This is a genomic window from Mesorhizobium sp. LNHC221B00 (genome assembly GCF_000502935.1).
In the GTDB taxonomy this organism is placed as follows: Bacteria; Pseudomonadota; Alphaproteobacteria; order Rhizobiales; family Rhizobiaceae; genus Mesorhizobium; species Mesorhizobium opportunistum.
Window position 1 is genome coordinate 1 of the sequence record NZ_AYWR01000013.1, and the last position, 56,493, is coordinate 56,493.

The 56,493-nt window shown below is 63.5% G+C and carries 54 protein-coding genes and 1 pseudogene (1 of these 55 only partly in view); 23 read left to right on the plus strand and 32 right to left on the minus strand.

All coding sequences use genetic code 11. The features are described from left to right. Positions 1-167 precede the first annotated feature (167 nt). Positions 168-887, minus strand: a complete 720-nt coding sequence (locus X741_RS149420; RefSeq protein ID WP_023764592.1) for an XRE family transcriptional regulator — start codon at positions 885-887, stop codon at positions 168-170. On the opposite strand from X741_RS149420, the gene X741_RS1000000169880 reads away from it, so the two are divergent. Both X741_RS1000000169880 and X741_RS149415 read left to right on the plus strand, forming a co-directional pair. Continuing rightward, complete coding sequence (locus X741_RS1000000169880; RefSeq protein ID WP_156937911.1) at positions 875-1,150, plus strand: hypothetical protein; 276 nt, start codon at positions 875-877, stop codon at positions 1,148-1,150. The two genes, X741_RS149420 and X741_RS1000000169880, sit on opposite strands and share 13 nt — an antisense overlap. Further along, a complete protein-coding gene (locus tag X741_RS149415; RefSeq protein ID WP_023778600.1) occupies positions 1,147-2,505 on the plus strand; it encodes an NAD(P)/FAD-dependent oxidoreductase in 1,359 nt (452 codons plus the stop codon). Before X741_RS1000000169880 ends, X741_RS149415 begins: the two co-directional genes overlap by 4 nt. Before the next feature lie 25 nt (positions 2,506-2,530). Here the strand turns inward: X741_RS149415 and X741_RS149410 are convergent, their stop codons facing one another. The 8 genes from X741_RS149410 to X741_RS149380 all read right to left on the minus strand — a co-directional run bounded on the left by X741_RS149410 (position 2,531) and on the right by X741_RS149380 (position 10,898). Next, positions 2,531-2,908: a GFA family protein gene (locus tag X741_RS149410; RefSeq protein ID WP_023778601.1), complete on the minus strand. Its 378-nt coding sequence runs from the start codon at positions 2,906-2,908 to the stop codon at positions 2,531-2,533. Positions 2,909-2,945: 37 nt separating this feature from the next. Continuing rightward, positions 2,946-4,925 carry an ABC transporter permease subunit gene (locus X741_RS149405; protein ID WP_023778602.1) on the minus strand — a complete coding sequence of 660 codons (1,980 nt, stop codon included), beginning with the start codon at positions 4,923-4,925 and terminating at the stop codon, positions 2,946-2,948. Beyond that, positions 4,922-6,001, minus strand: coding sequence for a glycine betaine/L-proline ABC transporter ATP-binding protein (locus X741_RS149400; protein ID WP_023778603.1), 1,080 nt, complete (start codon positions 5,999-6,001; stop codon positions 4,922-4,924). The genes X741_RS149405 and X741_RS149400 overlap by 4 nt, the downstream gene beginning before the upstream one ends. Positions 6,002-6,076: 75 nt before the next feature. Continuing rightward, positions 6,077-7,051, minus strand: coding sequence for an ABC transporter substrate-binding protein (locus X741_RS149395; RefSeq protein ID WP_023778604.1), 975 nt, complete (start codon positions 7,049-7,051; stop codon positions 6,077-6,079). Continuing rightward, positions 7,035-7,250, minus strand: coding sequence for a hypothetical protein (locus tag X741_RS1000000169885; RefSeq protein WP_156937912.1), 216 nt, complete (start codon positions 7,248-7,250; stop codon positions 7,035-7,037). The genes X741_RS149395 and X741_RS1000000169885 overlap by 17 nt, the downstream gene beginning before the upstream one ends. Before the next feature lie 247 nt (positions 7,251-7,497). Continuing rightward, a complete protein-coding gene (locus X741_RS149390) occupies positions 7,498-8,262 on the minus strand; it encodes an SDR family oxidoreductase (RefSeq protein ID WP_023764587.1) in 765 nt (254 codons plus the stop codon). Positions 8,263-8,352: 90 nt separating this feature from the next. Then, entirely contained in the window at positions 8,353-9,150 is a 798-nt protein-coding gene (locus tag X741_RS149385) for a DUF427 domain-containing protein (protein ID WP_245272740.1), read from the minus strand. A 92-nt stretch (positions 9,151-9,242) separates the two neighbouring features. Further along, a complete protein-coding gene (locus X741_RS149380) occupies positions 9,243-10,898 on the minus strand; it encodes an ABC transporter substrate-binding protein (RefSeq protein ID WP_023778606.1) in 1,656 nt (551 codons plus the stop codon). Positions 10,899-11,014: 116 nt separating this feature from the next. Between X741_RS149380 and X741_RS149375 the strand changes: the two genes are divergently transcribed. Then, the gene (locus tag X741_RS149375; protein ID WP_023778607.1) at positions 11,015-11,917 is read left to right on the plus strand and encodes a LysR family transcriptional regulator; all 903 of its coding nucleotides are present in this window, start codon (positions 11,015-11,017) and stop codon (positions 11,915-11,917) included. A 37-nt stretch (positions 11,918-11,954) separates the two neighbouring features. Here X741_RS149375 and X741_RS01000000166870 read toward each other — a convergent pair. The 10 genes and pseudogenes from X741_RS01000000166870 to X741_RS149330 all read right to left on the minus strand — a co-directional run bounded on the left by X741_RS01000000166870 (position 11,955) and on the right by X741_RS149330 (position 25,823). Next, positions 11,955-14,088 (minus strand): annotated as a pseudogene (locus tag X741_RS01000000166870) (ABC transporter ATP-binding protein). After that, positions 14,081-14,959, minus strand: coding sequence for an ABC transporter permease (locus X741_RS149370; RefSeq protein ID WP_023778610.1), 879 nt, complete (start codon positions 14,957-14,959; stop codon positions 14,081-14,083). The pseudogene X741_RS01000000166870 and the gene X741_RS149370 overlap by 8 nt, the downstream one beginning before the upstream one ends. Beyond that, positions 14,956-15,909, minus strand: coding sequence for an ABC transporter permease (locus tag X741_RS149365; protein ID WP_023778611.1), 954 nt, complete (start codon positions 15,907-15,909; stop codon positions 14,956-14,958). The genes X741_RS149370 and X741_RS149365 overlap by 4 nt, the downstream gene beginning before the upstream one ends. A gap of 71 nt (positions 15,910-15,980) precedes the next feature. Beyond that, positions 15,981-17,645 (minus strand): ABC transporter substrate-binding protein, encoded by a 1,665-nt coding sequence (locus X741_RS149360; RefSeq protein WP_023778612.1) that lies wholly within the window; start codon positions 17,643-17,645, stop codon positions 15,981-15,983. 264 nt (positions 17,646-17,909) lie between these two features. Then, positions 17,910-19,094 carry a mandelate racemase/muconate lactonizing enzyme family protein gene (locus X741_RS149355; protein ID WP_023778613.1) on the minus strand — a complete coding sequence of 395 codons (1,185 nt, stop codon included), beginning with the start codon at positions 19,092-19,094 and terminating at the stop codon, positions 17,910-17,912. A 1-nt stretch (position 19,095) separates the two neighbouring features. Next, positions 19,096-20,202, minus strand: a complete 1,107-nt coding sequence (locus tag X741_RS149350) for a mandelate racemase/muconate lactonizing enzyme family protein (protein WP_023778614.1) — start codon at positions 20,200-20,202, stop codon at positions 19,096-19,098. A gap of 29 nt (positions 20,203-20,231) precedes the next feature. Continuing rightward, positions 20,232-20,918, minus strand: coding sequence for a GntR family transcriptional regulator (locus tag X741_RS149345; RefSeq protein ID WP_023764577.1), 687 nt, complete (start codon positions 20,916-20,918; stop codon positions 20,232-20,234). 313 nt (positions 20,919-21,231) lie between these two features. Then, positions 21,232-22,383, minus strand: coding sequence for an efflux RND transporter periplasmic adaptor subunit (locus X741_RS149340; RefSeq protein ID WP_023778615.1), 1,152 nt, complete (start codon positions 22,381-22,383; stop codon positions 21,232-21,234). A 15-nt stretch (positions 22,384-22,398) separates the two neighbouring features. Continuing rightward, complete coding sequence (locus X741_RS149335) at positions 22,399-25,584, minus strand: multidrug efflux RND transporter permease subunit (RefSeq protein ID WP_031250196.1); 3,186 nt, start codon at positions 25,582-25,584, stop codon at positions 22,399-22,401. Continuing rightward, the gene (locus X741_RS149330) at positions 25,569-25,823 is read right to left on the minus strand and encodes a hypothetical protein (RefSeq protein ID WP_023778617.1); all 255 of its coding nucleotides are present in this window, start codon (positions 25,821-25,823) and stop codon (positions 25,569-25,571) included. Before X741_RS149330 ends, X741_RS149335 begins: the two co-directional genes overlap by 16 nt. Before the next feature lie 245 nt (positions 25,824-26,068). Here X741_RS149330 and X741_RS149325 point away from each other — a divergent pair, with 245 nt between their 5' ends. Continuing rightward, positions 26,069-26,659 carry a TetR/AcrR family transcriptional regulator gene (locus X741_RS149325; RefSeq protein ID WP_023778618.1) on the plus strand — a complete coding sequence of 197 codons (591 nt, stop codon included), beginning with the start codon at positions 26,069-26,071 and terminating at the stop codon, positions 26,657-26,659. Between the two features lie 350 nt (positions 26,660-27,009). On the opposite strand, the gene X741_RS149320 is transcribed toward X741_RS149325, so the two are convergent. The 5 genes from X741_RS149320 to X741_RS149300 form a co-directional block, all read right to left on the minus strand. Next, positions 27,010-28,032 (minus strand): LacI family DNA-binding transcriptional regulator, encoded by a 1,023-nt coding sequence (locus X741_RS149320; protein WP_023778619.1) that lies wholly within the window; start codon positions 28,030-28,032, stop codon positions 27,010-27,012. Positions 28,033-28,169: 137 nt separating this feature from the next. After that, positions 28,170-28,961 carry an ATP-binding cassette domain-containing protein gene (locus X741_RS149315; protein ID WP_023778620.1) on the minus strand — a complete coding sequence of 264 codons (792 nt, stop codon included), beginning with the start codon at positions 28,959-28,961 and terminating at the stop codon, positions 28,170-28,172. Between the two features lie 3 nt (positions 28,962-28,964). Next, positions 28,965-29,951, minus strand: a complete 987-nt coding sequence (locus X741_RS149310; protein WP_023778621.1) for an ABC transporter permease — start codon at positions 29,949-29,951, stop codon at positions 28,965-28,967. Between the two features lie 117 nt (positions 29,952-30,068). Next, positions 30,069-31,004 carry a substrate-binding domain-containing protein gene (locus tag X741_RS149305; protein ID WP_013896746.1) on the minus strand — a complete coding sequence of 312 codons (936 nt, stop codon included), beginning with the start codon at positions 31,002-31,004 and terminating at the stop codon, positions 30,069-30,071. A gap of 286 nt (positions 31,005-31,290) precedes the next feature. Further along, positions 31,291-32,448, minus strand: a complete 1,158-nt coding sequence (locus X741_RS149300) for a fumarylacetoacetate hydrolase family protein (RefSeq protein WP_023778622.1) — start codon at positions 32,446-32,448, stop codon at positions 31,291-31,293. Positions 32,449-32,750: 302 nt separating this feature from the next. Here X741_RS149300 and X741_RS149295 point away from each other — a divergent pair, with 302 nt between their 5' ends. From X741_RS149295 to X741_RS149275, 5 genes are all read left to right on the plus strand, one after another. Further along, positions 32,751-33,635, plus strand: a complete 885-nt coding sequence (locus X741_RS149295; protein WP_023778623.1) for an ABC transporter permease — start codon at positions 32,751-32,753, stop codon at positions 33,633-33,635. Further along, positions 33,632-34,498 carry an ABC transporter permease gene (locus tag X741_RS149290; protein WP_023778624.1) on the plus strand — a complete coding sequence of 289 codons (867 nt, stop codon included), beginning with the start codon at positions 33,632-33,634 and terminating at the stop codon, positions 34,496-34,498. Before X741_RS149295 ends, X741_RS149290 begins: the two co-directional genes overlap by 4 nt. Then, on the plus strand, positions 34,483-35,562 hold the full coding sequence (locus X741_RS149285) for an ABC transporter substrate-binding protein (RefSeq protein WP_023778625.1): 1,080 nt from the start codon (positions 34,483-34,485) through the stop codon (positions 35,560-35,562). The genes X741_RS149290 and X741_RS149285 overlap by 16 nt, the downstream gene beginning before the upstream one ends. Before the next feature lie 209 nt (positions 35,563-35,771). Then, positions 35,772-36,380, plus strand: a complete 609-nt coding sequence (locus tag X741_RS149280) for a cupin domain-containing protein (protein WP_023778626.1) — start codon at positions 35,772-35,774, stop codon at positions 36,378-36,380. Beyond that, positions 36,370-37,455: an ABC transporter ATP-binding protein gene (locus X741_RS149275; protein ID WP_023778627.1), complete on the plus strand. Its 1,086-nt coding sequence runs from the start codon at positions 36,370-36,372 to the stop codon at positions 37,453-37,455. The genes X741_RS149280 and X741_RS149275 overlap by 11 nt, the downstream gene beginning before the upstream one ends. A 236-nt stretch (positions 37,456-37,691) precedes the next feature. On the opposite strand, the gene X741_RS1000000170430 is transcribed toward X741_RS149275, so the two are convergent. Together X741_RS1000000170430 and X741_RS149265 are read right to left on the minus strand one after the other, a co-directional pair. Further along, positions 37,692-37,907, minus strand: coding sequence for a hypothetical protein (locus X741_RS1000000170430; protein WP_023778628.1), 216 nt, complete (start codon positions 37,905-37,907; stop codon positions 37,692-37,694). A gap of 15 nt (positions 37,908-37,922) precedes the next feature. Continuing rightward, complete coding sequence (locus tag X741_RS149265; protein WP_023764561.1) at positions 37,923-38,627, minus strand: SOS response-associated peptidase; 705 nt, start codon at positions 38,625-38,627, stop codon at positions 37,923-37,925. A gap of 159 nt (positions 38,628-38,786) precedes the next feature. On the opposite strand from X741_RS149265, the gene X741_RS149260 reads away from it, so the two are divergent. Together X741_RS149260 and X741_RS149255 are read left to right on the plus strand one after the other, a co-directional pair. Beyond that, positions 38,787-39,140, plus strand: a complete 354-nt coding sequence (locus tag X741_RS149260; protein WP_023764560.1) for a SnoaL-like domain-containing protein — start codon at positions 38,787-38,789, stop codon at positions 39,138-39,140. 208 nt (positions 39,141-39,348) lie between these two features. Continuing rightward, positions 39,349-39,696 (plus strand): ArsC family reductase, encoded by a 348-nt coding sequence (locus tag X741_RS149255; protein ID WP_023778629.1) that lies wholly within the window; start codon positions 39,349-39,351, stop codon positions 39,694-39,696. Between the two features lie 249 nt (positions 39,697-39,945). Here X741_RS149255 and X741_RS149250 read toward each other — a convergent pair whose 3' ends face one another. The 3 genes from X741_RS149250 to X741_RS0135230 are packed head-to-tail and all read right to left on the minus strand — an operon-like array spanning position 39,946 to position 42,564. After that, positions 39,946-40,299, minus strand: coding sequence for a DUF488 domain-containing protein (locus X741_RS149250; protein WP_023778630.1), 354 nt, complete (start codon positions 40,297-40,299; stop codon positions 39,946-39,948). Positions 40,300-40,315: 16 nt separating this feature from the next. Continuing rightward, positions 40,316-41,572 carry an aminopeptidase gene (locus tag X741_RS149245; protein WP_023778631.1) on the minus strand — a complete coding sequence of 419 codons (1,257 nt, stop codon included), beginning with the start codon at positions 41,570-41,572 and terminating at the stop codon, positions 40,316-40,318. Between the two features lie 29 nt (positions 41,573-41,601). Further along, entirely contained in the window at positions 41,602-42,564 is a 963-nt protein-coding gene (locus X741_RS0135230) for a LysR substrate-binding domain-containing protein (RefSeq protein ID WP_031250197.1), read from the minus strand. Between the two features lie 97 nt (positions 42,565-42,661). On the opposite strand from X741_RS0135230, the gene X741_RS149240 reads away from it, so the two are divergent. The 3 genes from X741_RS149240 to sbmA all read left to right on the plus strand — a co-directional run bounded on the left by X741_RS149240 (position 42,662) and on the right by sbmA (position 45,539). Next, positions 42,662-42,886, plus strand: a complete 225-nt coding sequence (locus X741_RS149240; RefSeq protein ID WP_023778632.1) for a hypothetical protein — start codon at positions 42,662-42,664, stop codon at positions 42,884-42,886. Positions 42,887-43,004: 118 nt separating this feature from the next. After that, positions 43,005-44,165, plus strand: coding sequence for a YbfB/YjiJ family MFS transporter (locus tag X741_RS149235; protein ID WP_023778633.1), 1,161 nt, complete (start codon positions 43,005-43,007; stop codon positions 44,163-44,165). A 114-nt stretch (positions 44,166-44,279) separates the two neighbouring features. Next, positions 44,280-45,539 carry a peptide antibiotic transporter SbmA gene (gene sbmA, locus X741_RS149230; RefSeq protein ID WP_023778634.1) on the plus strand — a complete coding sequence of 420 codons (1,260 nt, stop codon included), beginning with the start codon at positions 44,280-44,282 and terminating at the stop codon, positions 45,537-45,539. Positions 45,540-45,574: 35 nt separating this feature from the next. On the opposite strand, the gene X741_RS149225 is transcribed toward sbmA, so the two are convergent. Continuing rightward, positions 45,575-46,582: a polysaccharide deacetylase gene (locus tag X741_RS149225; protein ID WP_023778635.1), complete on the minus strand. Its 1,008-nt coding sequence runs from the start codon at positions 46,580-46,582 to the stop codon at positions 45,575-45,577. Positions 46,583-46,799: 217 nt separating this feature from the next. On the opposite strand from X741_RS149225, the gene X741_RS149220 reads away from it, so the two are divergent. After that, positions 46,800-47,465, plus strand: a complete 666-nt coding sequence (locus X741_RS149220; protein WP_013896729.1) for a tetratricopeptide repeat protein — start codon at positions 46,800-46,802, stop codon at positions 47,463-47,465. Positions 47,466-47,528: 63 nt separating this feature from the next. Beyond that, positions 47,529-48,959, plus strand: a complete 1,431-nt coding sequence (der, locus tag X741_RS149215; protein WP_023764553.1) for a ribosome biogenesis GTPase Der — start codon at positions 47,529-47,531, stop codon at positions 48,957-48,959. Positions 48,960-48,975: 16 nt separating this feature from the next. On the opposite strand, the gene X741_RS149210 is transcribed toward der, so the two are convergent. Further along, positions 48,976-49,899, minus strand: a complete 924-nt coding sequence (locus tag X741_RS149210) for a LysR substrate-binding domain-containing protein (RefSeq protein WP_023778636.1) — start codon at positions 49,897-49,899, stop codon at positions 48,976-48,978. 118 nt (positions 49,900-50,017) lie between these two features. Between X741_RS149210 and X741_RS149205 the strand changes: the two genes are divergently transcribed. The 7 genes from X741_RS149205 to X741_RS149175 all read left to right on the plus strand — a co-directional run bounded on the left by X741_RS149205 (position 50,018) and on the right by X741_RS149175 (position 55,602). After that, positions 50,018-51,316 (plus strand): MFS transporter, encoded by a 1,299-nt coding sequence (locus tag X741_RS149205; protein ID WP_023778637.1) that lies wholly within the window; start codon positions 50,018-50,020, stop codon positions 51,314-51,316. Positions 51,317-51,462: 146 nt separating this feature from the next. Further along, positions 51,463-52,647 carry a cell wall hydrolase gene (locus tag X741_RS149200; RefSeq protein ID WP_023778638.1) on the plus strand — a complete coding sequence of 395 codons (1,185 nt, stop codon included), beginning with the start codon at positions 51,463-51,465 and terminating at the stop codon, positions 52,645-52,647. 256 nt (positions 52,648-52,903) lie between these two features. Beyond that, entirely contained in the window at positions 52,904-53,311 is a 408-nt protein-coding gene (locus X741_RS149195; RefSeq protein WP_023764549.1) for an AtpZ/AtpI family protein, read from the plus strand. Positions 53,312-53,367: 56 nt separating this feature from the next. Next, positions 53,368-54,126, plus strand: coding sequence for a F0F1 ATP synthase subunit A (locus X741_RS149190; RefSeq protein ID WP_013896723.1), 759 nt, complete (start codon positions 53,368-53,370; stop codon positions 54,124-54,126). An 87-nt stretch (positions 54,127-54,213) separates the two neighbouring features. Then, positions 54,214-54,438: a F0F1 ATP synthase subunit C gene (locus tag X741_RS149185; protein ID WP_013896722.1), complete on the plus strand. Its 225-nt coding sequence runs from the start codon at positions 54,214-54,216 to the stop codon at positions 54,436-54,438. Between the two features lie 62 nt (positions 54,439-54,500). Beyond that, a complete protein-coding gene (locus tag X741_RS149180) occupies positions 54,501-55,100 on the plus strand; it encodes a F0F1 ATP synthase subunit B (protein ID WP_023778639.1) in 600 nt (199 codons plus the stop codon). Between the two features lie 10 nt (positions 55,101-55,110). Next, positions 55,111-55,602, plus strand: a complete 492-nt coding sequence (locus X741_RS149175; protein ID WP_023778640.1) for a F0F1 ATP synthase subunit B — start codon at positions 55,111-55,113, stop codon at positions 55,600-55,602. Positions 55,603-55,866: 264 nt separating this feature from the next. On the opposite strand, the gene X741_RS149170 is transcribed toward X741_RS149175, so the two are convergent. Further along, on the minus strand, positions 55,867-56,493 hold the 3' portion of the coding sequence (locus X741_RS149170) for a ribonuclease HII (RefSeq protein ID WP_023778641.1). 69 nt of this gene lie beyond the right edge of the window; 627 of the gene's 696 nt are visible here — the last part of the coding sequence; its start codon lies beyond the right edge, outside the window; the stop codon is at positions 55,867-55,869.

Sequence of the window (56,493 nt, forward strand, 5' to 3'; positions counted from 1 at the left end):
TAAGTGACAAAACTGTTCGCGATGTCCTCGCACACCTGTTCGCGATGTCCCCGGTCCAAACAGGGGGGAGATCGAATGCCACTTCGGCCTTCGCCAACCGCAATGCTGCAAAAGAGACCGTCGCGAGCCGCCGATCCTCCCGGGACCATGGGAAGATCGAGCTCCGCTCAACCCGCACTATTCTGCGGATAGCAGATAATCGACAAATACCGCATCGGCAGTTTCGTCAGCTGCTCCGGCCCATGCGGCGCGTCGGCATCGAAGAACAGGCTGTCGCCGGGCTTCATCGGGTAGAGGTTGCTGCCATGGCGGTAAACGACCTCGCCCTCCAGCATGTAGAGGAACTCCATGCCCTCGTGCTGGAAGGTCGGGAACACATCGGAATCCTCGGTCAGCGTGATCAGATAGGGCTCGACGACGACGCCGCTGGTGTTCGAGCCGATATGGCCGAGCAGATTGTACTGATGGCCGGCGCGGGTGCCGCGGCGCTCGACGTCCAACCCCTGGCCGGCCTTGACGAAGACCGCACTGCGCTCTTCCTCGAAGCGGCGGAAGAAGGCAGTCACCGGAACGCCGAGCGCGCGTGACAGCGCCTGCAAGGTGGTCAATGACGGCGAGGTGATGCCGTTCTCGATCTTCGACAGCATGCCAAGCGAAATGTCGGTGGCGACCGCCAGATCGGCAACCGTGATGCCGAGCTTCTTGCGGAACGCCCGCACCTCACGGCCGATCGCCACCTCCAGCACTTTCTCGCGGGTGTCGCGAATGGCATGCGGGTTTTGCGTCAGCGGCGCCCGGATGGCCTTGCCGTCCGCCGAAACCTTGGGCGACGGCTTTGCTTTTGCGGGTCCTGGACCGGCCTTGGAATCGGAAATTGTCTTCGCCATCTCGCCCCCCGAACCAGAAGATTTATTTCACTCAAGGTGAACATGTCCAGGTGCCGATACAGGAGCGCAACCGCGACGGCAAGCCATCTTATGTCGCACGCGCCAGTCCGGCGATCGCGGCCGCCGCAGGTTTTTCGCCAAGAATCCATTGTGCGCAAATGCAGTTCCCGCAGATGTCTGTTGACAGCACCGAAGGGCCAATTACTGTCCTGTCAGTGAAATTTGTTTCGCTGGGGAAATCAAGAAGAGGAGGCCCGGAATGAACACTCGCGTTGCCGTCATCGGAGCCGGCCCGTCCGGTCTGGCCCAGCTCAGGGCCTTCAAATCGGCTGAAGACAAAGGCGCCGATATTCCCGAAATCGTCTGCTTCGAAAAGCAGTCCGACTGGGGCGGCCTGTGGAACTACACCTGGCGCACCGGCCTCGACGAGCATGGCGACCCGGTACACGGCTCGATGTACCGCTACCTCTGGTCGAACGGACCGAAGGAGTGCCTGGAGTTCGCCGACTACACTTTCGAGGAACATTTCGGCCGGCCGATCGGCTCCTACCCGCCGCGTGCAGTGCTGTGGGACTACATCAAAGGCCGCGTCGAGAAGTCGGGCCTGCGCAAATGGGTGCGCTTCAACAGCCCGGTGCGCATGGTGACTTTTTCGGAAGAGACGAAGAAATTCACCGTCACCGCGCATGACCGCACCAACGACGTCACCTATTCGGAAGAGTTCGACAATGTCGTCGTCGCCTCCGGGCATTTCTCGGTGCCCAACGTGCCGTATTTCGAGGGCTTCTCGACCTTCAACGGCCGCATCCTGCACAGCCATGATTTCCGCGACGCGATGGAGTTCAAGGGCAAGGACATCCTGATCATCGGCCGCTCCTATTCGGCCGAGGACATCGGTTCGCAATGCTACAAATATGGCGCCAAATCGATCACCTCCAGCTACCGCTCCAAGCCGATGGGCTTCAAATGGCCGGAGAACTGGAAGGAGGTGCCGCTCTTACAGAAGGTCGTCGGCAAGACCGCACATTTCAAGGACGGCTCGACCAAGGATGTCGACGCCATCATTCTTTGCACCGGCTACCTGCATTCCTTCCCGTTCCTGACCGACGATCTGAAGCTCAAGACCGCCAACCGCATGTGGCCGCTCGACCTCTATGAAGGCGTCGTCTGGGAGAAGAACCCGCGACTCTCCTACATCGGCATGCAGGACCAGTTCTACACCTTCAACATGTTCGACGCGCAGGCCTGGTTCGCCCGCGACGTCATCATGGGCCGCATCAAGCTGCCGTCGGCCGAGGCGATGGCCGAACACGGCGCCAAATGGCGGGCGCGAGAGGAGACGCTCGAAGACGCCGAGCAGATGATCTGGTTCCAGGGCGACTACACCAAGGAGCTGATGGACCAAACCGATTATCCGGGCTTCGACGTCGAGGCGGTCAACCAGACCTTCATGGAATGGGAGCACCACAAGGCGGAGAACATCATGGGCTTCCGCGACCACGCCTACCGCTCGCTGATGACCGGCACCATGGCACCGTTGCACCATACGCCTTGGCTGCAGGCGCTGGACGATTCGATGGAGAGCTATCTCGAGGTGAAAGGCGTCGCGGCCGAGTAGTGGCCCCAGGAGGCGGGCTTTGGTGTCAGCCTGGCACCACGACCCAGCCGTGGCGGCGCTTGTCGTAGACTGACTTTGTCGGCGCCGGGAAGGACGGATCGGCGAAGCAGCCGACGGCCACGGCGACCGCCTCCGGTTTTCGTGACGGATACCAGAACACGGTAGACCCGCACGTTCCGCAGAAATGAAAGCTGATCGGGAAGCCGCTGTCGGAATCGCGTTTGAATGTCTTCGACGGGCCCCGGATCTCGGTCGCGGCGGCGTCGAAGAAGGCCGCGATGCCAAACGGACTGCCGGTCCGCCGCTGACAGTCGAGGCAATGGCAAAGCGACACCATGGTCGGCTCTTGCGGGCAATGTATCTGCAATTGTCCGCAGGTGCAGCTGGCTACCCTGCTGGTCATTCCCTTCTCTCCTTTTGGTGCTATTGGCGGTTGAGTATTACCCCAGTCTCGCCCGTGCCTTCGCCGTCCACGCATTGAACAGCCGGTCGGCGACGATGCCGATGAAGGCGATGGCGAGGCCGGCGACGATGCCGCGGCCGGAATCGGCCTTCGACAGCGCGATGAACACCTCCTGGCCGAGGTCGCGGGTGCCGACCATGGCGCAGATGATGATCATCGCCAGCGCCATCAGGATCGTCTGGTTGACGCCGAGCATGATTTCGGGAAGCGCCAGCGGCAATTGCACACGGAAAAAAGTCTGGCGCGGCGTGCAGCCCGAAACCTTGGCCGCCTCGATCAGCGCCGGCGGCACCTGCCTGATGCCGTGATTGGTGTAGCGGATGGCCGGCACCACGGCGAAGGCGATCGTGGCGATCATCGCCGTGACGTCGCCGACGCGGAACAGCATCACCACCGGAATGATGAAGCAGAAGGACGGCAGCACCTGCAGCGTGTCGATGACGGGCGTGACGATCTTCTCGAAGCGGTCGCTGCGCGCGGCCATCAGACCGATGGGGATGCCGATCAGGCAGGCGATGAAGGCCGAGATGCCGCAAAGATAGACCGTTGCCATGGTCTTCTCCCACAGGCCGGTGACGGCGCAGAAAGCGGTCAGCCCGGCGACCAGGGCAGCCAGGCGCAGGCCTGAGAGCTGATAGCCGGCAAGGCCGAGCAGCAACACCGCGCCCAACCATGGAAAGCCTTCGCAGAAGGCGCGCACCGGGTTCAGCACATTGAGGATCAGCGCCACGCGAAACGCTTCGATCGTGTCGAAGAAGTTGATCGTCACCCAGTTCACCGCCGCTTTCCACAAAGGTGCGGTGGTGAAGGTGATCGCCTTCGGCACCGTCGCGAAGGCCGGCACGAACAGGCCGATCAGCGTGGTGACGGCAAGGATGGCGATCGCCAGCGTCAGATTGGGGTAGCGCCGCCAGAAGCTCGGGCTCGCCTCCTGGTGGACATTGCCCTTCGCCTGCTTGTGGGCGATGGCCTGGCTCAGCCGGTCGAGCGCGATGGCCAGTGCGACGATGGCCAGACCGGCTTCCATCGCCTCTCCGACCTTCAGCGCGCGCAACGCCAGGAGCACATCGTAGCCAAGGCCGCCGGCGCCGATCATCGAGGCGATGATCACCATGTTGAGGGCCAGCATGATCACTTGGTTGACGCCGACCATCAGCGTCGGCCGCGCCGAGGGCAACAGCACGCGCCACAGTTTCTGCCGCGCCGTGCAGCCGGCCATCTCGCTGAAATCGTCGATCTCGGACGGCACCCGCGACAGGCCCAGCATCGTCGCCCGCACCATCGGCGGCGTGGCGAAGATAGCGGTGGCGATCATCGCCGACACCGGGCTATTGCCGAACAAAAGCAGCATCGGGATGAGATAGGCGAAGGTCGGGATCGTCTGCATCAGGTCGAGGGCAGGGGAGACGATGAGCCTCTCGGCCCACGGCTTGCGCCACGCCCAGATGCCTGCGAACAGCCCGGTGACGATGCAGAACGGCACGGCGATGGAGATCAGCGCCAGCGTCAGCATGGCGCTGGTCCATTGGCCGAACAGCGCGATGTAGAGAAAGCAGCCGCCGACCAGCAAGCCGAGTTTTCTGCCGCCGGCGGCATGCCCGGCGATGAAGGCGGCAGCGCACACGCCAACCCAGGACAGCCGCGGCAGGACATAGGCGTCCGCGCCGTGGCCGATCTTGAAACTCTTGGCGAGCAGATTGAGCGCGAAGTCGAGCGGTACGCCGAGCACGGCGGTGATCGAGCGGGTCAGCCACGACAGGTTCGACTTGATCCAGCGCATCAGAGCGCTGACCCAGTCGGCGACCGGAACGATGGCGCTGGCCGGGTAATTCACCGCCCAGGGCAGGCTGTCCTGCAGCAGGAACAGCACCAGCACGGCGGCCAGTGCGAGCGCCCAGATCGCCAGCCACAGCTGAACCGGCGGTCTTGCCTCGCTGGCGCTGGCCGTGACGGTCATACGCCGACCCCGGAACGCTCGATTCCGGCCAGCAGCTCGATCACCGCTTGCGGCGTCACTTCGCCGATCGGTTTGCCGGTGCCGTTGACCACCGCGAACGGCTTGCCGGAGGACACGATGTCGGCCGAGAAGCTGGCGATCTTGGCTTCCGGCGCAACCGTGCCGCCGTGCTCCGATCCATCGCAGGCGCGCATCAGGCCGCGGGCCGAAATCACCTTGGCACGGTCGACGTCGCGCGTGAACTCGGCGACATAGTCGGTGGCCGGATTGACCACCAACTCCTCCGGCGTGCCGATCTGGATGATCTCGCCGTCCTTCATGATGGCAATGCGGTCGGCCAGCCTGATCGCTTCGTCGAAATCATGGGTGATGAAGACGATGGTCTTGTGCAGCATGGTCTGCAGCCGCATCAGCTCATCCTGCATCTCGCGGCGGATCAGCGGATCGAGTGCGGAAAACGGCTCGTCGAGGAACCAGATTTCCGGTTTTGTCGCGAGACTCCGGGCGATGCCCACACGCTGCTGCTGGCCGCCGGAAAGCTCGCGCGGATAGAAATGCTCGCGGCCGCGCAGGCCGACGAGCTCGATCACCTCGCGCGCCCGCACCTCGCGCGTTGCCCGGTCCTGCCCCTGGATGCTCAAGGGAAAGGCGATGTTGTCGAGCACGTTGAGATGCGGCAGCAGCGCGAAATTCTGGAACACCATGCCCATGCGATGGCGCCTGAGCTCGATGAGGGCCGCGTCGGAAATCTTGAGCAGGTCCTTGCCCTCGAATTCGACCTTGCCATGGGTCGGCTCGACCAGCCTCGACATGCAGCGCACCAGCGTCGATTTGCCGGAGCCCGACAAGCCCATGATGATGAAGATCTCGCCCTGGCGGATTTCGAGATCGACGGCGCGCACGGCGCCGACCAATCCGGCGGCAGTGACGTCGGCCATGCTGGCTTTGCCGTCGCGCTCGCGGATGAAATTGGCCGCGTTCGCCCCGAACAGTTTCCAGACATTGCGGCAGGCAAGTTTGACCGGGCGGCCATCCGTACCCGGTTGAACCGCCTGCTGTTCAGTCCCGTCCGTCATCCAATCGTCCTTCTGGAACATCGACCATGAAGACCCGGCCGATCGGACGGCCGGGTCTTCTTCCAGTCGGAACGGTCACTGCGCCCAGGCTTTCCAATCTGCCTCATGGGCCGCGATCCAGGCGGCGGCGACATCTTCGGGCGTCTTGCCGCCGAGGTCGATCTCGCCGCTCATCTTGTTGAGCTCGTCGGTGTCGACCGTGTAGGCCTTGGCCACCTTGTAGGCGACCGGCCATTTGTCCTTCATGCCGGACCAGGAGTATTTCCAGATTTCGCCATGCGGCTTGCCGCAATCATATTTGGCGTCCGGGTTCACGCCCCATTTCGGGTCGTTGTAGCATTCGGGCGTGTATTCGGGGAATTGCACCCACTCGCCCTTGTACTTGGCCGGTGCCCAATGTGGCGAATAGATCCACAGCATGATCGGCGCCTTGCGCTGATAGGCTGAATCCAGTTCCGCGAACATCGCCGCATCGGTGCCGGCATGGATGACGGTGAAGGGCAGCTTCAACGCCTCGACGCGTTCGTCGTCAAAGCCTTCCCAGGTCACCGGGCCGCCGACATAACGGCCCTTCGGCGCGGTCTCTGCCGTCGAGAAGGCTTCGGCGCATTTCGGGTCCTTCAGCGCTTCCCAGTTGGGCAGGCCGGGGCATTTCTCCTTCATGTATTCGGGGAACCACCACTCTTCCTTGGCCTTCGGACCGAGCTTGCCGAGCCGTTCGGTCTGGCCGGTCGCATCGGAGGCCTTCATGGCTTCGCCGGCGGTCGTGTCCCAGAACTCCAGGCCGACATCGAGGTCGCCATTGGTGAGGCCGGTGGTGAGGCTGGAGAGGTAGTCGGCGGTCGGATATTCGACGGTGTAGCCGAGCTTTTCGAGAATGCCGCCAAGGATCTTGGCGTTGAGGTTGACGCTGGTCCAGTCGAACAGCGCGATCTTGATCGGGTCGTTGGATTCCGGTGCCGCGGCTTTGGCGGAAGGCGTCAGCAGGCTCAGTGTCGCCAGCGCCACGGCGCCCAGCGATAGTTTCGAAATTCTACTGTGAGATGACATGCTTGTTCTCCTTCAAGCTGTGACGGTTATCGTTCGTTCCCTTCTTGCGTCTTTTTCTGCCGTTCTGGGTCTTTCCCTGATTGTGTTGGAAAGACCTGTCGTTGCGCAAGGCCGTTGCCGCTCTGACGCGGCCAAAGCCGGCGCAGGCGAGATTGTGCTGAATTGGGGTGATGAAATATGCCGGGAGGGTCAGCGTCATGGCTGCCGACGGATTGCTGCGGGAGCGATCACCCGCGGATCAATTGCCAGTCTTGCGGCGCCCTGCACGGTGCAAGCCATCAAGGTCCCATGATCTCGGCTGTCGGCGCGGCAAGCCCCTTCTCGCCACGGCCGTTTCATAGGATGAAATTATATATACCAACGTTCATCGCGCGCAACGACTAAGGCTTAGCGAGATGCATAAATTCAGACTGCAGGCGAAGACCGACCTGACCGCCGGGCATTTCCTACCAGCAGACGTAGCCGCCATCGACGATCAGGTCGAGGCCGGTGACGAAGCTCGACGCGCGACTGGCCAGGAACACTGTCGGCCCGACCATTTCCTCTGGTGTCGCCATTCGACCCATGGGCGTGTCCCGCTTGAAGATCTTGATCTCTTCAGCGACCTCCGGCCGTTTGTTCATGGGCGTCAGCGTGTAGCCCGGGCTGACGGCATTGACGCGCAGGCCGCGATCAGCCCACTCCATGGCGAGGCTCTTCGACATGTGGATGACGGCGGCTTTCGAGGAATTGTAGTGTGCCTGCGTCAGCCCGCGATTGATGATGGTGCCCGACATCGAGGCGATGTTGATGATCGACCCCTTGCGCCGCGTCAGCATCTTGCGCGCCTCGGCCTGGCAGGACAGGAACACGCCGGCGACATTGACCTCGTGCACCTTCCGCCACGTCTCCAGCGACAATGTTTCGGCAGGTTCAGAACCGGCAATGCCGGCATTGTTGACCGCGACCGTCAGCGCACCGAGTTCGGCCTCGGCACGATCGATCGCCACCGCGAGGTCGCTCTCCGATGTCACTGTGCCGGTCAATACCAGCGCCCTGCGGCCAAGTGCGGTGATCCGCTGCGCTGTTTCGTCCAGCCCGCCCTTCGACGCATGGCCGAAACAGGCGACGTCGGCGCCGGCCTCGGCCAGTCCGATCGCGATTGCCTGGCCGATGCCGCTGCCGGCTCCGGTAACCAGTGCGACATCGCCGTCCAGCTTGAAAAGATCCATCATACCCTCCCTGCCCCAGGGAAGGTATGCGTTATACCATGCTTCGATCAAGCGCTCTGTGGGCTCAAGCGGATTGCCTGTTGGCGAGGCTTAGAAATATCCGTCCGAAGCGGCCGTGGCCTCCTTCGGGATTTCGACGCCGTCGACCAGGATCTTGTCGACCAGTTCGTGGTGGAAGCAGACCAGCCCCTTGATGCGTTCGGCCTCGTGCACCGGCTCCGGATAATACCAGACCATGTTCTCGTGCCGCTTCTTGCCGGTGGTCAAGTGATAGTAGTTGGAGATCCCCTTGTAGGGGCAGCGTGAGATGTAGCGGCTGGGCGCGAACATATCGAGCCGCGTGTCGGAGATCGGCAGGTAGTGGCGCACCGGATGGCCGGTCTCGAACAGGAACACGCCACGGCGTGAATCGGCGACCTGTTCGCCGTCGAGGATGACCTGCACCCGCCGCGAGGACGGCAGGCAGTCGACGCGGCGGAACGGATCGCGGGCGTGCACGAAGATCTCCTCGTCTTCCTCATACCAATGCGTCATCTTGGGCCAGTAGAAGGACATGTAATCCGAGAGCAGCGGCGATCCCTTGACCGGATCGAGATAGCGCCAGGCGGCATCCTCGACCAGGGTGATGCCGGTGTTGAGCGAATAGTGCGTCGCCACACCCTTGAACGGGCTCTCGGTTGTCGTCGCGCTCGGCAGCAGGAACTCCTCGCGCACGTCGCTCATCGGGAAGTAGTAGACCGGCAAATGGTCGCTCTCGTAAAGCACTAGCGCCTTGGTCGTGTCGGCGACGATCATCGATCCGACCTGCACCCGCAGTCGCTTCTGCATCGGCATGGTGAAGGCGACGTAGCCCGGCTCGAACTCATACTGCACGATGGTGTCGAGCAAGGGGAAATGCGGTCCGCGACCGCGCAAATGAGGCTTGCGAATGGTAGTCTCCCGTCTTCTTGTCTTGGCGGCCGCGCGGTTGGACACGGGCGTCAGCCTATGGATACTCGATCGAGCAGCAGCCCGGCGGCGATCGGCGGCAGGCCGCTGACATTCTTGCGCACCGGCACCAGCAGGTCGGGGAAGTAGCTGAAGATCACCGGCGTCTCGTCGAGCAGCAGCTTCTGGATGTCGGATGCCGCCGCGCGCTGTGCGCCGACGTCCAGCGCCTTCAGGTAACTGGTGACCATGCCGTCATAGGCCGGGCTCTTGAAATGCGCCGCGTTCCACGGCCCGTCGCTGACCAGCGGGCTCTTGAGGAACACATTCGGCACGCTGCGATGCGCGTAGTCGGTGATCCCCAACGGGCTGTCCAGCCAGTCCGATTGGCCGAACACCGCCTTGCCGTAATATTTGTCCTGGTCCTCGATGTTGAGCGCGATGCGGGCGCCGATCTCCTTGGCGAAGTTCTGGAACAGCTGCGCATAGCCTGGAATGTCGGAATAGCGCAGCGTCGTCAGCGTGACGTCGAAACCGCCAGCGAGACCCGCCGCCTCCATGAGCTGCTTGGCCTTGGCGATGTCCTGGACACGCTGCGGCACAGATTTGTCTGTCGCGGGGAAGGCCGGCGCGAACGGGCTGTCATTGCCGGTCGCCGCCATGCCGCGGCACAGGCCGTCGACCAGCTTGGAACGGTCGATGCTGAGCGCCAGCGCCTGGCGCACGCGCTTGTCGGTGAACGGGCCGGTGTCGCAGCGCATGTGGAGCTGGCGATGCGCGGTCGAGGCGACACGCAGCACGGTGATGTCGGGACTGTTCAGCACGACCTGGCTGACATCGAGCGGCACCGCGTCGAGGATGTCGACCTCGCCGGCCTGAAGCGCCAGGATGCGCGGCTGCACGTCGCCGTAGAATTTGAACTCGAGCCGGTCGGGCAGAGCCTTCTCGCCCCAATAATCGGGGTTGCGCACGAATGTCGCGCCGACCTTCGGCGTGTAGCTCTCCAGCTGGAACGGTCCGGTGCCTTCAAAGGTCTTCTCGTAGTCGCCCTTGTAGCTCGCCGGCAAGATGACGGCGTTGTAATTGTCGATCGACACCGAATAGGGAAAGCTGCCGTTCGGCGCGTCGAGATGGAAAGCGACGGTGTGGTCGTCGACCTTCCGCGTGCCGCCCTTCGACAGCAGGCCCTTGAACACCGAAAGCGCGTTCGAGGCACCATTGGGATCGGCCAGCCGGTCGAAGGTCGCCACGACGTCGTCGGCCTTGAAGTCCTCGCCATTGTGGAATTTCACGCCCTTGCGCAGCTTGAAGGTCCACACGCTGCCGTCTTCGTTCGGCGACCAGCTTTCCGCCAGCACCGGCTTCAGGGTGAGATCCGGCTGCGTGATGCAGAGAAATTCGGCGGTCTGGAAAACCAGTTGGTAGCTGCCGCTGTCATAGTAGGTGACGGGATCGATGGCGCCGCCGGGCGTGGCGACGCCGGCGCGCACCGTGCCGCCCGGCTTGCCCTCGGCGCGGGCTTTCCGCGTGCCGAGGCCGACAGCGGCGACAAGGCTGCCCAGGAACGGCAGGGAAAGGCCGAGAACGCTGCCATGGCGCAGGAAATCGCGTCGGTCGAGCCTGCCTGCCAGCAATTCGTCAACAGCGGAATTTTCGATTGCTGTCAGGTTTTTGCGAGCGGCGTCGATCGTCATGAAATGCTTCGGCATGGCTGCATTCCTCGCTTGCCCTTGGGGGAGGGGCCATTTAGGTCATTGTTGACCGCAGCCGGAAAGCGATATTTTTTGATGGGGTCCATCGAAATTTTCGATGCAGGAGCAAAGCCATGGATACCGAAAACCTGCGCAGTTTCCTGGAGGTTGCCGAACATGGCAGCTTTACCGTCGCCGCCAATCGGCTGAACCTCGCCCAGTCCACCGTCAGCGCGCGGATCAGGGGGCTGGAGGAGCAGTTGGGGCGGCGGCTTTTCGTGCGTGATCGCGATGGTGTCTCGCTGACGCCGGCCGGCCGGCAGTTCCTGCCGCATGCCTCCTCCATCACCCGCACCTGGGAGCAATCGAGGCAGGACATTGCCGTTCCCGACGGTTACGAGACATTGCTGCGGCTGACTGCGCCCGCTTATCTGTGGGATTTGATCACCTCGCCCTGGGTCGAGTGGATGCGCGCCAAGCAGCCCAATGTGGCGCTGCGGCTCGAGGGCAGTTTTCCGGATCTGGCGATCGACCAGCTGGCGGAAGGACTGCTCGACATCTGCATCCTCTATTTGCCCCGGCCGCATCCCGGCATCATCTATGAGACGCTGGCCGTCGATCAGGTCGTGCTGGTCCAGCATGCCGCGCAGACGAAGCCGTGGACCGAGAACTACATCCTGATGGACTGGGGCTTGGAATTCCGCATCGAGCACGACCACGCCTTCGCAGGCATGGTCAAGCCCGCCATTTCGGCCGGGCTGGTCTTCATCGGCCTGCAGCATGTGCTGTCGCGGCGAGCGGCGGCCTATCTGCCGCTCAGTGCCGTCAGCGGCCATATCGAACGCGGCGAGATGCGGCGCATCGACAACACGCCGGTGTTCCAGCGGCCGATTTACCTCGCCTATCCCTCCAACCCGGTCTCCTCGGATGTCCTGGACGTCGCGTTGACCGGGCTGCGCTCGCTGGCCAAGGACTGGACCAGCGATCAGGGTTTCTCGGAAGGCGACCGCTCCTTCAGCATGGCCGGCCGGATGTGACCGGCCAGGCAAATGCGATCACCCGCGCGATGCCTTGCTATGCCGGCTCGGTCACCGGCGCCTTCTGCAGCCTCGTCAGCTCCGCATAGGGAATGTGGCATCGGATGGAATGCCCGGGCTGTGCTTCGGCGAGCGGCGGCTCCTGCTGTTCGCAGATCGGGCCGATCTTGCGCGGGCAGCGCGTGTGGAAGACGCAGCCTGAGGGCGGATTGGTGGCGCTGGGGATTTCGCCGTCGAGGCGAATGCGAGCCGTCTCCGTCTGGTCCAGTTTTGGAACCGCCGACAGCAGCGCCTCGGTATAGGGATGATGCGGCCCGGAGAACACTTCTTCCGATGGCCCTAGCTCCATGATGCGGCCGAGATAGAGCACGGCGATCTTGTCGGAGAGGTAACGCACCACGCCAAGGTCGTGCGAGATGAAGATGTAGCTGACGTCTTCCTTCGATTGCAGGTCGGCGAGCAGGTTGAGGATGGCGGCCTGCACGGAGACGTCGAGCGCCGAGGTCGGCTCGTCGCACACCACGATGCGTGGATCGCCGGCGAAGGCGCGCGCGATGGCGACGCGCTGCTTCAGGCCGCCCGAAAGCTGGCGCGGCTTGACCGCCAGATGCCGCTCGGTCAGCCGCACCGAACGGACGAGCTCGTTGAGACGCGCCTCCAGCGCCTTGCCGCTCAAGCCCGCCAGCCGCTNCGGTCAGCCGCACCGAACGGACGAGCTCGTTGAGACGCGCCTCCAGCGCCTTGCCGCTCAAGCCCGCCAGCCGCTTCAGCGCCCGGCCGATCAGGTGGCGGATCGAATGCGAGCGATTGAGTGCCGAATCCGGGTTCTGGAAGACGATCTGCATCGCCTTGACCTCGTCATCGCCGCGGTTCTCCAGCCGTGGCGCCAGCACCTTGCCCTCGAGCTCGATGGTGCCGCCGTCGTCGGGTGGCACAAGGCCAAGCAGCAGCCTGGCGAAGGTGGTCTTGCCGCTGCCGGATTCGCCGACCAGCCCGAGCGTTTCGCCTGGACGAAGATCGAGCGAGACGTCCTTGACGGCGCGCAAGGCATGGCCATGGCTGGCATAGGTCTTGTTCAGCCCCGTGACGCGCAGCACGGGTGCTGCCGCCGGTTTTGGCGCCGGCGCCACATCGCTCGGCGTGGCGCGCGGCAGGGCTTGCGCCCTGTCGTGATAATGGCAGCGCGACAAGCGCTTCCCGCGCTCGTCGCTCAGATCATAGAGCGGCGGCAGTTCGGTGCGGCAGCGGTCGTCGGCGAGCGCGCAGCGATCGGCGAAGGCACAGCCCTTGATGTCGGCGCCAATGCCCGGCAGGAAGCCTGGAATGGTGTCGAGCCGGCCCTGGTCCTTGCGTTGGCCGCCGCGCGGCAGGCAGCGCAAGAGCGCCACCGTATAGGGGTGGCGTGGATCGTTGAACACAACATCGGTCGGTCCTTCCTCCACCAGCATGCCGGCATAGAGAACGCCGACACGGTCGCACATGTTGGAGACGACGGCGAGGTTGTGGCTGATGAACAGGATCGAGGCCGACAGCTCCTGCCGGAGCTGCGCGATCAGGTCGAGCACCTCGGCCTCGACCGTCGCATCGAGGCCGGTGGTCGGCTCATCGAGGATCAGCATCGAGGGGTCGTTGGCCAGCGCCATGGCGATCGCCACGCGCTGCTGCATGCCGCCGGACAGCTGGTGTGGGTAACGCTGCATGACGCTCGTCGGATCGGAGATGCGCACCCGGTTGAGCATGGCGACGGCGCGATCGGTGGCTGCCTGGCCGGTGATGCCGCCAAGCTCGAAGATCTCGGTCAGCTGGCGGCCGATGCGGATCGAGGGGTTCAGCGCCTTGCCGGGGTCCTGATAGACCATCGAGACGCTTTCGGCGCGAGCGCGCCGCAGGGCTTCGCCGTCGAGCTTCATCACGTTCTGACCGTCGAGCGAAATCGCGCCGCCGGTGATCGAACCATTCCTTGGCAAATAGCGCACGACGGTGAGCGCCACGGTGGATTTGCCGCAGCCGGATTCGCCGACCAGCCCGTAGGCCTCGCCCTTGCCGATGTTGAGGCTGAGATTGCGCAGCACCGCGCGGCTGCGGCCGGCAACCCGATAGGCGACCGACAGGTCGTGCAGTTCGAGGGCGTTTTCCGCCTTTGCGTATTGGACCTTGGCGGGGTCAGTCATTGAAGGCTCCATGAACGCCGTCGGCGGCCAGGTTGACGCCGATCACCAGCGAGGCGATGGCGAGTGCGTCGAACAGCACCGTCCACCAGAAGCCGCCGCCTATCATGCCGTAATTGCTGGAGATCGAGAGCCCCCAGTCCGGTGATGGCGGCTGGATGCCGAAACCCATGAAGGAGAGCGTGGCGACCGCGAAGATGGCATAGCCGAGCCGCACGGTGGTCTCGACCAGGATCGGGGGGATGACGTTGGGCAGGATCTCGACGAACATCGTATGCAGCGCGCTCTCATGCCTGAGCTGGGCTGCGGCGACATAGTCGAGTTCGCGCTCCGCCAGCACCGCCGAGCGCACGGTGCGGGCAATGATCGGCGCGAAGCTGAGGCCAATGACGACGATGACGGTGGTCTTGGAGGTGCCGAGTGCGACGATGGCGAGCAGCGCCACGATGACCACGGGAATAGCCATGAAGGCTTCGAGGATGCGGCTGACGACATCGTCGACAATGCCGCGGAAATAGCCGGTGAGCAGGCCGAGCGCGGTGCCGGCGATGGTCGCCAGCAAGGTGGCCAGCGGGGCGACGGTCAGGATGTCGCGCGAGCCGACGATGACGCGCGAAAAGACATCGCGGCCGATCTGGTCGGTGCCGAACCAATGTTCGGATGAAGGCGGCGCCAGCGCGTTGATGATGTCGTCGGCAAGCGGATCGTAGGGTGCGAAATGTTCGCCAAACAGCGCGCAGACGACCCAGAACATGACGATGGCGAAACCGACGAGGAAAGTCCGCGAGCGCAGCAGGGAGAAAAAGACCTCCGCCACCGGGCCGCGCCGGCGCGTATCGTCCTGTGCGGGGGAGGTGGTCTGGACGACGCTCATTGATCTGACCCCAGCCGGATGCGTGGATTGAGCACGGAATAGAGGAAGTCGGCGATCAATGTGGCCACCGCATAGACGATGCCGATGGTGAGGATGCCGGATTCCAGCATCGGGAAATCCTTGCCGCGCGCGGCGGTGAAGATCAGCGAGCCGATGCCCTGGTAGCGAAACAGCGTCTCGATCACCACCAGCCCGCCAATGAGATAGCCGGTCTGCGTTGCAATGACGGTGATGGTCGGCAGCAGCGCATTGCGCAGCACATGGCGCCAGATCACCGTGCGCCAGGGCAGGCCCTTGAGCACCGCCGTTCGCGTATAGTCGGAATCGAGCGCCTCGATCATGCCGGAGCGCGCCATGCGGGCGATATAACCGAACAGCACCAGGAACAGCGGCAACGAAGGCAGGATCAGGTAGTAGAGCTGCGTGAAGAAGCCGGCATCCTTCGGCCATGCCGCCGAGATCGGCAGCCAGCGCAGCCAGACGCCGAAGATCAGGATCAGGATGATGCCGGTGACGAACTCCGGCAGCACCGTCACCGAGAGGCCGCCAAGGCTGATGATCCGGTCGAGCGGCCGGTTGAGGTTGAGCGCTGCAATGACGCCGCCGAAAATGCCGATCGGCACCACCAGCACGAAGGCGACGGCAGCCAGCTTCATCGAATTGCCCAGCGCATCGATGACGAACGGCGCCACTGGCGAGCGGAAGATGTAGGACGTGCCCATGTCGCCCCGGATAAAGTTCCAGATCCAGGTCGCATATTGGGTGAGCAGCGGGCGATCGACGCCAAGCGTGTGATTGAGCGCGTCGACCGCGCGCTGGTCGGCGAACGGCCCCAATATCGCGCGCCCGACATTGCCGGGCAGAACCTGGCCACCCAGGAACACCATGATGCTGAGCAGGAACAGCGTCACCAGCGACAGCGAGACACGCCGGGCAAAGAAGGAGAGAATGGCTATGACTCCTTGTGGAGCCAACCCCCTTGCAGGAGCTGGCTGTCAGAGGATTGGCTTTTCCTTTTCGCTCAGGCCTTCGATGCCTTGTCGAGGAACAGCTGCGACATGGCGGTCGGCTGCACGCCGGCCACACCCTTCGCCGTCGCCGTCAGATAGTCGTAGAAATAGCCGAAGATGACCGGCGTTTCCTCGAGCAGCAGCTTCTGGATCTTGCCGGCATCGGCCTTCTGCGCCTCGAGATCGAGCGCGGCGATATAGCTGGTCGCCAGCGCGTCGTAGTCCTTGTTCTTGAAATGCGCCGCGTTCCAGGTGCCGTCGCTCTTCAGCGGAGCGGCAAGATAGACATTGGGCACGCCGCGATGACCGTAATCGGTGATGCCCATGACCGAATCCAGCCAGTTCGATTTGCCGAACACCGCGTCGCCATAATAGCCGCTCTGGTCGAGGATGTTGAGCTCGAGCTCGATGCCGATCTCCTTGACCCAGTTCTGGATGAGCTGGGCATATTCGGGGATTTCGAGATAGCGCTCGGTGGTCAGCGTGATCTTGAAGCCCTTGCCGGCACCGGCGGCTTCCATCAGCTGCTTGGCCTGCGCGATGTCCTGCTTGCGCTGCGGCACGCTCGTATCGGTTGACGGATAGACCGATGCGAACGGGCTGTCATTGCCAGCCACGGCGCGACCCTTCATCAGACCCGCGACCAGCTTGTCGCGGTCCATGCTGAGCGCAATGGCGCGGCGCACGCGGGCATCCTTCAGCGGGCCGTCGTCGCAGCGCAGATGCAGTTGCTGATGGGCTGAAGACTTCAGGCTGATGATGTCGACGCTCGGATCGTTGAGCAGGGCGACGCCGGCGAGCACCGGCATCTGGTTGATGATGTCGACCTGGCCGCCTTGCAGCGCCAGGATCATCGGCTGCACGTCGGTGAAGAAGGTGAACTCGGTGCGCTCCGGCAGCGCCTTCTCGCCCCAGTAATTGTCATTGCGTACAAAGGACGCGCCGACCTTCGGCGTATATTTCTCGACCTTGAACGGGCCGGTGCCGTCGAAGCTCTTCTCGTAATCGCCCTTGTAGTCAGCCGGAATGATGACGGCGTTGTAATTGTCGGACGACAGCATGTAGGGGAAGTTGCCGTTCGGCGCGTCGAGGTGGAATTCCACCGTGTAGTCGTCGACCTTCTTGCTGGCGCCCTTCGACAGGATGCCGGTGAACACCGACAGCGCGTTGGACGAATTGGCCGGATCGGCGAGTCGGTCGATGCTCGCCACCACGTCCTCGGCCTTCATCTCGCCGCCTGAGTGGAATTTTACGCCCTTGCGCAGCTTGAACGTCCACACCGAGCCGCTGTCGTTCGGCTTCCAGCTTTCGGCCAGTGCCGGCTTGAGCACGAGGTCGGGGCCGTCCACGCAGAGGAATTCGGCAACCTGCTGCATGATCAGCAGGCCGCCGGCGTCGGCGATGGTGACCGGGTCGATGGCCGCTGCCGGCACGCTGCTGGCGACGCGGATGGTGGCGCCGGGAGCGCCCTGGGCGCGGGCGAGCGACGGCATGCCACCGAGGCCGGCGGCCGTGGTGATGCCGCCCAGAAGCGGCAGCGACAGGCCGAGCAGGCTGCCATGGCGGATGAAGTCGCGGCGGCTGACGCGGCCGTCGACAAGACCGTCGATCAGGTGATTTTCAAGCGGCGAGCGGTTGCGCCGGATCTGGTCGAGAATGCGGTAGTTCTTGCTCATGGGTTTAACCCTTTCCCCTGTTTCTTATGGCTGAAGAATGCATTTCCAGTTGACGAAATTCCGTGGAGTTCTCCTGTCCAGGTCGTCAATGATGTCGGTCGACGGAACTGTAGCACGCGGTTTTCCCCGGTCCATCCGATCCTCGCGGCGGAGGGGTCAGGTTTTCTTGAGGCAATGCTTCCACCCGTCCGGTCTTGCCGTCGCGACACGATCGCGGCGACGAATCGTTGTTCTTGAACACGCCTCCTTTTCGTCCTCATTCTCCTAGTTCAGCGGCAAACGGCGGTATGTCCCGGGCGCAGCCGGGTCGTGATATTTGTTGCAGGGGCCGTTCTCGGCGAAATCGCGATGGCAGGCCGCGAGGTTTTCCCGCGACAAGGTGACGCCGAGACCGGGGCCTTCCGGCACGCGCACGACATTGTTCCTCGGCGAAAACGGCCCTTCCTCGGTGATATCGGTCGGCTGCATGCGAAACAGCGACTGGTTCGGCTCCCGGATCCAGCCGAGTGCGGCGCACAGATGCAGGTAGGCGGCGCTGCCGATGCCGCTGTCGCCGCTGTAGCACCAGAAATCGATGCTGGCGTGCTCGCAGGCGCCGACGAAGCGCAGCATGCGACCGATGCCGCCATGGGCGGTCGGGTTGCCGACGAAGGCGTCAGGCACCTTGAGGTCCATGGCGCGCGCGATGTCGATGTTGTGGGTCGAGAACGGGATCGAGCAATGGCGCCGCAGCTCCCGCATCTCCTCGATGGTCGCCACCGGATCCTCCCAGTTGCGCACGCCGAGATCCTCCAGCGGCCGCGCCAGGCGCCGCGCGGTGCTGAGCGAATAGGCCTGGTTGGAATCGATGCGGATCATCGCGTCGTCGCCAAGCTTCCTGCGGATCAGCTCGACCATTCTCAGCGAGACCTTTGGGTCTTGCGTCGAGAATTTGCCTTCGAAGAAGGTCGTTCCATAGGTCTTGTGCAGTTCGACGCAATAGTCGGCGACTTCCTCCGGCGTCGTTTCGCCTTTCACCTCCGGCCCGTCGCCGCGCAGCGAAAAATAGTCGGTGAACGGGATGTCCTTGCGCACGGCGCCGCCAAGCAACTGGTAGAGCGGCTGGTTCCACGCCTTGCCGCGCAAGTCCCAGAACGCCATCTCGATGGCGCCGAACGCCATGATACGGGTGCGGTCGTTGATCGACTGCACGCCGGTCCAGAAGGGAAGGCAGACATGCTCGGCGCCGGCGATGTCGAAGGCGTCGCGGCCGACCAGGCGTTGGGCCAGGACATCATTGATGATTGCGGCGGCCGCCGGCGTCGGCGCCTCGCCGAGGCCGATCAGCCCGTCCTCGGTTTCGACCTCGACGATGGTCTGCGAAAACCCGTCGAGCTCGCCGAACACCCAGCCGTAGGGGGCTTCGAGGCGCAGATTGATCGGCGTGGCCCTGATGCCGCGGATTTTCATCTTAGCGGCCGACTTCGAAGAACGGTGCGCCAAGCAGGTCGGGGACGACATCGATGCCGAGGCCCGGTCCGTCCGGAATGCCCATGCGGCTGCCCGTGACCGGCGGCATGTTCGAAGCCGTGCGCACCGTCACCCACTCATGGAAGGCGATAGCGTGCAGACGGCGCTCTTCCGGCGTCGACAAAGACAGGTGCGCCATGGCGGCTGTGTCGATCTCGGCACCGCCGGTGTCCTCGACCGTGATCATGAAGCCGAGGTCGACGGCAACGTCGCGGATCAGGCGCGTCTTCGTCACGCCGCCGAGCCGCGAAATCTTCAGCGTCAGCCCATCGGCCGCGCCCCGGCGATGGATCTCCAGCATTTCCTCGAGCGAGGTGACGGATTCGTCGAGCACCATCGGCTTGTCGAGCATGCGGCGCACCGACATGTTCTCGTCGATCGTCGTGCAGGGCTGCTCGAACGTATAGTCGATGGCGCGCGTGGCATCGGCGAACTGGCGCGCCTGGTAGGGCGTCCAGCCGGCATTGGCGTCACAGAAGATGACCGTGCCTTTCGGCACCGAAGCGGCGACCGCGGTGACGCGCTCGATGTCGTCATGGACGTTGCCGCCGACCTTGACCTGCAGCCGGTGGAAGCCATCCTTGACGATCCGCTTGGCGAGTGCCGCCATGGCATCGACACTGCCATGGGTGACGACCTTGTAGAGTTCCGCCGTGTCGCTCTCCTTGCCGCCCAGCAGCGTGACCAACGGCACGTCGGCGGCGCGCGCGGCGAGATCCCAGCAGGCCATGTCGAGCGCCGACTTGATGTAGGGATGGCCCTTGAACACCGTGTCCATCAGCCGGCCGATGCTGGCCAGCCCACGCGGGTCGTGGCCGATGAGGTGCGGCGCGATTTCCGGCACGCCCGCGCGCGCTCCCATCGGAAACGCGGGCGAGTAAAAATTGCCGAGCGGCGCCATCTCGCCCCAGCCGGTCAGTCCGTTGTCGGCGGTGATGGCGACAATCACCGCGTCGAAGGCATCGGCCTCTCGCCCCTTGGACATACGGTAGGGGCCGTCCACGAAGGGCTGTATGACGTGATAGGCTTTGACGGTTTGGATCTGCACGTATCTGTCCGCTGGCTGGAATGTCTGGATCAGGCGCCCGGGCGCTTTTCGAGGCCGCGCGCGTAGGAGAGCAGCTCTTCGAAGTCGAGGTCGATATGTTCGCGGGCATGACGCTGGGCAGCGCGCATGTCGGTGCCCTTCATCAGTTGCACGTAGGTCTCATGGACGTCTTCGGCCGGCACCGGCTCCTTGCGGGCCTGCTGGTGCAGCGCGAAATACATCTGCAACCGGCTGATCAGCCGCTGCCAGGTTTCCAGCAGCACCGAATTGTCGGCCCACTCGTAGATCAGGCCATGCAGTTGCAGCGCCGTTTCGATCTGCCTTGTGGTGTCTAGGTCGCGTGTCGCCTGCTTCACCGCTTCATGGCGGCGGTCGAGCTCGTCGAAGAAACGCTGGTCGCGCTGTGGCCATGTCTGTTCGATCGCGAACTCGTCCAGCACCTTGTTGAGTGAATAGGCGTCGTCGATGTCCTTGGCGGTGACGTCGATGACGAAGGTGCCGGCATAGGGAATGCTGGTCAGGATGCCTTCCTGCACCAACTCGCGCATCGCCTCGCGCAATGGCGCGCGGCTGACCCGCATCTGTTCGGAGATCCTGAGCTCGTTGAGCTTCTGGCCGGGCTCCAACTGCCCGGTCAGGATCGCGCGCCTGAGCAGCGCCACGATTTCGGCGCGGCGCGTCGTGTCGGCAATCGGACTGAAATCCGTCTTCCCCATCCGGCCCCTCCAGCGAGAACAGAAGGCAAGACAATCAGATTGTCGACAATCTAACAAGACGCCATTTTCGGATTTTTCATTTTCGCCAGGCAACCGGTCCGTGATGCGGGGCGCAGGCCGATCTGGACGCAGGCCGCCTGATCGCGCTGTCGCCGGTCTCGGCGCGCCTCGGTCACCCCTATTGCGCTTTCATGCCCTCGGCCAAGGCCGATCGCGCCGACGTGGCCGCTCTTGTCGGCCTGCTCGTGAAAACGGCGCCCGCGACCTGAGAAAAGGTCGAGGGCGCCGCGCGGAAACCGGGCCTGCGGGGGTGTCAGGTAGCCGGTTTCTGTGGCAGTGGCGAGATCGGCATTCCAGGTCCGATCTTCTGCAGATTGCCTGTTATCACCTGGTCGCCTTCGGAGACGCCGCTCAGGATGGCCACCAGGTCGCCGCTGGTCGGCCCGAGCGAGACCAGCCGCTGGTCGACCGTGTTGCCCTTGCCGACGATGTAGAGATATTTGCCGAGCTGGCTCGAACCCAGCGCCGTCTGCGGCACCATCAGCGCATCGGGCTGTTGCTTGATATGCAGCCGCACGCGGACATATTGGCCAGGCTTGAGCGTGAACTTGGCGTTGCCGATCGTGGCGCGCGCGGTGATGGTGCCGGTCGAGTGGTCGACCGTGTTGTCGATGAAGGTGAGTTCGCCCTTCTGGCTGGTCTCAGTCTCGCCCGGAAGCAGCACCTCGACTTCGATCGGGCCGGCCGCGCGGGCCTGTTCGATCTCGGTCAGGTCCGTCTCGCTCGGATTGAAGGTGACGTAGATCGGGTCGAGCTGCACCAGCGTGTTGAGCACCGTGCCGGCGACGCTGACCAGCGTCCCGACCGAGGCCTGGTTGCGGCCCAGGCGCCCGTTGAACGGCGCGTGGATTTGCGAGTAGCTGAGGTTGAGTTGCGCCGTGCGCACCGCCGCCTGATTGAGCGCCAGCGACGCCTGTGCCTCGCGCAAGGTGCTGGTGCGCTGGTCGAAGCTGTCCTTGGCCAGATAGCCACTCTTGGCAAGTTCGCTACCACGTCCGAGATTGGATCGTGCATAGTCGAGCGTCGCCGTGTCGCGCTGGACCTGGGCTTGCGCCTGGTCGAGAGCGGCCTGGAAGTCGTCGGGCGAGATCTTGTAGAGAAGGTCGCCCTGCCGGACATCGGCGCCGTCTTGCGCCGTCTGTTCCTGCAGGTAGCCAGGCACACGCGCCTGCAGCGTGATGCTGCGGATCGGTTCGATCCGCGCGGCATAGTCGAGGTAGATCGGGATCGTCTTCTTGACGACGCTCGCCACCGGCACCGGCATGACGAACGCCGCCGGGGCGGGCGCCGCTCCGGCCGTGCCGGCATTGAGGCTCAAATTGCCCATGTCGAGCAGGTGAACGCTCGCCACCGAGATCGCGCCCAGCGCGACAGCCGTTCCCAAAGCGATTTTCCATTTACGCATGATCAGTCTCCAATCTTATTCGGCCGCTTCCGCCAGGGGAGGGAAGGCGGTTTCGGCAGTTGGTTCAGAATGTTGTGAGGCCGGCTCGCCGCTTTCGCGGCGTTCGCGCAGCTGTTCGATGACCGCGTAGAAGACCGGCACGAACACCAGCGACAGGATGGTCGCCGCGACCATGCCGCCAAACACGGTGGTGCCGATCGACTGGCGGCTCGATGCACCGGCGCCGGTCGCGAACATCAGCGGCAGCACGCCGAGGATGAAGGCGAAGGCCGTCATCAGGATCGGCCGCAGCCGCAGACGCGCGGCCTCCATCGCCGCCTCGACGATGCTGAGGCCCTCCTCGCGCCGCCGCCTGGCGAACTCGACGATCAGGATGGCATTCTTCGCCGCCAGTCCGATCAGCATGACGAAGCCGATCTGCGAATAGACGTCGATCTGCATGCCGCGCACCGAGAGCGCCGCGAAGGCGCCGAACAAGGCCAGCGGCACTGCCAGCAGCACCATGAACGGCATCGCCCAGCTCTCGTACTGCGCCGCCAGGATCAGGAAGACGAAGACGATGGCGAGGCCGAAGACGACCGATGCGATCGATCCTGCCTTGAGTTCCTGGAAGGTGATGCCGGTCCATTCGAAACCGAAATCCCTCGGCAGGGCCGTTGCGGCGGCCCGTTCCATGGCGGCGACCGCCTGGCCCGAGGAGAAGCCCGGTGCAGCACCGCCATTGATCGAGGCCGACGCATTGTTGTTGTAGTGCGGCACGGTTTCCGGCCCGACGAACGGCACCAGCTTGCCCAGCGTCGAGAGCGGCACCATGCCGCCGGAAGCATTGCGCACATAGAGCCGCGAAATGTCGGCGGCACCCGCGCGTGCGTCCTTGTCGGCCTGGATGGTCACCCGGAAGGTGCGGCCGAACAGGTTGAAGTCGTTCACGTAGAGCGAGCCGAGATAGATCTGCAGCGTGTTGAACACGTCAGGCAGGTTGAGGCCGAGCAGCTTCGCCTTGGAGCGGTCGAGGTCGTAGTTGAACTGCGGCGTCGACGTCGAGAACGGCGAGAACAGCTGCTGCGGATTGATTTCCGGCTGCTTGCGCGCCTCGGCGATCACGGCTTGCGTCGCGTCGTTGAGGGCCGTGCTGCCACGGCCGGTGAGATCCTCGACGACAAATTCGAAGCCGCCCGTGGTGCCGATACCAGGGATGGAAGGCGGATCGAAGCTCAGCGCGAAGGCCTCCGGAATCTGCATCAGCTTGCCGCGCACGTCGGCGACGAGCTTGGAGGCGCTCTGGTCGGGACCGCGTTCCTCCCAGGGTTTCAGGATGGCGAATTCGACCGCCGAGTTCGACTGCGCAGCACTGGTCAGGAAGTTCAGGCCGCTGATCGAGCCGACGATGTCGACGCCGGGCGTCGCCTGCAGGATGTCGCGCGCCTTCTGCGCCACCGCGTCGGTGCGTTCCAGCGAGGCGCCGTCGGGCAGCTGGATGACGACGAAGAAGTAGCCTTGGTCCTCGACCGGAAGGAAGGTCGAGGGCAGCTTCTGCCAGACAAAGTAGGTGGCGACCAGTCCGGCCGCGAACAGGCCGAGCATGATCCAGCGCAGGCGAATGAGGAAGCGCACGCCATGGGCGTAGGCGTGTGACAACCTGTCGAAGCCGCTGTTGAACCAGCGGAAGAGCACAAACTGGGTGCCCTGGCGATGGCGCAGGAAAGCGGCACTGAGCGCCGGGCTGAGCGTCAGCGAGTTGAAGGCGGAGATGCCGACCGAAATCGCCACCGTCAGCGCGAATTGGTTGTAAAGCCGCCCCGAGACGCCGGGGATGAAGGCGACCGGCACGAACACCGCCATCAGGACTGCGGTGGTGGCGATGATCGGGCCGGTGACTTCGGCCATGGCGGCCTTGGTCGCCGCCAGCGGTTTCAGCCCAGCCTCGAGCTGTCGTTCGACGTTCTCGACCACCACGATGGCGTCGTCGACTACAAGTCCGATCGCGAGCACCATGCCAAGCAGCGAGAGCATGTTGAGCGAGAAGCCGAGCATCTCCATGACCACAAGCGTCGCCACCAGCGAAACCGGGATGGCGATGGTCGGGATGATGGTCGTGCGCCAGCTCTGCAGGAAGACAAACACCACGGCGACGACCAGCACCAGGGCTTCGCCGAGCGTGATCAGCACGTCATGCATCGACGCCGAGACGAACCGCGTCGTGTCGTAGTGCATGGCGTAGGAAACGCCCTTGGGGAAACGGCCCGACAGCTCCTGCATCTTGTCCTTGACACGCTGCTGCAGATCGAGCGCGTTGGAGCCGGGCATCTGGTAAACGGCGAGCACCACGGTCGGATCCTTGCCGAAGAAGGCCGACGATGAATATTGCAGCGCGCCGAGCTCGATGCGGGCAACGTCGCGCAGCCGCACCAGCGAGCCGCTGTCGGTGTTGGCGCGCACGACGATGTCGCCGAATTCCTTCGGGTCGCTCAAGCGGCCGACGGCGTTGACCTGCATCTCGAAGGCGGTGCCGGCCGGGGCCGGCGACTGGCCGATCTTGCCGGCCGCCACCTGGACGTTCTGTTCGGCGATGGCATTCTGGACGTCGACGGCGGTGATGCCGAGATTGGCGAGCTTGTCCGGGTCGAGCCAGACGCGCATCGAATAGCGCCGCTCGCCGAAGATCTGCACGTCGCCGACGCCTTGCAGCCGCTTCAGCGGATCGACGACCTGCAGATAGGCAAGGTTCGAGAGCGCCACCGGATCGACGGAACTGTCGGGCGAGGTGAGGTTGACGATCAGAACGAAATTCGGGTTCTGCTTCTTGATCGTCACGCCGCCCTGGTTGACGATCGCTGGCAGCGACGAGGCCGCCTGCGAGACGCGGTTCTGGACGTCGACGGCGGCAGTGCTCAAGGAATAGCCGACGTCGAAGGTGATGGTGATGGTCGAGGAGCCGTCATTGGAACTCGTCGACGACATGTAGGTCATGCCTTGCACGCCGTTGATCTGCTGTTCCAGCGGCGTCGTCACCGTGTCGGCGACGACCTGCGCGCTGGCGCCCGGATAATGGGCGCTGACCACGACCTGAGGTGGCGTGATGTCGGGGAACTGCGAGACCGGCAGCAGGAAATAACAAATCGTCCCGGCGAGCACCATGATGATGGCGATCGCCGAGGCGAAGATCGGACGATGGATGAAAAAGTTTACCACGACACACATGCCTCGCCGGCTGCTCTTGCCCGGCCGAAGGCACTGGCAAGCCTGGACAGTTTTTGGCCGCGCTCGTCGCTGAACGCTTCCAGCGAACGCAGCAGCGGCACCTTGCGACGCTGCCCATTGGCAAGCGAGCGAAGCATTGTCTCGAAGGCGCGGGGATCGACCCCATCTGCTTTCATGACCAGCCGGATCATCGGATCCCGGACGGCCTCATCTATGGTAAGATCGCGGCGCTGTGGCATTGGCCGGCTCCTTGTCTGTCGATTCGCAGCCCATGCTCGCGAACCGTTTTTTCATCTCTTCACCGGCCGAGGCCGCATGATTGGCAGTTTTTTCACCCCTCGATCTGGCAGGACCAGTTCACGGTCTTGTTATTGACGACGGGCGACATAGGTGTTACCAGTAAGTAACATTTGCATAGTTACAGACCGGTAACACCCTAGTCAAGAGGTGGCCGAGGGTTTTTAGGAAACGAAAGGAGATCATGATGACAGACGGCGTCGTGGAGCGCCCTCGTCCCCGGGATCGGATCCTGGAGACGGCGCGTGACATGTTCCACAAGCATGGCATCAAGGGCGTTGGCGTCGACGCCATCACCGAAGCTGCCGGCACGAACAAGATGACGCTTTATCGTCACTTCGAATCCAAGGACGATCTGATCGTCGAATGCCTGCGCGCCAATGCGTCCAAGGCCGGCGCGATGTGGGAAACGTTCGAGGCCGAATTTCCGGGCGACAAGCTCGCGCAGCTTCACGCCTGGGTTCGCAAGGCGGCCGCCATGCTCAATGCCGATGGTCGCGGCTGCGACATGGCCAATGCCGCGGCCGAGCTGACCGAGCCCGACCATCCCGCCCGGCGTGTGATCAAGGAACTCAAGGAAGCCCAGCGCGAACGTCTTGTGGCGCTGTGCCGGGATGCCGGCATCGGCCAGTCCGAGCTTTTGGCCGATACGCTGTCACTGCTGTTCGAGGGCGCGCGTGTCAGCGTGCAGACCGTGGGCGCCGAAGGGCCGAGCGCGCAGTTCGTGCGCATGGCCGAGGGGCTGATTGTTTCCTTCCGGGGCACTGCCGCCAGCTGAAGTGAGCGGGTGCGCGCTCCATTCATATTGTCGTGCGATCTAGGCGATGCCTGGTGCCCTTTGGCGCCGGGCAGCACTGCAATTCCCAATTCCTGCCGGCGGAACGAAAAAAGCCCGCTGCCGGGAGGAGGTGGCAGCGGGCTCGATTTCGAATGTGGTGCGGGAGGAGGTGCACCCCACTCAGCGTCGGCATCGCATCTGGGAGGAGTAGATGGCCGACAACCAGAACCTACGAGTTGCCCAATGATTCGGCAACCATAAAAGTTGCATAGCAGGTGTGCAGAATTGCCGCAGCACCCGTCAATCCTCCTACAAATCCGAACAAAGCGGCCTTGCGCAAGCGTGCTAACCTATTGAACTGGCACGTTTTCCCTGAAGATCAGGCGCGGTTCGATGAATTTCCGGGTGAGATAGGGCGCCGATGAGGCAATCGAGCCAAGCAGGCGGATGACCGACTGTTCGGCGATCAGCCTGGCGTTCTGATCGATGACGACGTCGGCGAGGTCATCGACGAGATAGCCGCGTGTTTCCTTGGTCAGATCGTGGCAGATGAACACCGGCTTGCGATTTGGCCTGGCTTCCCGGATGGCTTTCGCAACGCCGGAGCGTCCGGCCCCGACACAATAGATGCCGAGCAGTTCCGGCTCGTTGCGCAGCGCCTTCATCGTCTCGGCATAGCTGACATCGGGCTCGTCATTGATCTCGACGGCGCTGCTGATGGTCAGGTTGGGAAACTCCTCGCCGAGCACGGAACGGAAGCCCATTTCGCGTTCCTCATGGCCGCGATACGAGCGCGAGCCGACGACCATCGCCAAGTGGCCCTCGCGGCCGCCGAGGAAGCGTCCCATCAAAAGCGCCGCCGTCCGTCCCGCCACGCGGTTGTCGATGCCGACATAGGCCGAGCGGGGAGCGGCCGGAATATCGGACACCAGCGTCACCAGGCGGATGCCGGTGTCGACGATGTCGCGCAGGATGTTGCGGGTTCGCGGATGGTCGATGGCGATGACACCGACGCCATTGGCCCGCAGCGACAGGTTCTCGACGGCTGTCTGCAGCGCGTTCGGCGATATGCCGGCAAGGTTGTGGATCCGGCACGAAGCGACGAGCGGCAGGCGCGATGCATAGTCTTCGATGTATCTTGCCAAATCCTGCATGAAGGCGTTCCTGCCGATCGGCAGAAAGAATTCGAGGTTTGCGGGCTTGGAGGGAAGCGTCACCTGGTCGGCGACCGGCAAATAGCCAAGCTGCTTGGCAGCCTCCATGACGCGCTGCCGGTTGGCGGCGCTGGCGCCCGGCCGATTGTTGAGCACCCGGTCGACCGTTGCCGTCGAGAGCCCGCAGGTTCTGGCGATATCGGAGACGGTGGCCTTCATGCCGCAATCCTATGCGCCGATGCCATGGCGCGCCAGACAGGTGACGTGGCGGGCGATGCGGTCTGAGTGGCGGGTGATCGCCTCCCATCACCGCTATGTCCGCTCGGCTGCTTCGACATGACGGCTTCCGCCCGTCCTCAGTGCGGCGGCTTGCCGTCGGCGATGGCGTCGCGGATTTCCTTGTCCGACATGCCGGTGATGATCCGTTCGACTTCCGCCACGGTTGTCGTCTTCGGGTCGATGTCGTCGGCAACCACCTTGCCCCTGCGCATGACGACGATGCGGTCGACCACCTGGAAGACGTGGTGGATGTTGTGCGCGATGAAGATGCAGGAATGGCCGGAATCGCGCGCGCTGCGCACGAAGCTCAGCACGCCCTGCGTTTCGGCGACGCCGAGATTGTTGGTCGGCTCGTCGAGGATGATGAGGTCGCTGTCGAAATGCATGGCGCGCGCGATCGCCACTGCCTGGCGCTCGCCGCCGGAGAGCGAGCCGATCGGCGTCGTCGGCGGGATGTTTTTCGAAATGCCGACCTGCTTGAGCAGGTCGCGGGCGACAATGTTCATCGCCTCCTGGTCCATGCGGTTGAGGAAGCGCGGCGGCTTGATCGGTTCGCGCCCGAGAAACAGATTGCGGGCAATCGACAGCTGCGTGACCAGCGCCGAGTCCTGGTAGATGGTCTCGATGCCGTGGGCGATGGCGTCGCTGGTGCTGCGCAGGGCGACCTTCTTGCCGCGGATGAAGATGTCGCCGCTGGTCAGCGGCACGGCGCCCGAGAGCACCTTGATCAGCGTCGACTTGCCGGCGCCATTGTCGCCGAGCAGGCCGACGATCTCGCGTTCGCTGACATGGAAGTTGGCGTCCTCGAGCGCCTGCACGCGGCCATAGGACTTGCGGATGTTCTGCATGCGGATCAGTGGCTCGGCCATGGTTCAAGTCCCTGCCTGGTGCCGGCGTTCCAGCCATGAATGAAGCGCCATCATGCCAAGGATGATCGCACCGATGAAGATATTGTAGGCCAGGCCGGGCACGCCGATCAGCACGATGCCATTGCGCATCACGCGCAGGATCAGGATGCCGAGCACGGTGCCGATGATGGTGCCGCGCCCGCCGGTCAATGCCGTGCCGCCGATCACCACCATGGCGATGACCTCGAGCTCATAGCCGGTGCCGCTGTTGGGGTTGGCCGCGGACGTGCGCAGCGAGGAGATGACGCCGGCAAGCGAGGCCATGACCGATGACAGCACGAACAGGCCGATCTTGACGCGGTTGACGTTGACGCCGCGGGCGCGCGCCGCGTTGGGATTGCCGCCCGCCGCCTGGATCCAGTTGCCGGTTCGGCTTTGCGTCAGCACGTAGCCGAGCGCGATCGCCGCGGCGATGAACCAGAACAGTGACATGTAGATGCGGAACGGTCCGATGAAGAAGTCGCCGACCAGCGCTTCCGCCAGCCAGCTGCCCTCGGCGCTCCAGGTGCGCTGCGGAAAGCCGTCGGTGATGAAAAGCGCGCTGCCGCGCACCACAAGCAACATGCCGAGCGTGACCAGGAAGGACGGAATCTTGAGCTGCGTGACGAACCAGCCATTGACCAGTCCGATCAGGGCGGCGACCAGCAGCGCGACGACGAAGCCCATCTCCAGCGAGGTGACGCCGGCATTGAACAGCGTCCACATCAGCACCGGCGAGAAACCGAACAGGGAACCGACGGAGAGGTCGAATTCGCCCGACGTCATCAGCAATGTCATCGCCAGCGCGATCAGACCGAGTTCTACCGTGAAGGCCAGCGTGTTGGAAATATTCTGCGGCGACAGGAAGTCGTGGTTGAAGCTCCAGAAAACGCCGATTTCGACGACCAGGAGCACGAAGGGACCGAATTCCGGCCGCGCGATCAGGCGTTGGACGAGCGAATGATTTTCCACTGATAACCCGCGACATGATTGGAAAGGCGAAGCGCTGCACCGGAGTCCAGCCAGGCTCGGCGAATGGACGGGCAGTCGCGACCGCGGGTGCGATCGCGACTGTCTCGGTCTCGGATCTTATTTGCCCGACAGGATCTTGTCGTAGACCTCGGCGGTGTCCTTTTCATAGAGCGCGCCGGTGATGACGTTGAAGCCCGGAGGAATGCCTGACGCGGCCATGTTGGCGAGCGAGAGCGCGACATAGCTGGTCGCCTGCGGGTCCTGCCACTGGCCGGCATTGACATAGCCGTTCAGCACTTCCTGCGTGGTGTCGAGCGAATTGCCCCAGCCGACGACCGGGATTTCGCCGGGCTTGACGCCGACCTGGTCGAACACCCGCTTGATCGATCCGGTGACGAGGTCGCCAAGGCCGATGATCGCCTTCACCTTGCCCTTGTGGGCGGTGAGATAGTCGACCATGCGGTTGATCACCTCGGCCTGGTCGAGCGTCGCTTCGGTCACTTCATAGGTGATGCCGAGCGGTCCGAAGACGCTCTTGATGCCTTCCTCTTCCTGGACGCCATAGGTGGCGCCGGGAATCTCGACCGGCATCCAGACGAAGTCGCCCTTCTTCACCAGGCCCTTGTCGACCAGATACTGCGCCCAATGCTTGCCGAAGGTGACGTTGTCGCCGCCGACATAGGCGTTGAAATTGGCCTTGGGATCGGGCGTGTTGAAGTTGATGATCGGGACGTTGGCCGCGCGGGCCTCCTTGACGATCTCGACAAGGCTGCCCGGGTCGGGGCTGGTGGTGACGATGCCGTCGGCCTTGGCGGAGAGGGCGGCGCGAACCGCTTCCTGCTGCGAGGCGACGTCGCCATTGTGGAATGAGGTGTTGACGGTGTTGCCGGTGTCCTTGGCCCATTGCTTGGCGCCGGCCAGGAAGTAGGTCCAGACCGGATCGGCCGGACCGCCATGTGAAATCCAGTAGAACGTCTTGGCCTGCGCCGCCGCCGGAACGAGCGTCAGCGCGACCAGCAGGCCGTAGAGCACAAGTCTCAGTCTTGTCAGCATTTGATTTCCTCCCGGTTGAAGATGATCCGTCCCTTGTTCCGGCGTCAGCCGGATTGCGTCTTTTGCCAGCGCCGCTCGGATGCCTCAGAGCATTCCCTTTTTCGACGGATGGCAAGCCTCCATCTGCAGATGTAGTTGTCGGCTGACGCGGCGCCATCAGCGGCCCCATCAGATTGCATCAGTTGGGACGGTTTTCCCGGGCAGCCGGATGATTGGCGTCGTGGCTCAGCCGAGTGGCCCCACAAGCGATAGCTGCCTTTCAGGACCAGGCCGCTTGAAGAAACCGCTAGATCAGGCCGGCCTTGGCGAGGTCGCGCATCAAATGGCTGGCGCCGTAGGTCCAGTGCGGGCAATCGGGCGACAGCCGCACCCGGTTGACCAGCGCGCCGAATTTCTCCGACGAGATGGTGACGATGTCGCCGACCTTGTGGGTAAAACCCTTGCCCTTTTCGCCGCGGTCCTTCGAGGGCACGAACATGGTGCCGAGATAAAGCGCCAGCCCGTCCGGATACTGGTGGTGAGGGCCCATGGCGGCGGCAACCAGTTCTTCCGGCGAGCGGCTGATCTCGGCCATCGAGCTCGCGCCCTCCAGCGAGAACCCGTCCTCGCCTTCGACCTTCAGCCGCACGACCGCGTTCTTCACGTCGGCGATCGTGAACGTGTCGTCGAACAGGCGGAGGAAGGGGCCGAGCGATGCGGAGGCGTTGTTGTCCTTGGCCTTGCCGAGCAGCAGCGCCGAACGCCCTTCAACGTCGCGCAGATTGACGTCGTTGCCGATGGTGGCGCCGACGATCCTGCCGCTCGAGGCGGCGATCATGGCAATCTCCGGCTCCGGATTGTTCCAGGTCGACACCGGATGCAGGCCGACATCGGCGCCGAAGCCGACCGAGGCCATCGGCTGGCATTTGGTGAAGATCTCGGCATCGGGGCCGATGCCCACTTCCAGATATTGCGACCAGGCGCCGCGCGCGATGAGCTTGGCTTTGATCTCCATGGCTTCCGGCGAACCGGGCTTGAGCTTCGAAAGGTCGTGGCCGATCAGCCCGGCAATGTCGGCGCGGATGGCGTCGGCCTTTTCCGCCGAGCCGCGCGCCTGTTCCTCGATCACCCGTTCGAGCAGGCTGACGACAAAGGTCACGCCCGACGCCTTCACCGCCTGCAAGTCGGCGGGAGACAGCAAATACGGCTTGGCCGGGTCGCGCGCGGTCTCGAAACTATTGGCGGCGATGTCGTCGAGCGAGCCGATCGGCTTGCCCTTGGCCGAGCGCACGTGCTTTGCCGGATCGGCCATTTCGCAGACATCGCGCACGGTCGGCGCCGTGCTCGACGTGATGTCGAAGACGGTGCCGTCACGCACCGTGACCACCATCGGATGCGAGGCATCGCGGCTGCCGGCGCGCCCGACAAACAGGCCTTCGGCCGGCAGATGTGTCAGGTTGGTCATGGCGTTGGGTCCTCCGAATGGTCGAAAATGCGCTTGGCCGGATCGGCGCGGCACTTTCACCGGATTCCCCTCAAAGGTCTATCCCGTCATTGGCAATCCAAAGGTGCCGCGTTCGGTTGTGAGAGTTTCAACTCTCCAAGGCCGCGTCTTATGCCGTGAAAACTGAAGCGCTTGTTCAAGAGTGTGAAATGCACGCGGCCGTGAAGAACGGAAGCCCTGCCAAAGCTCCCGCCGGGGGATTTCGCTTGACAGTTTCATAAATATGAAAAAGTCTCAGTTAATTTCAAAAACCGAGCAGGTCGATGTCGACCCTTGTTGCAAACCAGATGCCAGAGGCCCGGTCTTCATCGGGCTTCAGCTTCGCCATGCTGTTGCCGGGCGCGGCCGTCACCTTCCTGCTGATCCTGTTTGCGCTCGGCCTCGTGCTTTTCCTCGCCTTCCGCAACAATGACGGCTCTCTTCTAGGCGCCGGCTTCAGCCTATCCAACTTCGCCACCGTCATCTCCGATCCGCTCTACTGGACGGTGACGCTGCGCTCGCTGGTGATTGCCGCGCTGGTCACGGCGGCCACGGTCGTCACTGCCTATCCCGTCGCCTACTATCTCGCCTTCCACGCCGGGCGGCGGCGCGGTCTGCTCTTGTTCCTGGTGACGCTGCCGTTCTGGACCAGCTATCTCCTGCGCGTCTTCGCCTGGAAGATCGTGCTCGCCTACAATGGCGTGTTGAACTCGGCGCTGATCGAAACCGGCATCTGGTCCGAGCCGACGCTGGCCTTTCTCAACACGCCGGCCGCTGTCGTCGTCACGCTCGCTCATGCTTACGCGCCATTCGCCATCCTGCCGATCTATGTGGCGCTGGACACCATCCCGAAATCGCTGATCGAGGCCGCTTCCGATCTCGGCGCGCGGCCGTTCACCTCCTTCCGCCGGGTCGTGCTGCCCAATTCGATGCCGGGCGTGCTGGCCGCCGCGCTCGTCGTCTTCGTGCCGACGGTCGGCGACTATGTCACGCCGGCGCTCGTCGGCGGCCCGGCCTCCACGATGATCGGCACGCTGATCCAGGCTGAGTTCGGCAAGGCCAATGACTGGCCGTTTGGGGCAGCGCTCTCCGTAGCCGTCATGCTGGTGATCCTGGCCGTGGTGCTGGTCGCGCGTTTCACCGACCGCAGATTTGGCAGCCGCACATGAGCGCGCGCGCGCACGGTGGCGGCCGCTGGCTTGGCGTCTACGTCGTCGCCTATCTGGTTTTCCTCTATCTGCCGGTGCTGCTGATCCCGCTGTTTTCCTTCAACGACTCGATCCAGGCGGCGTTTCCGCTGCAAGGCTTCACCTTGCAATGGTACGCGACTTTGTACGGCAATTCGGCGCTGTCCGGCGCGCTCGTCAACAGTCTCGTCATCGGCATCATTGCCGCCAAGGGCGCCACGCTGTGCGGCATCACCGTGTCCTATATGGACCTCTATGGCCGCTCGCCGCTTGCCGCCACCATCAGCGCCATTGCCCGGCTCCCGATCCTGATTCCGGGCGTCATCGTCGGCATATCGCTGCTGATCCTGATCAACCTCATCGGCCTCGGGCCGTCGCGCATCGCCATCGTGCTCGGCCACATACTGGTGGCGCTGCCGACGACCGTGGTGATCATGCGCAGCCGCTTCGCCGCCATCCCGAAAACCATTCGCGAGGCCGCCCTCGACCTCGGCGCGTCCGACTGGATGACGTTCCGGCGGGTGATGCTGCCGCTCAGCCTGCCGGCCATCGTTTCGGCCTTCATGCTGGCCTTCCTGATCTCGTTCGACGAATTCATCGTCGTCTTCTTCCTTGCCGGCACCGAGCCGACGCTGCCGCTCTACATCTGGAGCCAGCTGCGGTTTCCGAAGTCGCTGCCGACGGTCATGGCGCTGGGCACATCGATCCTGGCGGTGTCCTTCGTCATCGCCGGCCTTGCCGAAATCCTGCGCCATCGCGGCCTGTCCGCGACAGCGCCACGACCCGCGAATCCATCACAACCAAAACAAACCAAGAGAGGAGAACTGCAATGGCATTCGACCTGATATCCGGCGACCTGATATCCGGAAAGACGGCCCGGGCCGGCCTCGCCGCTTTGGCGTTGGCGCTGTCGTCGACCGTCGCTTTCGCCGGCGACAAGCTGCAATATTTCACCTGGTCGGGCTATGAACTGCCCGACTTCAACAAGAGTTTCCTCGCCGCGCACCCCGATGGCGTCGAGGCTTCCATATTCGGTGACGACGATGACGCCTTCACCAAGGTCAAGGCCGGCTTCCGTCCCGATATCGCGCATCCCTGCTACGACAAGGTGGCGCGCTGGAACAAGGAAGGCCTGCTGCAGCCGATCGACACCAAGCGCATCAAGAACTGGGATTCGATCTTCCCGGTGTTCAAGAACCTGCCCGATCTGCAGGCCGGCGACGGCAAGGTCTGGATGGTCCCGTGGGACTGGGGCAACACCTCGATCCTCTACCGCACCGATCTGGTGAAGAACCCGGAAGCGAGCTGGAACCTGCTGTGGGACAAGCAGTATGCCGGCCGCATGGCGACCATCGACGCCGTGCATGACACGCCGATCGTTGCCGCGCTTCTGGCCGGCGTCAATCCGTTCGACATGACGCCGGAGCAAATGGACAAGGTGGCGGCGAAACTGCGCGAGCAGCGTCCGCTGCTCTCCAATTACACAACCGACATGACCTCGGTCGAACAGGCCTTGGCCAGCGGCCAGCTGGTCGCCGCCATGACCTGGAATGCATCGGCCACCTCGCTGAAGAAGCAGGGCGTGCCGGTCGAGTTCATGAAACCGAAGGAAGGCATGCTGACCTGGGCCTGCGGCTTCGTCATGCTCAAGGACGCCAAGAATGTCGACCTCGCCTACGATTTCATCAACAGCCGGCTGGATGCCGAGTCCGGCAAATACCTGATCGAGTCTTATGGCTACGGCAGCTCGCTCTCGACCGCTTTCGCCGGCGTGACGAAGGAGGAGCTGGACAAGCTGCAGCTGCCGTCCGATCCGGAAGTGATGCTGAAAAGCACGATCTTCACCGGGCCGATGAAACAGAATGACGATATGGCCAAGATGTTCGAAAAGGTGAAGGCGGGCGGGTGAGGCTGGTTCTTCCTTCTCCCCTTGTGGGAGAAGGTGGATCGGCGCGCAGCGCCGAGACGGATGAGGGGTGTTCCAGGGAACGCCAACGTCTCACTCCGCTGGAACACCCCTCATCCGTCGCCTTCGGCGACACCTTCTCCCACAAGGGGAGAAGGGGGAGCCTAGCGGCGCTGCGCCACGTCGATTGAGAAGACTACGAGGACCCACACATGGATATGCTGGACGATGCAACCGAGAAGCCCAAGGACGATGCAGACGTCCGCGTTGGCCGGCGGGTGCGGGCGCTGCGGCTGGAGCGCGGCCTTTCGCTGGCCGAACTGGCGGCAAAAGCCGGAGTGTCGATCGGTGCGCTGAGCCAGATCGAGCGAGGCATGTCATCGCTGCGTGTCAAGGTGATCTGGCCGCTTGCGGCAGCACTCGACATCGAGCCGTCGGCGCTGATCGCCGACGGCAACGACGCAGTCAATGATCTCTATTGCGTGCGCGCCAACAGCCGCCGCGCGATTCCCGTCAAATCCGAAGGCATCGCCAAGGCGCTGCTGTCGCCGCCAGGCGCGACGCTGACCGGCATGCTGGTGACCGTGGAGGCCAATGGCGGCACGGCGGAAGCCTATGCGCATGCCGGCCATGAATTCGGCTATGTGCTGGCGGGCGAGGTCGAACTGGTGGTGGATTCGACAAAATACGTGCTGAAGAGCGGCGACAGCTTTGCCTTCAAGAGCACGCTTTTGCATGCCTTTCGCAATCCCGGCGCCGAGCAATGCCAGATCCTCTGGGTCAATACCACGAAACCGTCCGAGGTTCGCGATGGCGCCTGATCGTCTTGTGCGGCTGCAGGCGATCTCGAAGATCTTTCCCGGCGGCATCGTCGGGCTCGACGCCGTCGATCTCGACATTGTCAGCGGCGAGTTCATTACGCTGCTCGGGCCATCGGGTTGCGGCAAGACCACCAGCCTGCGCGTCATCGCCGGCTTCGAAAGCCCGTCGAGCGGCAAGGTGCTGCTTGACGGGCGCGACATCACGGCGCTTCGGCCTTTCGACCGGCCGGTCAACACCGTGTTCCAGGATTATGCGCTGTTTCCGCACATGAACGTCGCCGAAAATGTCGGCTTCGGCCTGTCGCTGCGCAAGCTCTCCGGTAGCGAGCAGGCAAAACGCGTCGGCGAAGCCTTGGACATGGTCGGTCTCGCCGACAAGCTTCGCGCCCGCGTCTTGGAATTGTCGGGCGGCCAGCGCCAGCGCGTGGCACTTGCCCGTGCCATCGTCTGCGAGCCGCGCGTGCTGCTGCTCGACGAGCCGCTGTCGGCGCTGGATGCACATCTGCGCGAACAGATGCAGGTGGAATTGAAGCGGCTGCAATCGCGGCTCGGCACCACCTTCGTCATGGTCACCCACGACCAGACCGAGGCGCTGTCGATCTCCGACCGCATCGTCGTCATGAACAAGGGCCGCATCGAGCAGATCGCGCCGCCGGCGACACTCTATGACCGGCCGGCCACGAAGTTCGTAGCGAGCTTCATCGGCACCATGAACCTCCTGCAGTCGCGGTTTATCGGCCGCGATGGCGATCGCCTGCGTTTCACCGCCGGAACGCTGGCGCTGGAAGCCATTTCTGAAACCGGCCAGGCACCCGGCGAAGGCGATGTGCGCACCATTGGCGTGCGTCCCGAGGATTTGCTGGCGATGACCGAGGCCGCGCCGGGCACGGCGCCGGCGCGCGTCAACAGCATCGTCTTTCACGGCCGCACGCTGCGCCTGCACGCCGAACTCGGGCAGGGCGCTCCTGTTGTCATCGATGCGCCACGCCAGGCAGAGGGTTTTCAATTCAAGGTCGGCGACATGGCTCACATCAGCCTGCGCCGTGGCGCCAGCTGCCCTATGCTCTCGAGCTAGCCTCTTCCACCTTCCCAAGGTCGCTGCACGGTGCGCGCGGGGCGGTCGAACGACATGTGAAAAAATGGCCATGGAACTAAGCGGCAATTGACTAAAATAGGAAGATACTCCTAATTTGGTTGATGCCGGAATTGAGCAGCCGACCGCGCCGAAATGTGCAAACGCTATGCCTCGCGCACGAAGTGGGGCAACTCATTCGTGTCCGATGCCGGCACTGCAACATCACCCGGCACTATCTACCCGGCGACCTTGCAAAGCTTGTCGGTGACATTCCCTTTTGGGACGTCGAACGGCATATGCGGTGCGAGCGCTGCAAGCTCCGCGAGCTTGATGCCGACATAGTCTTGCCGAGCGCTGCTGAGCGCCTGAAAATTCGTGTTAGACGTCTTGTCGAAATTCGCATGGTCCGCCGAGTGATCTGGCGAGACGACGATTGAAAAGGCTGCTGCCAAGCCCGATCCTGTAGCCTAGAAAAGAGACCCTTGGACCGGAGCCTGTTGCGGAAACTTGATTTGTGTGGCTGGCTTCTCGACGATCATCAACGCATCGTCTGGCGCGGTCCGCTGCAAATACCGTGCTTCTGACCACGGCGCTGTCAGCCAAGCCTCCGTCTCTTCCGACGTCGTAAGGATCACGGGCATAGCCTTCTCGTGAATTGGCGCGACGATTGCATTGGGCTTGGTGGTCATGAATGCGTACAACTCGAAGTCACCAGGACCATCCTTGACCTTCCGAACCCCCTGCCAAGGGGTCCAGAAACCAGCGAAGAAGAATAAGGGTCGGCTTTCGTCACGGGCAAACCAAAAATTGCGCTGGATCCCTGTTTCCGGGTCCTTGTCGCTCGGGGTAGGGCTGGGTTCGGCAAAGCTGGTCACCGGCACGACGCATCGATTCTCGACGCTCACAAACTGTTGCCAGTGCGAGTATTGCGGATTGCGAACGTTCGTGGTGCCATAGTCTGCCTTGCCTTTCATGCGCTCAGGCGGCGTTGGCAAACCCCAAAGCAGCTTAGCTAACTCACGCTTCCCATCTGGCGTGTTGCGAACGACCGGGCCGGCCTGATTTGGATAGATGTCGACCGAAGGTTCAAGGTTGCCGATGACGTCGCGCAATGTGCGTGTCCATTGGCGGACCGCCTCTTGCGTTGTGGTGATGTTGTAGAGGTTGCACATCCAACTAGAATTACGGAATTGGCTTCTGTCCGCAACCTGCGAGAGCCACTCTGCCCGGCATCACCGTCCTGACACGGATTGTCAGCTACGACTGGCCCGGCAGTGGCAGGTCACCAGGCTGTCCCCTATTTGCTATGCGTCGGAACAGGAGGAACACAAATGACTATCGCGGAAATTGCCAAGGACTTCACCGAACGCCTCAAGCAGGGTGACAATGAGGGTGCTGCCGAAAAGTACAATGCCGACGACATCGCCAGTTACGAAGCCATGGAGGGACCGATGGCCGTCAGCCACGGCAAGGAGGCTCTCAGGCAGAAGAGCCAGTGGTGGCAGGAGAACAACGAAGTGCATGGCGGTTTAGTTGAGGGCCCCTATGTCAACGGCGACCAGTTCGCAGTGCGCTTCAAGTTCGACATAACGCCCAAGGCCACTGGCGAGCGTGTCACCATGGATGAGGTTGGTCTGTACACGGTCAAGAACGGCAAGATCACCGAAGAGCGTTTCTACTATTGACGCCGGAAACGGCTTCCGGGAGCCCGCTCTCTTCGCGGCAGGGTTAAGATAAATATGGCGGCCTGGACGACGCCCTGGCCGCCATGTGCATCCGTCCACACCAGGCGTTCGTCGAGATAGCAGGAATGGCGGTCGTTGACTTCTTTGCCGTTGGATGACTGCATGCGCCGCGGGACGGATTCGACGGTCAGCCCCTGGGAAGCACGCTTTGACGATCACCATGTACGGCATCACCAACTGCGACACGATCAAGAAGGCGCGCGTCTGGCTGGAGGGCCATGACGTGCCGTACCGGTTCCACGACTACCGGGCCGAAGGGATCGAGGCCGGCAAGCTAAATAGCTGGGTCGGCAAGGTCGGCTGGGAAAAGCTGCTCAACAAGGGCAGCACGACGTTTCGCGAACTGCCGGATAAGGACAAGCAAGATCTTGACGAGAAGAAGGCCAAGGCGCTGATGCTGGCCAAGCCAACGATGATCAAGCGGCCGGTGCTTGAGGTGGGGGATCGGATTCTGGTCGGATTCAAGCCTGATGTTTATGAGCAGGCGGTGAAGTAAGCAGCGAGACGGCAACGCTGCCAATCTCCCCCCTTGCGGGGGAGATGGCCGGCAGGCCAGAGGGGGGTGTGAAGGATCGCCACCCCAACGAGATTCGTTCTTACGAAAACCTATCTCGAGTCGCTACGATTGATTGATAGGCTGGAGGGACAGCACCCCCCTCTGCCCTGCCGGGCATCTCCCCCGCAAGGAGGGAGATCAGATGTCGCCTCGGCTTTCGCCAATCGCCAACGCTGCAAAACGAAGCCGTCAACCCGCGCGCAAATACCCCGCCAGCGCCACCGCATTGTTATGCGCCTCATCATGCGCGCCGTAGAGCAGCGTCACCTTGCCGTCGCCAAGCAGTCCACGCAGTTGCGCCACCGCCTCGCCATTGCCGTCCAGCTCGGCGCGATACCGCTTCTGAAACTCGGCCCAGCGCGCCGGCTCATGGCCGAACCATTTGCGCAACTCGTCGCTCGGCGCGATGTCCTTCAGCCACAGCGTCAGCGCGGCGTCCTTCTTGCTGACGCCGCGCGGCCATACCCGATCGACGAGAACCCGCTGCCCGTCATCGGAAGCGGGTGGTTCATAGATCCGCTTGACCTCCAGGTCGAAAGCCATCCGACCCTCCGTGCCTTCAGGCCCACTCGCCCTTGCGCATCACCGGCACGCGGGCACCGTCCTTGTGGACGCCGTCGATGTCGATCTTGTCCGAGCCGATCATCCAGTCGATGTGGATGAAGCTCTTGTTGCCGCCACGCGCGGCGATCTCGCCCTGGCTGAGCGATGCGCCGTCGACGAAGCACTTCGAATAGCACTGGCCGAGCGCGATGTGGCAGGCGGCGTTCTCGTCGAACAGCGTGTTGAAGAACAACAGGCCGCTAGCGGAGATCGGCGATGAATGCGGCACAAGCGCCACTTCGCCGAGGCGCCGCGCGCCTTCGTCGGTGTCGAGCACCTTCTTCAGCACGTCCTCGCCCTTCGATGCCTTTGCCTCGACGATCCGGCCCTCTTCGAACCGCACCGAGATATCGTCGATCAGCGTGCCCTGGTAGGAGAGCGGCTTGGTCGACGAGACATGGCCCTCGACGCGCCTGGCATGCGGCGTGGTGAAAACCTCCTCGGTCGGGATGTTGGGATTGCAGGTGATGCCATTCTTGGCGGTCGAGGCGCCGCCCATCCATTCGTGGCCGTCCGCCAACCCGACAGTGAGGTCTGTGCCCGGTCCCGTGAAATGCAGCGCGTGGAAATTGTGGCCGTTGAGCCATTCGGTGCGGCCGCGCAGCGCCGCATTGTGCTCCTTCCAGTTGCCGATCGGGTCCTCCACATCCACCCGCGAGGCGGCGAATATGGCGTCGGCGAGCTTGGCCACCGCAACATCGTCGGCGTCGTCCGGGAAGACCTGCTTGGCCCAGGCGAGGTCCGGATAGGCGACGATGTTCCAGTTGATGTCGAAGCCGGTGATCTTTTCCAGCGCCGGCTGGTAGGCCATCGAGTTTGCTTTGTTGGCGCGCGCCACTTTTGTCGGGTCTTGCGCCGACAACAGCGACGGATCCTCGCCGCGCACGGCCAGCCGCGCCGCATTGTTCGAAAAGGCTTTCGCCATGCCTTCATAGAGCCAGCCGGCGGCGCGGTCGAAACCCGCATCGGCGCCGAAGCGGTAGCGCGCCAGCGTCATCTCGTCGTCGTTGAAGATTGGCGTCACCAGTCCGGCGCCGGCCTTGTAGGCGTGCTCGACGATGCGCCTGGTCAGCGGCAGGGCCGCGATCGATGAGGTCAGCACCAGATCCTGACCGGGCTGCAGTTGCAGTCCGACCTTGATGGCGACTTCCGCCAGCCTGTCGAGCTTCACCGGGTCGATCGATGCGGAAACGCCGCGCGAATGTGTGGTCATGATCCTGCCTGCCGTCGTTGTTGGATTTCTCAATCTACATAGACCGACGACACTGCGCTTTCCACCGCGATCGCGCCGGTCGGGCGTGTGGTCGCCGATCCGAACTGCGCCATCGTCGCCGCGATCTCCTCCTTGATCCAGGCCTTGAAGTCCCGGACCTTGCGGCTCTCGGTCTTCTCCGCCGAAGTCACCAGCCAGTAGCCGAGCCCGCTCTGGGCGCGGATTCCGAATGGCGCCACCAGCCGCCCGTCGGCCAGCGCATCGGCCGCCAGCAATTGCCAGCCGAGCATCACGCCATGGCCGGCAATGGCCGATTCCAGGCACAGCATCGGATCGGTGAAGCGCGCGCCCTTCTGGAAGGTGACGGGTTGGACGCCGGCCGCGGCAAACCAGCTTTCCCAGTTGATCATCGCCCGCTCGTCGGTGATGGCGCATGTCTGGGCAAGGTCCTCGATCGATCTCAATTTCCGGGCGATGTCGGGTGCGCAGACCGGGAAGACCTCCTGCGCCAAAAGCAGTTCTGCCCGCCCGCCCGGCCATTTGCCGTCGCCGAGCCGAATGGCGATATCGATGTCGGAATGATCGAGATTGGCCAGCCGCACCGAGGCATCGATGCGCAGCAGCACGTTTGGATGCCGGTCGAAGTGACGCGATAGCCTGGGCAGCAGCCATTTCGAGGCGAAGGCCGGCGCCACCGAAACCACCAATGTGCATTGCGTCGCCTCATCGGCCAGCGCCACCGCCTGGGCCAGTTCGCGAAACCCCGCGCCGAGCCGCGTCGCGAACACGGCGCCGAATTCGGTCAGCACAAGGCCGCTCGTCGTGCGCTCGAACAGCGCCTGGCCGAGCTGCTTTTCGGTGCGGCTTATCTGCTGGCTGACGGCGCTGACGGAAACATTGAGTTCGCTCGCCGCCGCTGCGAGCGATCCGAGACGGGCTACGGTTTCGACGGCGCGAAGGCCGTTGAGGTGGATGCGGTTGAGCACGCTCATTTGAGATTTTCTAAACCGATCCGGCTGAAATCTCAATTGAAAGGCACATCGAAACGGCGGATTTTATCGATGGGAGACCGACCGGCGGAGCCGAAAAATGCCAGGGATATTGTCATCGCTGAAGGTCTTGTTCGCCGCGGCCTCGCCATACGAACCAGGCCGCGAGGGCGACACGCAGAGGTGGCTGACCGATCCGCTTTCGCATCCTGTGCTGAACACCATGTCGGAGCGCGAACTCGGCGATGTGCCGTTCAGGCTGACGGCACGGCGGACCGCGCATGAGACCGCTTCATTGCGCGCCAGTTTCGGCGGGCGCTGCTGAGCGGACGCCGCGCTTTCCAATTTCAGGACAGGTCGACCACGACCTGGCATTCCGCGGCCGTACTGGCCCAACGGATGGCGGATTGTTTCAGCGATCCCTGCATTTATTGTGCGCTGCAATGACATCAGCCAACTCGACAGCACTGCGCTACGCCTTCGCCGGCATGATCGCCATGGCCGTCGCCATGGGCATCGGCCGTTTCGTCTACACGCCGATCCTGCCCGGCATGATGGAAGAACTGCATCTGTCGCCGGCCAATGCCGGCTGGATCGCCTCGGCTAACTATCTCGGCTATCTCATCGGCGCGCTTGCCGCTGCGGGCGGCTGGGCGCATGGGCGCGAGCGTCCGCTGATGCTGGTCGGCCTCGGCGCCAGCACCATCCTGGCCGCGCTGATGGGGCTGACCGACGCCATGGCCGTCTTCCTCGCCGTCCGCTTTCTGGCCGGCCTGACGAGCGCCTTCGTCATGGTCTTCATGGCCAGCATTGTCTTCAGCCATATCGCGGCGGCCGGACGCGGCGACCTGCAGGCGTGGCATTTTGGCGGCGTTGGCCTCGGCATCGCGATCTCGGCGGCGATGATGGCGGTGCTGGTCGCCGAACATGCCGGCTGGGCGGCTGGCTGGTTGTGGTCGGCGGCAATTTCGGCATGCGGTTTCGTCGTCGTCGCGCTGTTGGTGAATGAAGGCCCGCTCGCCGATGCCGAGGCCGCCCGCGAGCCGGCGCTGCCGAAAGACCGGTCGCTGATGAAGATCATTGTCGCCTACGGCCTGTTCGGCTTTGGCTATGTGGTGACCGCGACATTCCTGGTCGCCATCGTCCGGCAAGGCGGAGGCAGCCGTGTTTTCGAGGCCATGGTGTGGATGGTCGCTGGCCTTGCCGGCTTTCCCTCGATCTGGTTCTGGCAGAAGATCGCGGACTGGATCGGGCTACACGCCGCCTATGCGCTGGCCTGCTTCATCGAAGTGATCGGGGTCATCGCCAGCGTGGCACTTGGCGGATATTCCGGACCGCTGCTTGGCGGTCTGCTGCTCGGTGGCACCTTCATCGCCATCACGGCGTTTGGTCTGCAGGCCGCGCGCCAGCAGGCGCCGAGGGCGCCCCGGCGTGTCTTTGCCTTGATGACGGCATCCTTCGGTTTTGGCCAGATCATCGGCCCGATCGCCGCCGGGCTTTTGGCGCAGGCGTCGGGCAATTTCTTCCTCGCTTCGATCGTTGCCGCGGCCATGCTGCTGGTCTCCGGCGCCGTCACATGGTCGGCTGCGCCAAAATCGCCATGATTTGTGGTCTTGCTCTGCGCCGGGCATCGGGCAGGCATTTTCTTTCCCCCTAATGTGTGACTTTATGCCCGCCAAACCCCGCTGATTTGCGCATAGATCGAGGAATTCGCCACAGTGTTCGTATCTTTCTTCCCGCAGCCGAAGCTGTTCTTCACTTCGGCCGCCGTCTGGAGCCTTGCGGCGATCTTGTTCTGGTTTTTCGGAGGTGAGCAGCTGGGGGCCATTATTGGCCTGCCGCCGGCCGCCGCCGACGCGCCGCCGATCATCGGCATCGCCGTGCTGGTGTCCAAGCCGTTCCTCTGGTTCTATATCTACTTCACGCTTTGCGTGGCCATCTTCTATGCCTTCTGGAGCTGGTATTCGCCGCATCCATGGCAGCGCTGGTCGATCCTGATGACGGCGGTCATCCTGTTCTTCATCTATTTCAACGTGCAGGTCAGTGTCGCCGTCAACGCCTGGTACGGCCCTTTCTTCGACTATGTGCAAGGGCTGATGTCGGGGACCGGAAAATCGACGAACGGAGAATTCTACACCGGATTGGCCGACTTCTCCTGGCTCGCTCTTGTCGGCATGAACGTGCAGGTGGTCAACGCCTTCATCGTCAGCCACTGGATCTTCCGCTGGCGCACGGCGATGAACAACTACTTCATCGAGAACTGGGCCAGGCTGCGCCACATCGAGGGCGCCTCGCAGCGTATCCAGGAAGACACGATGCGCTTCTCGCAGATCATGGAGGATCTCGGTTCCAGCTTCGTCCAGTCGATCATGACCTTGATCGCCTTCCTGCCGGTCATGATCCAGCTGCAGGCCCATATCAGCGAGTTGCCGATCGTCGGCGCGATCCCCCAGCCATTGGTGGTTGCAGCGCTTGCCTGGTGTCTGTTCGGCACGATCTCGGTGATGATTGCCGGCATGAAGCTTCCGGGGCTGCAGTTCCGCAACCAGCGCGTCGAGGCCGCTTACCGCAAGGAACTGGTCTATGGCGAGGATCATGCGGACAGGGCGCAACCCGCGACCACGTCCGAGCTGTTCGCGAATGTCCGCCACAATTATTTCAGGCTCTATTTCCACTACATCTATTTCAACGTCGTTCGGTACACCTACCTGCAGGCCGACAACATCTTCTCGCTGTTGATCCTGGGTCCGTCGCTGGTCGCGCACAAGATAACGTTCGGTGCCTTGAACCAGATATCGAACGCATTCGGCAAGGTGACGGGCTCGCTGCAGTTTCTGCTCACTTCGTGGTCGACCATCGTCGAGCTTCAGTCGGTCCACAAACGCCTGCGCGCCTTCGAGGCGACGCTTCTCGGCGAGCCGCTGCCCGATATCGACCAGCGCTATCTGGCAAGGCAGGGTGCTGAGGATCCGGCCTAAGACGATTTCGGTTTAATGCGAAACGGGTTGGCGGCTCAGCCGCCAACCGACGCCTGCCTCTCGCCGTCGCGTTGCCGCGAAACATAGTCGCGAAAGCTGATGCACTCGACGTCCGCTTTGACGCAGACCTCGCCGGCAAAGCGCTCCAGCGCGTTCCAGTAGGCGCCCTCATTCATCAGCGTGAAGTGGAAGCCGAGTTCGAGCGGAATGCGCTTGCCCTGGTATTGCGCATCGAAGGCGGCGCGAAAGGCTTCATAGGTCCGGCTGGCGAACTCGTCCGCCTTGCTTGGCCGCTCGAAGCCGCCGGAATGCCTGACATAGAGATTGTAATCCATGGCGATCACCGGCCGTGATTTCGGTCCTTCCGGAATCTGCGGCAGTGAAAAATGCATGATGCCGTTGCTGGCCGTCGGCAAGGCAGGGCCTTGCGAGACGCCGCTGGCGTCGAACTGGTAGCCGGCGGCGGGAAGTGCCTCGTAGAGCGCCTTGCCCGTCGACAGATACGGCGCGCGGAAACCGGCAACCCCATGCCGCGCGAAATCGCGCCAGCCCTTGGGCTCGGGCGCTATGCCGTTGATCGAATAGGCGTTCTCGAGAATGTGCTCGAACGAGCCGAACTCCTTCAGCCAGTCGGCCTTGCTCCAATCCTTGCCGTCGAAATGGCCGCAGGCGTGGCTGGCGATGTCGTGGCCCTCGTGCTCGGCGAGGCCGATCTGTTCGAGCCGCTCGGCCACTTCCTGTTTTGAAGCGGCAAAGCCGATGTTGGATTTGCCCGGTGTCTTGCCCGGCGCGGTGTATTCCTTGCGTGTCTCGGGCGACAGAAGGAAGACGCAGGAGACAAAATAGGTGAAATGCGCGCCGGTGCGCTGTGCCAGTGCCCGGCTGCGCTTCCACTGCGAGATGTCGCGGGCACTGTCGAAGGAGACGATGACGACCTGCTTCGGCTTTGCCGGCGTCGGCGCCGCGGGCGGATCGGCCAAAACCGCGCCGGCAGGTGCGAGCAAGGCAAGCGAGAACGCAACAATGCGGGACGAGCGATACATAGGGCAGGGGATCCAGGCTTCGGGCGGTCAACAAGCCGGCTATCGCCCAAATGTGGCGCCGGTGCGATTGGGCAAACATCGGTTTGCCCTGGAGCAAACACCCGTTTGCCCTGGGGAATAGGCGATTTTCCGGCCGAACCCCTTCCATGCCGACAAAATTTCGCTAAAACGCGGGCTCATGAACCGCCCCGGCCCGGGGCAGGAATGGTTTTGATTGATGTCCGACGACAGTTTTATCCGTGAAGTCAACGACGAGATGCGCCGCGACCAGGCGCAGAAGCTGTGGGACCGTTTCGGCCCGGCGTTGCTTGTCGCTGCGATCCTCGTGGTGCTCGGCACCGCCGCCTTCGTCGGCTATCGTTACTGGGACGAGACGCGCGCCAACCGCTCCGGCGACGCTTTCTCGCAGGCGCTCAAGCTTGCCAATGACGGCAAGAACGACGAGGCGCTGGCCGCGCTCGATCAATTGGAGAAGGACGGCTACGGCGCCTATCCGCTGCTCGCCCGCATGCGCGCCGCGACAGTCAAGGCAAGCAAGGGCGACGTCGATGCCGCCGTCAAGGACTTCGACGAGGTCGCCGCCGACACCGCCATTCCCCAGGGCATTCGCGACATGGCGCGGCTCAGGGCGGCGCTCCTGCTCGTCGACCACGGCTCCTTCGCCGACGTGTCCAGCCGCGTCGAGGCGCTGACCTCGGACACCAACACGCTGCGCCACACGGCGCGCGAGGCGCTCGGCCTTGCCGCCTGGAAGGAAGGCAAGACACAGGACGCTCTGAAGCTGTTCGACCAGATCGCCTCCGATGACGGCGCCCCGCGCAACACCCGCGAGCGGGCAACGCTGATGTCCGAGCTGATCCGTGGTTCGGGCAATGCGTCGTAAATGCATGTCGCCCAAAAGTGTGCAGCGGTTTTGGGACAACGACATGCATCATTGTAGGACCGTATGACCTTCAAAGTCGCCATCATCGGCAGACCTAACGTCGGCAAATCGACCCTTTTCAATCGGCTGGTGGGAAGGAAGCTGGCGCTTGTCGACGACACGCCGGGCGTCACCCGTGACCGTCGCGTCCATGCCGCCAAGCTCTACGACCTGCATTTCGACGTCATCGATACCGCCGGCTTCGAGGACGCGGCCGCCTCGACCTTGCCGGGCCGCATGCGCGCGCAGACCGAGATCGCCATTCGCGAGGCGGACCTGATCTTCTTCACCATCGATGCCAAATCCGGCCTGCTGCCCGACGACAGGACTTTTGCCGAGATCGTGCGAAAATCCGGCAAGCCGGTTGTGCTGGTCGCCAACAAGGCCGAGGCCAAGGGCGCGCAGGGCGGCATGCTGGAGGCATGGGAGCTCGGGCTGGGCGAGCCGATTCCGGTTTCGGCCGAACACGGCCAGGGCATGCCCGATCTGCGTGATGCGGTGATCGCGGCACTTGGCGAGGCGCGCGCTTTCGGCGAGGACGAGGAAGACGACCAGGAGATCGCTACCGGCGAGGTGCTGATCGGCGAGGACATCGCCGACCCGGACGCCGAGCCTGCCTATGACGACACCAAGCCGATGCGCATCGCTGTCGTCGGCCGCCCGAACGCCGGCAAGTCGACGCTGATCAACGCGCTGATCGGCGAGGAGCGGCTTTTGACCGGACCGGAAGCCGGCATCACCCGTGATTCGATCTCGGTCGACTGGGATTGGCGCGGCCGCCGCATCAAGCTGTTCGATACGGCCGGCATGCGCCGCAAGGCCAGGATTCACGAGAAGCTGGAAGTGATGTCGGTGCAGGACGGCTTGCGCGCCATCCGCTTCGCCGAGATCGTCATCATCGTGCTCGACGCCACCATTCCCTTCGAGAAGCAGGATCTGCAGATCGCCGACCTGATCATCCGCGAGGGCCGGGCGCCGGTGATCGCCTTCAACAAATGGGACTTGATCGATCATCCGCAGGAACTCCTGGCGGAACTGCGCGAGAAAACCGAACGGCTGTTGCCGCAGGCGCGCGGCATCCAGGCGGTGCCGGTCTCGGCCGAGACCGGTCGCGGCCTCGACAAGCTGATGGATGCGGTACTGAAGACGCACAAGGTGTGGAACAGCCGTGTTTCGACCGGCAAGCTCAACCGTTGGCTTGAAGCCATACTGGCGCATCATCCGCCGCCTGCCGTTGCAGGGCGCCGGCTGAAGGTCAAATATGTCACCCAGGCCAAGACGCGGCCGCCGGGCTTCGTGGTCCAGTGCTCGCGGCCGGATGCGATGCCGCAATCCTATGTCCGTTATCTCTCCAACAGCCTGCGCGAAGCCTTCGACATGCCGGGCGTACCGATCCGCATCGCGCTGCGCACCTCGGACAATCCGTTCGCCGGCCGGGCCAAGAAACGCGGCTGAGCCTCGGCTCGCCTGATCAGGCCACGGCACGCAAGCCCGCATCCTTTGTCCGCGTCGTTTCCGGCAGCGCCTGCCGCGCCGCCTCCAGCAGGATTTCGCCAAGGCGGGCCGCCACCGGCTCGGGCTCGGCATCCCTGCGATGCAGCAACAGCGCCATCTTGGGCAGCGCTGGCAGCCCGGCGATCTCCGGCGTCATCGCGCTGACGCTGGCCGGCAGGCCGATATCGGTGCGGATCGTCAGCCCCAGCCCCGCGGCGACCGCCGCCCAGATGCCGCCAAGGCTCGGGCTGGAGAAGGCCATGCGCCAGGGCAGGCCGGCACGGTCGAGCGTTTCGGTCGCCACCGTGCGCAGCAGGCAGGGCGCTTCGAGCGCTACCAGCGGCAGCGGCTCACCGTCACGCAGGCTGGTCTCGATGCGCTTTGCCGGACCGATCCAGCGCATTTGAACATCGGCGACGTGCTGGCTGTAAGGCAGCGTCTCCCCGCTGTGCCAGGCCAGCGCGATGTCGAGACTGCCGGACATGATCCTTTCGGCAAGCTCGTGGCTGCGCGCGATCCTGGCTTCGATCTTCACCTTGGGGTGGGCGCGGGCGAAGCGGCCGAGCACCTCGGGCAGCACCGCCTCGCCGAAATCCTCCTGCAGGCCGAGCCGCACCCAGCCTTCCAGCTCGACGTCGTGGATGGCTGCAGCCGCTTCATCATTCAATTCGAGCAGCCGGCGCGCATAGCCGAGCAAAGTCTCGCCGGCCTCAGTCAAGGCGAGGCCGCGTCCCGACTTGCGGAAGATCGGCGTCGCCGCCTGCTCTTCCAGTTTCTTCAACTGGGCGCTGACCGCCGAGGTCGAGCGGCCAAGCCGGTCGGCCGCCTTGGCGAAGCTGCCCAGCTCCATGCCGGTGACGAAACTGCGGAGAACGTCGAGGTCGAATGTTACGCGGCGCATGGGATTGTCCCGATTTTTCGAATCAAATGTCAAAAACTTCCTGATTTTAAGGACTGATTTATGGCGCTAGGTAAAGCCCGTCAAGGCCGGCAGCGCTGGCCACCACGGGAATAGAACCATGTCCGCCATCGTCGACTGCGCCGATCAACAGCCAGCGCAAATCCTGAAGGACAGGGCTGCCGGTCCCGCGGGGAGGGTATTCGGTCCCGGTCATCGCTGGAAGGTTCTGGGCATCGGCGTCGCCGCGAATGCCAGTTTCTCGGCGACCTTCTCCGGCATACCGGCAACGGCCGTCGTGCTCCGCCAGGGCTACCATTTGAGCAATGCGCAACTGGGCGTGGCGCTCGGCCTTCTCGGGCTGGGCGTTGCGCTCAGCGAGCTGCCATGGGGCCTGCTCACCGATCGCTGGGGCGACCGCCGCGTGCTTCTGATCGGGCTCGGCGCGACGGCTGCATGGCTGTTTGCCATGGCGATGCTCGTCGTGCCGACCAGAACCGGCGTCCCCGATGTCACGCTCCTGTCGGCGAGCCTGCTCTTCGCGGGATTGCTCGGCGGCAGCGTCAACGGTTCGAGCGGCCGCGCCATCATGGCCTGGTTCCGGGAAAGCGAACGCGGCTTTGCCATGAGCATAAGGCAGACGGCGGTGCCGCTTGGCGGCGGCCTCGGCGCACTGGTGCTGCCCTCACTTGCCCTGGCGTTCGGCTTTGCCGCGGTGTTCGGGCTGCTGGCGGCGGCATCCGCTCTCTCCGCCCTGTTCGCCTGGCGCTGGCTGCACGAGCCGCCGGCGCAGGACCACGGAAATGTCGCTTCGACGGCTGTGGCCGGACTGGCACCATTGCGCAACATCGAAGTCTGGCGCATCGCCACCGCCATTGGGCTGCTGTGCTTCCCGCAAGTGGCGGTGCTCACCTTCGCCTCGGTGTTCCTGCACGACTTCGCAGGGCTACGAACGGCAGCGATCAGCGCCAGCCTTGCCGCGGTGCAGACTGGTGCCATGGTCATGCGCGTCTGGAGCGGCCGCTTCACCGACCGCCATGGCAACCGCCGCCGGTTTCTGCGCTCATGCAGTGCGCTCAGCGCACTCGCCTTCCTGGTGCTCTGGGTGCTGGTCCTGGCCAGCCCCGCCATGCCTGGCGGCCAATCCTTCCTGATCGCTGTCCTTCCCCTGGTGCTGATTGTCGCGGGCATCTCGGTTTCGGCCTGGCATGGCGTTGCCTACACCGAGCTTGCCACGCTGGCCGGCGCCGGCCATGTCGGAACAGCACTCAGCCTAGCCAACACCTTTGTCTTCGTCGGCTTCTTCCTGGTGCCGGTGGCCATTCCCGGGCTGCTGCATCTCTGGTCATGGTCGGGCGTCTGGCTGTCGGCCGCGATCTGCGCGCTGATCGCCTGGCCGATCTTCCTGCGGCAAACTTGAGGAACGCCTGCCGCAAAACCGCCCGACTTCGGCGCCACGACCCTGAGGAGACTGGGACAACCCGATCGATCCCGTTAACGTCCCATCAAGGTTAATGCATCATTTTGCTCTCCAGTGGGGTCAGTAGCGTTCCTGGAGAGAGTTCCGTGCATCGACGTCTGTTGAAGCGGCTGGCAGCCGTCGCCGGTGAGAAAAAACGCAGCCTCGTGTCTCCGTTCATCATCGGTCTCGGCATCTGGATCGGCTTCCCGACCGTCGCCGCCTACCAGGACATGACAAGCCTTGTGTCCGGCCTGGAAGCGCCCACCGCGCGCTGGAATTCCTACGTCGAAAAATCGGTCGCCGGCTCGGTTCACGCAGCCGAGATGCCATTCATCGATTCCGACGTCACCGGTTCGATCTCCGGATCTGGTGTTCATCTGGCCGGCGTCGGCAACGTGTCGTTTCGCGGCAAGGGCGGCAAGGTCAGCGCCACGCCCGACGAGGCTCGCGTCGTGCGCGCCGACAAGAAGGGCCGCATCGTCCAGGTCTCTCCCGTTGCCCCGCCGAAGAACTTCAACGCAGGGTCGATCTTCCAGCGGACCTCATCCTTGATGCGGCCCAGCATGGACAGCGACCTGAAGATGGCCTTCGCCAAGCCGCAGATCAAAGGCAAGGAGATCCAGATCGCGGCCGCCTTCCATGCGCGTGAGGACAAGAAGCCCGATCCCGGCGTGCCGACCATGCTTGCCGCCCTGGTCAACAACGATCATCCGGATGTGCTGGCGACGGCCTATGCGCAATCCGAGCCGGACTATGCCAAGGCCTCGCCCTTCGAAGCCCTGCTGCAGGACGAGCAGCCCAACAGCGGCCGCTTCATCCCACCGATGGTCAAGGGTGACCACTCGTGGATCCAGAACCCGCTGCCTGAGAGCGTCTTTTCCAAGCCGGAGCAGAAATGCCTGGCCAACGGCATCTACTTCGAGGCGAGGAGCGAATCCGTGCGCGGTCAGGCTGCCGTCGCCCAGGTCATCCTCAACCGCGTCCGCAACCCGGCCTATCCGAATTCGATCTGCGGGGTCGTCTACCAGAACGACAGCTGGTTCAATCGTTGCCAGTTCTCATTCGCGTGTGACGGCAGGAAGAAGCGCATAGAGAGTCCAGCCGCCTACAAGACCGCCGAGGACATCGCCATGGCCGTCACCGCCGGCAAGATATTCATCCCGGAGGTCGGATCGTCGACCCACTACTACGCCCAGTACGTCCATCCCGGCTGGGCGCGCACGATGCAGAAGATGACCAAGATCGGCCTGCATATCTTCTACCGCACCTATAGTGGCGGCTGGAGCTGAGTGGCGTCGGTCGCCGGTCTTTTTCGGGCGGCCATGCGATCGATCAGGGGGCCATTGCCGGGGGGATTCGCGCAATGCATCCCCATCCTTGCGGCGGGCACGATGTCGCACCTCGCTAATCGATTGATTTTATTGTCAAAAATACATGGCAATGAACTTCCGCCCGTGGCTTGACGGGCGCAAACCCTCTAACTATGTTGCCGGCGACTTTACAAGCGGACGGACGGTAACGGTCTGACCGGGCAGGGGGGTTACGATGGCCAATAAAAATAGGCCAGACGGAACCGGAGAAACCGGCCGCGGCAAGCAGCACGAACCTGACATCCGTGACGACGATCTTGAGCGACGTCGGCGTGAACTTGAAGCATCGCTTGCGACAAGGCTGCCGAACCGGCTCGAGGGGAAAGACGACGCGAAAGCGGGCAGTGCGGCCGGATACGGCCAGGCGGTCAAACTCTCCAGTGAATTCATCGCTGGCGTGGTGGTGGGCGCCGGCATCGGCTGGATCATCGACCGTATGGCGGGGACATCGCCGTGGGGTCTGATCGTTTTCCTGCTGCTTGGGTTTGGCGCCGGCGTGCTCAATGTCATGCGATCCGCGGGCGTTGTGGCGGAATTCGGACAGGGCAATAAATCGCGCCCTGGCCGAGACGACAGCAAATAGCCGCGCTCGCGCGGCAATGGTAATTTGGCCGTACGCGGCATTGACGGGGTTAGAACGTGGCAGCTGACAAGGTCGATCCGATCCACCAGTTCCATATCATCAAGCTGGTTCCGATTAACATCGGCGGCTACGACCTGTCTTTCACGAATTCGGCACTGTTCATGGTCGCGACCGTGGTCGTTGCCGCGGCCTTCCTGCTGCTGACGACGTCGAGCCGCAGCCTGGTTCCAGGCCGGCTGCAGTCGATCTCCGAAATGGCCTATGAGTTCGTCGGCAACATGTTGCGCGACGCCGCCGGCACGCAAGGCATGAAGTTCTTCCCCTTCGTGTTCTCGCTGTTCATGTTCGTTCTGGTCGCCAACCTGCTCGGCCTGTTCCCCTATTTCTTCACCGTCACCAGCCACATCATCGTCACCTTCGGCCTCGCCGCATTGGTGATCGGAACCGTGGTGGTCTACGGCTTCATGAAGCATGGCCTCGGTTTCCTGAAACTGTTCGTGCCGCATGGCGTGCCGGTGTTCCTGTTGCCGCTGGTGGTGTTGATCGAAGTCATTTCCTTCGTGTCGCGCCCGGTCAGCCTCTCGGTTCGTCTGTTCGCCAACATGTTGGCGGGCCACATCACGCTCAAGGTGTTCTCCGGCTTCGTCGTCAGCCTCTCCGCGCTCGGCGCGGTCGGTGTCGCGGGCTCGGTCCTGCCGCTGGCCATGGCGGTGGCGCTGACGGCGCTTGAATTGCTGGTCGCCTTCCTGCAGGCCTACGTCTTCGCGGTGTTGACCTGTATGTATCTCAACGACGCCCTGCATCCCGGGCACTAAGGCCCCAAGAGTTTCCGGCCCAACGTTTCCAACATTGGCGCCGGATGGAAATCGCAACGGAATTTCAGATCCAAAGGAGTTGAACAAATGGACGCAGAAGCAGCAAAGTACATCGGCGCCGGCATCGCTTGCCTGGGCATGGGTGGCGCGGGCATTGGCCTGGGCAACATCTTCGGCAGCTACCTCTCGGGCGCACTGCGCAACCCGTCGGCTGCCGATGGCCAGTTCGGCCGCTTGATCTTCGGCTTCGCCGTGACCGAAGCTCTGGGCATTTTCTCGCTTCTCATCGCGCTTCTGGCCCTGTTCGGCTGAGCACTGGGAAGATTGGACAGGCCGGCCGCGCAAGCGGCGGGCCTGATATCTGGGGATAGTCCATGTTCGTGACATCTGCCTTCGCGCAAGAGTCCGCGCCATCAGCCGATACCAGCCACGCTGCGACGGAAGGCGACACGCATTCCGGCACCAGCGTGCCTGCGGAGGCGCACGGCACATTTCCGCCGTTCGATCCTGCGACCTTCCCGTCGCAGCTTCTGTGGCTGGCGATCACTTTTGGGCTGTTCTACCTCTTCCTGAAGCGGGTCGTGGTGCCGCGCGTCGGCGGCATCATCGATGTCCGCAACGACCGCATCAGCCAGGATCTCGACCAGGCATCCAAGCTGAAGGGCGAGGCCGACGCCGCGGTTGCTGCTTACGAGCAGGAACTGGCGGAAGCCAAAAAGAACGCCAACTCGATCGGCCAGCAGGCCGCCGATGCGGCCAAGGCGGAAGCCGACACCGCGCGCAAGAAGATCGAGGCCGCGCTCGACGAGAAGCTCGGCGAGGCCGAGGCGCGCATTTCTTCCATCAAGGCCAACGCCATGAAGGAAGTCGGCAGCATCGCCGAGGACACCGCTTCGGCGATCGTCGAAGCATTGGTCGGCGGCAAGGCCAGCAAGGCCGAGATCGCGGCCGCGGTCAAATCCGTGGCCCGGTGAGGAGCGCATCATGGACGCTACATCTCTCGCGACGCTCTGGGCAACGATAGCCCTTGTCATCTTCCTGGCCATCGCCGTCTACATCAAGGTGCCCCGCCTGATCGCCAAGGCGCTCGATGCCCGCGCCATGCGCATCAGCAGCGAACTCGACGAGGCACGCAAGCTGCGTGAGGAAGCCCAGCAACTGCTCGGCCAGTATCAGCGCAAGCGCAAGGAAGCCGAGCAGGAGGCAGCCGACATCGTCGCGGCCGCCAAGCGCGAGGCCGATCTGCTCGCCGCCGAAGCGCACAAGAAGACCGAAGACTATGTTACCAGGCGCACCGCGCTGGCCGAGCAGAAGATCGGCCAGGCCGAGCGTGACGCCATCAGCGAAGTCCGCGCCAGCGCCGTCGACATTGCCGTCGAGGCCGCCCGCGCGCTGCTCGCCGCCAAGGTCGACGTCAAGGCCGGAGCCGATCTGTTCAAGGCTTCGCTTGCGGACGTGAAGGCAAAGCTCAACTGAGCTGACAGCGTTGGAAATCAAAAAGCCGCCCCGGGCAACCTGGCGGCTTTTTTGTTGCGCGGGCATCAGATGGCGAAGGCGGCGAAGCGCTAATCTCCCTCCTTGAGGGGGAGATGGCCGGCAGGCCAGAGGGGGTCGCCTCACGTAATGCGCCGGCCTGATGTTTCATATGAAGGGGCGTCGCGCCCAGTCGAACCTACCCCCTCTGTCGCCTTCGGCGATATCTCCCCCTCGAGTGGGGAGATCAGCTACCGTCGCCGGCGCTCAATCCAACCCGTCGAAGCTCTCTTCTTCAACCACCTCGGCGCCACCAAGCCTGAACGGTGAGAACGACACGCGGTGCAGGCGCGCGACCGGGCCGTGCGCCTCGATGGCCGTGCGGTGCCGGGCCGTGGCGTAACCCATGTGCACCTCGAATCCATAGCGGCCGTTATGGCTGCCGCAACCGCACATCATGCGGTCGCGCATGACCTTGGCGACGATGGAGGCAGCGGCGATCGATTGCGAGCGTTGGTCGCCCTTGATCAATGCGCGGCCCTCGCACGGCAACCCCGGCGGCACGTCGCGTCCGTCGGCAAGCGCGAGCTTAGGCCGAACCGACAGCCCGACCAGCGCGCGTCGCATCGCCTCAAGGCTCGCCTTGAGGATATTGCTGCCGTCGATGCCCTCGGCACTGATCGAGGCCATCGAGACCGCCTGCGCGGAGCCCAGAATGCGCAGGAACAATGCCTCGCGCTGCGAATGGCTGAGCCGTTTGGAATCGTCGAGGCCTTCGGGAATGTTGGCTGGGTCGAGCACCACTGCAGCCGCGACCACCGGCCCGGCCAGCGGGCCGCGGCCAGCCTCGTCCATCCCTGCCACTGGCCACAGGCCATCGGCCATCGCCTTCGT

Excerpts from the sequence above, each read along its gene's own strand:
- X741_RS149420 (WP_023764592.1), bottom strand. The coding sequence starts at position 887 with ATGGCGAAGACAATTTCCGATTCCAAGGCCGGTCCAGGACCCGCAAAA.
- X741_RS149415 (WP_023778600.1), top strand. The coding sequence starts at position 1,147 with ATGAACACTCGCGTTGCCGTCATCGGAGCCGGCCCGTCCGGTCTGGCC.
- X741_RS149410 (WP_023778601.1), bottom strand. The coding sequence starts at position 2,908 with ATGACCAGCAGGGTAGCCAGCTGCACCTGCGGACAATTGCAGATACAT.
- X741_RS149405 (WP_023778602.1), bottom strand. The coding sequence starts at position 4,925 with ATGACCGTCACGGCCAGCGCCAGCGAGGCAAGACCGCCGGTTCAGCTG.
- X741_RS149400 (WP_023778603.1), bottom strand. The coding sequence starts at position 6,001 with ATGACGGACGGGACTGAACAGCAGGCGGTTCAACCGGGTACGGATGGC.
- X741_RS149395 (WP_023778604.1), bottom strand. The coding sequence starts at position 7,051 with ATGTCATCTCACAGTAGAATTTCGAAACTATCGCTGGGCGCCGTGGCG.
- X741_RS1000000169885 (WP_156937912.1), bottom strand. The coding sequence starts at position 7,250 with ATGACGCTGACCCTCCCGGCATATTTCATCACCCCAATTCAGCACAAT.
- X741_RS149390 (WP_023764587.1), bottom strand. The coding sequence starts at position 8,262 with ATGGATCTTTTCAAGCTGGACGGCGATGTCGCACTGGTTACCGGAGCC.
- X741_RS149380 (WP_023778606.1), bottom strand. The coding sequence starts at position 10,898 with ATGCCGAAGCATTTCATGACGATCGACGCCGCTCGCAAAAACCTGACA.
- X741_RS149375 (WP_023778607.1), top strand. The coding sequence starts at position 11,015 with ATGGATACCGAAAACCTGCGCAGTTTCCTGGAGGTTGCCGAACATGGC.
- X741_RS149370 (WP_023778610.1), bottom strand. The coding sequence starts at position 14,959 with ATGAGCGTCGTCCAGACCACCTCCCCCGCACAGGACGATACGCGCCGG.
- X741_RS149360 (WP_023778612.1), bottom strand. The coding sequence starts at position 17,645 with ATGAGCAAGAACTACCGCATTCTCGACCAGATCCGGCGCAACCGCTCG.
- X741_RS149355 (WP_023778613.1), bottom strand. The coding sequence starts at position 19,094 with ATGAAAATCCGCGGCATCAGGGCCACGCCGATCAATCTGCGCCTCGAA.
- X741_RS149345 (WP_023764577.1), bottom strand. The coding sequence starts at position 20,918 with ATGGGGAAGACGGATTTCAGTCCGATTGCCGACACGACGCGCCGCGCC.
- X741_RS149340 (WP_023778615.1), bottom strand. The coding sequence starts at position 22,383 with ATGCGTAAATGGAAAATCGCTTTGGGAACGGCTGTCGCGCTGGGCGCG.
- X741_RS149335 (WP_031250196.1), bottom strand. The coding sequence starts at position 25,584 with ATGTGTGTCGTGGTAAACTTTTTCATCCATCGTCCGATCTTCGCCTCG.
- X741_RS149330 (WP_023778617.1), bottom strand. The coding sequence starts at position 25,823 with ATGCCACAGCGCCGCGATCTTACCATAGATGAGGCCGTCCGGGATCCG.
- X741_RS149325 (WP_023778618.1), top strand. The coding sequence starts at position 26,069 with ATGACAGACGGCGTCGTGGAGCGCCCTCGTCCCCGGGATCGGATCCTG.
- X741_RS149320 (WP_023778619.1), bottom strand. The coding sequence starts at position 28,032 with ATGAAGGCCACCGTCTCCGATATCGCCAGAACCTGCGGGCTCTCGACG.
- X741_RS149315 (WP_023778620.1), bottom strand. The coding sequence starts at position 28,961 with ATGGCCGAGCCACTGATCCGCATGCAGAACATCCGCAAGTCCTATGGC.
- X741_RS149305 (WP_013896746.1), bottom strand. The coding sequence starts at position 31,004 with ATGCTGACAAGACTGAGACTTGTGCTCTACGGCCTGCTGGTCGCGCTG.
- X741_RS149300 (WP_023778622.1), bottom strand. The coding sequence starts at position 32,448 with ATGACCAACCTGACACATCTGCCGGCCGAAGGCCTGTTTGTCGGGCGC.
- X741_RS149295 (WP_023778623.1), top strand. The coding sequence starts at position 32,751 with ATGTCGACCCTTGTTGCAAACCAGATGCCAGAGGCCCGGTCTTCATCG.
- X741_RS149290 (WP_023778624.1), top strand. The coding sequence starts at position 33,632 with ATGAGCGCGCGCGCGCACGGTGGCGGCCGCTGGCTTGGCGTCTACGTC.
- X741_RS149285 (WP_023778625.1), top strand. The coding sequence starts at position 34,483 with ATGGCATTCGACCTGATATCCGGCGACCTGATATCCGGAAAGACGGCC.
- X741_RS149280 (WP_023778626.1), top strand. The coding sequence starts at position 35,772 with ATGGATATGCTGGACGATGCAACCGAGAAGCCCAAGGACGATGCAGAC.
- X741_RS149275 (WP_023778627.1), top strand. The coding sequence starts at position 36,370 with ATGGCGCCTGATCGTCTTGTGCGGCTGCAGGCGATCTCGAAGATCTTT.
- X741_RS149265 (WP_023764561.1), bottom strand. The coding sequence starts at position 38,627 with ATGTGCAACCTCTACAACATCACCACAACGCAAGAGGCGGTCCGCCAA.
- X741_RS149260 (WP_023764560.1), top strand. The coding sequence starts at position 38,787 with ATGACTATCGCGGAAATTGCCAAGGACTTCACCGAACGCCTCAAGCAG.
- X741_RS149250 (WP_023778630.1), bottom strand. The coding sequence starts at position 40,299 with ATGGCTTTCGACCTGGAGGTCAAGCGGATCTATGAACCACCCGCTTCC.
- X741_RS149245 (WP_023778631.1), bottom strand. The coding sequence starts at position 41,572 with ATGACCACACATTCGCGCGGCGTTTCCGCATCGATCGACCCGGTGAAG.
- X741_RS0135230 (WP_031250197.1), bottom strand. The coding sequence starts at position 42,564 with ATGAGCGTGCTCAACCGCATCCACCTCAACGGCCTTCGCGCCGTCGAA.
- X741_RS149240 (WP_023778632.1), top strand. The coding sequence starts at position 42,662 with ATGCCAGGGATATTGTCATCGCTGAAGGTCTTGTTCGCCGCGGCCTCG.
- X741_RS149235 (WP_023778633.1), top strand. The coding sequence starts at position 43,005 with ATGACATCAGCCAACTCGACAGCACTGCGCTACGCCTTCGCCGGCATG.
- X741_RS149225 (WP_023778635.1), bottom strand. The coding sequence starts at position 46,582 with ATGTATCGCTCGTCCCGCATTGTTGCGTTCTCGCTTGCCTTGCTCGCA.
- X741_RS149220 (WP_013896729.1), top strand. The coding sequence starts at position 46,800 with ATGTCCGACGACAGTTTTATCCGTGAAGTCAACGACGAGATGCGCCGC.
- der (WP_023764553.1), top strand. The coding sequence starts at position 47,529 with ATGACCTTCAAAGTCGCCATCATCGGCAGACCTAACGTCGGCAAATCG.
- X741_RS149210 (WP_023778636.1), bottom strand. The coding sequence starts at position 49,899 with ATGCGCCGCGTAACATTCGACCTCGACGTTCTCCGCAGTTTCGTCACC.
- X741_RS149205 (WP_023778637.1), top strand. The coding sequence starts at position 50,018 with ATGTCCGCCATCGTCGACTGCGCCGATCAACAGCCAGCGCAAATCCTG.
- X741_RS149195 (WP_023764549.1), top strand. The coding sequence starts at position 52,904 with ATGGCCAATAAAAATAGGCCAGACGGAACCGGAGAAACCGGCCGCGGC.
- X741_RS149185 (WP_013896722.1), top strand. The coding sequence starts at position 54,214 with ATGGACGCAGAAGCAGCAAAGTACATCGGCGCCGGCATCGCTTGCCTG.
- X741_RS149180 (WP_023778639.1), top strand. The coding sequence starts at position 54,501 with ATGTTCGTGACATCTGCCTTCGCGCAAGAGTCCGCGCCATCAGCCGAT.
- X741_RS149175 (WP_023778640.1), top strand. The coding sequence starts at position 55,111 with ATGGACGCTACATCTCTCGCGACGCTCTGGGCAACGATAGCCCTTGTC.